Origin of the sequence: Catellatospora bangladeshensis, from assembly GCF_016862575.1 — a bacterium.
In the GTDB taxonomy this organism is placed as follows: Bacteria; Actinomycetota; Actinomycetes; order Mycobacteriales; family Micromonosporaceae; genus Catellatospora; species Catellatospora bangladeshensis.
Map to the genome: position 1 here is coordinate 55616 of NZ_BONF01000030.1, position 57030 is coordinate 112645.

General features: G+C 72.0%; 46 protein-coding genes and 3 tRNA genes (2 of these 49 only partly in view). 27 read left to right on the forward strand and 22 right to left on the reverse strand.

The features are described from left to right. The 3 genes from Cba03nite_RS24705 to amcA all read left to right on the forward strand — a co-directional run. On the forward strand, positions 1 to 1384 hold the 3' portion of the coding sequence (locus tag Cba03nite_RS24705) for a hypothetical protein (protein WP_203750740.1). It extends 569 nt beyond the left edge of the window; the window shows 1384 of its 1953 coding nt (coding positions 570-1953); its start codon lies beyond the left edge, outside the window; it ends in the stop codon at positions 1382 to 1384. Positions 1385 to 1504: 120 nt separating this feature from the next. Continuing rightward, on the forward strand, positions 1505 to 2590 hold the full coding sequence (amcB, locus tag Cba03nite_RS24710) for a cyclophane-forming radical SAM peptide maturase AmcB (RefSeq protein ID WP_203750742.1): 1086 nt from the start codon (positions 1505 to 1507) through the stop codon (positions 2588 to 2590). Further along, the gene (gene amcA / locus Cba03nite_RS24715) at positions 2574 to 2768 is read left to right on the forward strand and encodes a multiple cyclophane-containing RiPP AmcA (RefSeq protein WP_203750744.1); all 195 of its coding nucleotides are present in this window, start codon (positions 2574 to 2576) and stop codon (positions 2766 to 2768) included. The genes amcB and amcA overlap by 17 nt, the downstream gene beginning before the upstream one ends. A gap of 20 nt (positions 2769 to 2788) precedes the next feature. Here amcA and Cba03nite_RS24720 read toward each other — a convergent pair whose 3' ends face one another. Further along, a complete protein-coding gene (locus Cba03nite_RS24720; protein ID WP_203750746.1) occupies positions 2789 to 3037 on the reverse strand; it encodes a DUF3073 domain-containing protein in 249 nt (82 codons plus the stop codon). Positions 3038 to 3301: 264 nt separating this feature from the next. Continuing rightward, positions 3302 to 4363, reverse strand: a complete 1062-nt coding sequence (locus tag Cba03nite_RS24725) for a Glu/Leu/Phe/Val family dehydrogenase (RefSeq protein WP_203750748.1) — start codon at positions 4361 to 4363, stop codon at positions 3302 to 3304. A gap of 124 nt (positions 4364 to 4487) precedes the next feature. Here Cba03nite_RS24725 and Cba03nite_RS24730 point away from each other — a divergent pair, with 124 nt between their 5' ends. After that, a complete protein-coding gene (locus Cba03nite_RS24730) occupies positions 4488 to 5315 on the forward strand; it encodes a DUF8083 family protein (RefSeq protein ID WP_203750750.1) in 828 nt (275 codons plus the stop codon). Positions 5316 to 5534: 219 nt separating this feature from the next. After that, the gene (locus Cba03nite_RS24735; protein ID WP_020522548.1) at positions 5535 to 5744 is read left to right on the forward strand and encodes a BldC family transcriptional regulator; all 210 of its coding nucleotides are present in this window, start codon (positions 5535 to 5537) and stop codon (positions 5742 to 5744) included. A 69-nt stretch (positions 5745 to 5813) separates the two neighbouring features. Here Cba03nite_RS24735 and Cba03nite_RS24740 read toward each other — a convergent pair whose 3' ends face one another. From Cba03nite_RS24740 to Cba03nite_RS24760, 5 genes are all read right to left on the reverse strand, one after another. Continuing rightward, positions 5814 to 6491 (reverse strand): ABC transporter ATP-binding protein, encoded by a 678-nt coding sequence (locus Cba03nite_RS24740; RefSeq protein WP_203750752.1) that lies wholly within the window; start codon positions 6489 to 6491, stop codon positions 5814 to 5816. After that, on the reverse strand, positions 6484 to 7446 hold the full coding sequence (locus tag Cba03nite_RS24745; protein ID WP_203750755.1) for an ABC transporter ATP-binding protein: 963 nt from the start codon (positions 7444 to 7446) through the stop codon (positions 6484 to 6486). The genes Cba03nite_RS24740 and Cba03nite_RS24745 overlap by 8 nt, the downstream gene beginning before the upstream one ends. Beyond that, positions 7446 to 10100, reverse strand: coding sequence for an FtsX-like permease family protein (locus tag Cba03nite_RS24750; protein WP_203750757.1), 2655 nt, complete (start codon positions 10098 to 10100; stop codon positions 7446 to 7448). Before Cba03nite_RS24750 ends, Cba03nite_RS24745 begins: the two co-directional genes overlap by 1 nt. Next, positions 10097 to 13327, reverse strand: a complete 3231-nt coding sequence (locus Cba03nite_RS24755) for an FtsX-like permease family protein (protein WP_203750759.1) — start codon at positions 13325 to 13327, stop codon at positions 10097 to 10099. The genes Cba03nite_RS24750 and Cba03nite_RS24755 overlap by 4 nt, the downstream gene beginning before the upstream one ends. Before the next feature lie 90 nt (positions 13328 to 13417). Continuing rightward, positions 13418 to 14047: an acyl-CoA-like ligand-binding transcription factor gene (locus Cba03nite_RS24760; RefSeq protein ID WP_203750761.1), complete on the reverse strand. Its 630-nt coding sequence runs from the start codon at positions 14045 to 14047 to the stop codon at positions 13418 to 13420. Positions 14048 to 14162: 115 nt separating this feature from the next. Here Cba03nite_RS24760 and Cba03nite_RS24765 point away from each other — a divergent pair, with 115 nt between their 5' ends. Together Cba03nite_RS24765 and Cba03nite_RS24770 are read left to right on the forward strand one after the other, a co-directional pair. Next, positions 14163 to 14717 (forward strand): hypothetical protein, encoded by a 555-nt coding sequence (locus Cba03nite_RS24765; protein WP_203750763.1) that lies wholly within the window; start codon positions 14163 to 14165, stop codon positions 14715 to 14717. Then, entirely contained in the window at positions 14714 to 16033 is a 1320-nt protein-coding gene (locus Cba03nite_RS24770; RefSeq protein ID WP_203750765.1) for a PrsW family intramembrane metalloprotease, read from the forward strand. Before Cba03nite_RS24765 ends, Cba03nite_RS24770 begins: the two co-directional genes overlap by 4 nt. 144 nt (positions 16034 to 16177) lie before the next feature. On the opposite strand, the gene Cba03nite_RS24775 is transcribed toward Cba03nite_RS24770, so the two are convergent. Both Cba03nite_RS24775 and Cba03nite_RS24780 read right to left on the reverse strand, forming a co-directional pair. Continuing rightward, positions 16178 to 16414: a hypothetical protein gene (locus tag Cba03nite_RS24775; RefSeq protein ID WP_203750767.1), complete on the reverse strand. Its 237-nt coding sequence runs from the start codon at positions 16412 to 16414 to the stop codon at positions 16178 to 16180. Between the two features lie 36 nt (positions 16415 to 16450). Continuing rightward, entirely contained in the window at positions 16451 to 17779 is a 1329-nt protein-coding gene (locus tag Cba03nite_RS24780) for an ABC transporter substrate-binding protein (RefSeq protein ID WP_203750770.1), read from the reverse strand. Positions 17780 to 17907: 128 nt separating this feature from the next. On the opposite strand from Cba03nite_RS24780, the gene Cba03nite_RS24785 reads away from it, so the two are divergent. Both Cba03nite_RS24785 and Cba03nite_RS24790 read left to right on the forward strand, forming a co-directional pair. Then, positions 17908 to 18297, forward strand: a complete 390-nt coding sequence (locus tag Cba03nite_RS24785; protein ID WP_203750772.1) for a hypothetical protein — start codon at positions 17908 to 17910, stop codon at positions 18295 to 18297. Between the two features lie 182 nt (positions 18298 to 18479). Beyond that, positions 18480 to 19283: a hypothetical protein gene (locus tag Cba03nite_RS24790; RefSeq protein WP_203750774.1), complete on the forward strand. Its 804-nt coding sequence runs from the start codon at positions 18480 to 18482 to the stop codon at positions 19281 to 19283. A gap of 75 nt (positions 19284 to 19358) precedes the next feature. Here Cba03nite_RS24790 and Cba03nite_RS24795 read toward each other — a convergent pair. From Cba03nite_RS24795 to Cba03nite_RS24830, 8 genes are all read right to left on the reverse strand, one after another. After that, positions 19359 to 19435, reverse strand: a tRNA-Phe gene (locus tag Cba03nite_RS24795). 24 nt (positions 19436 to 19459) lie between these two features. Then, positions 19460 to 19536, reverse strand: a tRNA-Asp gene (locus Cba03nite_RS24800). 51 nt (positions 19537 to 19587) lie between these two features. Beyond that, positions 19588 to 19660: transfer RNA gene (locus Cba03nite_RS24805), tRNA-Glu, on the reverse strand. A gap of 131 nt (positions 19661 to 19791) precedes the next feature. Then, positions 19792 to 20646, reverse strand: coding sequence for a polysaccharide deacetylase family protein (locus Cba03nite_RS24810; RefSeq protein ID WP_203750776.1), 855 nt, complete (start codon positions 20644 to 20646; stop codon positions 19792 to 19794). Positions 20647 to 20766: 120 nt separating this feature from the next. Then, positions 20767 to 21318, reverse strand: coding sequence for an isopentenyl-diphosphate Delta-isomerase (gene idi / locus Cba03nite_RS24815; protein ID WP_203750778.1), 552 nt, complete (start codon positions 21316 to 21318; stop codon positions 20767 to 20769). Continuing rightward, entirely contained in the window at positions 21315 to 22742 is a 1428-nt protein-coding gene (gene crtI / locus Cba03nite_RS24820) for a phytoene desaturase family protein (RefSeq protein ID WP_203750780.1), read from the reverse strand. Before crtI ends, idi begins: the two co-directional genes overlap by 4 nt. A gap of 160 nt (positions 22743 to 22902) precedes the next feature. Then, positions 22903 to 25170, reverse strand: a complete 2268-nt coding sequence (locus Cba03nite_RS24825) for a WD40/YVTN/BNR-like repeat-containing protein (protein ID WP_203750782.1) — start codon at positions 25168 to 25170, stop codon at positions 22903 to 22905. Between the two features lie 70 nt (positions 25171 to 25240). Further along, the gene (locus Cba03nite_RS24830) at positions 25241 to 27976 is read right to left on the reverse strand and encodes a cellulose binding domain-containing protein (RefSeq protein WP_203750785.1); all 2736 of its coding nucleotides are present in this window, start codon (positions 27974 to 27976) and stop codon (positions 25241 to 25243) included. Positions 27977 to 28328: 352 nt separating this feature from the next. Here Cba03nite_RS24830 and Cba03nite_RS24835 point away from each other — a divergent pair, with 352 nt between their 5' ends. Continuing rightward, positions 28329 to 28874: a hypothetical protein gene (locus Cba03nite_RS24835; RefSeq protein ID WP_203750788.1), complete on the forward strand. Its 546-nt coding sequence runs from the start codon at positions 28329 to 28331 to the stop codon at positions 28872 to 28874. A 91-nt stretch (positions 28875 to 28965) separates the two neighbouring features. On the opposite strand, the gene Cba03nite_RS24840 is transcribed toward Cba03nite_RS24835, so the two are convergent. Both Cba03nite_RS24840 and Cba03nite_RS24845 read right to left on the reverse strand, forming a co-directional pair. Continuing rightward, on the reverse strand, positions 28966 to 29169 hold the full coding sequence (locus tag Cba03nite_RS24840) for a hypothetical protein (RefSeq protein WP_203750791.1): 204 nt from the start codon (positions 29167 to 29169) through the stop codon (positions 28966 to 28968). A 46-nt stretch (positions 29170 to 29215) separates the two neighbouring features. Then, the gene (locus tag Cba03nite_RS24845) at positions 29216 to 30199 is read right to left on the reverse strand and encodes an AAA family ATPase (protein WP_239125996.1); all 984 of its coding nucleotides are present in this window, start codon (positions 30197 to 30199) and stop codon (positions 29216 to 29218) included. A gap of 223 nt (positions 30200 to 30422) precedes the next feature. Here Cba03nite_RS24845 and Cba03nite_RS24850 point away from each other — a divergent pair, with 223 nt between their 5' ends. The 8 genes from Cba03nite_RS24850 to Cba03nite_RS24885 all read left to right on the forward strand — a co-directional run bounded on the left by Cba03nite_RS24850 (position 30423) and on the right by Cba03nite_RS24885 (position 42049). Continuing rightward, the gene (locus Cba03nite_RS24850) at positions 30423 to 31142 is read left to right on the forward strand and encodes a PP2C family protein-serine/threonine phosphatase (protein ID WP_203750794.1); all 720 of its coding nucleotides are present in this window, start codon (positions 30423 to 30425) and stop codon (positions 31140 to 31142) included. 217 nt (positions 31143 to 31359) lie between these two features. Then, positions 31360 to 32835 (forward strand): bifunctional cytidylyltransferase/SDR family oxidoreductase, encoded by a 1476-nt coding sequence (locus tag Cba03nite_RS24855; protein ID WP_203750797.1) that lies wholly within the window; start codon positions 31360 to 31362, stop codon positions 32833 to 32835. 88 nt (positions 32836 to 32923) lie between these two features. Continuing rightward, the gene (locus Cba03nite_RS24860; protein WP_203750800.1) at positions 32924 to 34663 is read left to right on the forward strand and encodes a CDP-glycerol glycerophosphotransferase family protein; all 1740 of its coding nucleotides are present in this window, start codon (positions 32924 to 32926) and stop codon (positions 34661 to 34663) included. Continuing rightward, complete coding sequence (locus Cba03nite_RS24865; RefSeq protein ID WP_203750802.1) at positions 34660 to 36693, forward strand: DUF6077 domain-containing protein; 2034 nt, start codon at positions 34660 to 34662, stop codon at positions 36691 to 36693. Before Cba03nite_RS24860 ends, Cba03nite_RS24865 begins: the two co-directional genes overlap by 4 nt. A gap of 115 nt (positions 36694 to 36808) precedes the next feature. Then, positions 36809 to 37186, forward strand: a complete 378-nt coding sequence (locus Cba03nite_RS24870) for a hypothetical protein (protein WP_203750805.1) — start codon at positions 36809 to 36811, stop codon at positions 37184 to 37186. 272 nt (positions 37187 to 37458) lie between these two features. Then, positions 37459 to 38520, forward strand: coding sequence for a hypothetical protein (locus tag Cba03nite_RS24875; RefSeq protein WP_203750808.1), 1062 nt, complete (start codon positions 37459 to 37461; stop codon positions 38518 to 38520). 105 nt (positions 38521 to 38625) lie between these two features. Then, entirely contained in the window at positions 38626 to 39705 is a 1080-nt protein-coding gene (locus Cba03nite_RS24880) for a hypothetical protein (RefSeq protein WP_203750811.1), read from the forward strand. 442 nt (positions 39706 to 40147) lie between these two features. Next, entirely contained in the window at positions 40148 to 42049 is a 1902-nt protein-coding gene (locus Cba03nite_RS24885) for a S1 family peptidase (RefSeq protein ID WP_239125997.1), read from the forward strand. 74 nt (positions 42050 to 42123) lie between these two features. Here Cba03nite_RS24885 and Cba03nite_RS24890 read toward each other — a convergent pair whose 3' ends face one another. From Cba03nite_RS24890 to Cba03nite_RS24900, 3 genes are read right to left on the reverse strand one after another with little or no spacing between them, the layout of a single operon-like run. After that, a complete protein-coding gene (locus Cba03nite_RS24890) occupies positions 42124 to 43800 on the reverse strand; it encodes an NAD(P)/FAD-dependent oxidoreductase (RefSeq protein WP_203750817.1) in 1677 nt (558 codons plus the stop codon). A gap of 24 nt (positions 43801 to 43824) precedes the next feature. Continuing rightward, the gene (locus Cba03nite_RS24895; RefSeq protein ID WP_203750819.1) at positions 43825 to 45492 is read right to left on the reverse strand and encodes an NAD(P)/FAD-dependent oxidoreductase; all 1668 of its coding nucleotides are present in this window, start codon (positions 45490 to 45492) and stop codon (positions 43825 to 43827) included. A 26-nt stretch (positions 45493 to 45518) separates the two neighbouring features. Further along, on the reverse strand, positions 45519 to 47246 hold the full coding sequence (locus Cba03nite_RS24900; RefSeq protein WP_203750820.1) for an NAD(P)/FAD-dependent oxidoreductase: 1728 nt from the start codon (positions 47244 to 47246) through the stop codon (positions 45519 to 45521). Between the two features lie 260 nt (positions 47247 to 47506). Between Cba03nite_RS24900 and Cba03nite_RS24905 the strand changes: the two genes are divergently transcribed. The 9 genes from Cba03nite_RS24905 to larAH all read left to right on the forward strand — a co-directional run. Further along, positions 47507 to 49093 carry an AMP-binding protein gene (locus Cba03nite_RS24905; RefSeq protein ID WP_203750821.1) on the forward strand — a complete coding sequence of 529 codons (1587 nt, stop codon included), beginning with the start codon at positions 47507 to 47509 and terminating at the stop codon, positions 49091 to 49093. After that, positions 49093 to 49314 carry an acyl carrier protein gene (locus Cba03nite_RS24910; protein WP_203750822.1) on the forward strand — a complete coding sequence of 74 codons (222 nt, stop codon included), beginning with the start codon at positions 49093 to 49095 and terminating at the stop codon, positions 49312 to 49314. Before Cba03nite_RS24905 ends, Cba03nite_RS24910 begins: the two co-directional genes overlap by 1 nt. After that, on the forward strand, positions 49311 to 50660 hold the full coding sequence (locus Cba03nite_RS24915) for a flavin monoamine oxidase family protein (protein WP_203750823.1): 1350 nt from the start codon (positions 49311 to 49313) through the stop codon (positions 50658 to 50660). The genes Cba03nite_RS24910 and Cba03nite_RS24915 overlap by 4 nt, the downstream gene beginning before the upstream one ends. Positions 50661 to 50714: 54 nt before the next feature. After that, positions 50715 to 50975 (forward strand): acyl carrier protein, encoded by a 261-nt coding sequence (locus Cba03nite_RS24920; RefSeq protein ID WP_203750824.1) that lies wholly within the window; start codon positions 50715 to 50717, stop codon positions 50973 to 50975. A gap of 82 nt (positions 50976 to 51057) precedes the next feature. Then, a complete protein-coding gene (locus Cba03nite_RS24925) occupies positions 51058 to 52311 on the forward strand; it encodes a beta-ketoacyl-[acyl-carrier-protein] synthase family protein (RefSeq protein ID WP_203750825.1) in 1254 nt (417 codons plus the stop codon). Positions 52312 to 52338: 27 nt separating this feature from the next. Beyond that, entirely contained in the window at positions 52339 to 53268 is a 930-nt protein-coding gene (locus Cba03nite_RS24930; protein WP_203750826.1) for an alpha/beta fold hydrolase, read from the forward strand. Between the two features lie 9 nt (positions 53269 to 53277). After that, on the forward strand, positions 53278 to 55575 hold the full coding sequence (locus Cba03nite_RS24935; RefSeq protein ID WP_203750828.1) for an HAD-IB family hydrolase: 2298 nt from the start codon (positions 53278 to 53280) through the stop codon (positions 55573 to 55575). After that, positions 55572 to 56795: a zinc-dependent alcohol dehydrogenase gene (locus Cba03nite_RS24940; RefSeq protein WP_203750830.1), complete on the forward strand. Its 1224-nt coding sequence runs from the start codon at positions 55572 to 55574 to the stop codon at positions 56793 to 56795. The genes Cba03nite_RS24935 and Cba03nite_RS24940 overlap by 4 nt, the downstream gene beginning before the upstream one ends. Positions 56796 to 56805: 10 nt before the next feature. Continuing rightward, on the forward strand, positions 56806 to 57030 hold the start of the coding sequence (gene larAH / locus Cba03nite_RS24945; protein ID WP_203750832.1) for an NPN-dependent hydroxyacid isomerase, LarAH14/15/16 family. Its footprint extends 1353 nt past the window's final position; the window shows 225 of its 1578 coding nt (coding positions 1-225); it begins with the start codon at positions 56806 to 56808; the stop codon falls past the right edge of the window.

The following is a 57030-nucleotide window of genomic DNA, read 5'->3' on the forward strand; positions in this document are numbered from 1 at the left end:
CGAGCCCAGGAGCATCAACTTCAACCTCGGCAACGGCCAGAGCAAGAAGGACGTCCGCGTCTCCATGACGAACACGGCGGCCACGGCGTCGCCGACCGCCGAGGCGACGCCGAGCGACCTGGCCAGCGCGCTGCCCGAGGAATCGGGTCTCACCGAGGAGAGCCCCGGTGAGGCCGTGGACGTCTCCGGCGACCAGAAGGACGAAGAGGGCGGCCTGGACAGCATGACCTGGATCATGATCATCCTGGGCGGTCTGCTCGTGGCGCTGGGTATCGGCGCGATCGTGCTGCTGGTGATGAAGCGCGGCGGCGACGACGATGACGACGACGAGGATGACGAGGACGACGACGACGAGCCGGTGCGCGGCCGTCCGGGCGTGCGTCCCGGCCAGCCCGTGCGCGCCGGAGCGGGTGCGGGCGTCTACGGCGGCGCCGGTGGCGGCACCTACGGCCGTCCCGCCGACCCGACCATGGTGGCCCGGCCCGGCGCGGGTAACGACGCGACCGTGATGCACCGCCCCGGCGAGTACGGTGGCGTGCCGCAGCAGCGCGGCGCCCAGCAGCCCTACGGCTCCCCGGCCGCCACCCAGCAGTACGGCGGCTACGGCTCGCCGGTGGCCCCGACCAGCGGTTACAGCGGCGGCCAGCCCAGCTACGACCAGGCCGGCTACGGCGCTCCGCAGGGCGGTTACGGCTCGCCCGCGGCGCCGACCAGCGGCTACGGCAACCCGGCACCGACCAGCGGCTACGGCAGCCCCGCCCCGACCAGCGGTTACGGCGGCAGCCCGGCCGGTGGCTACGGCTCGCCCGTGGCTCCGACCAGCGGCTACGGCGGCGGCCAGCCCGGCTACGGCGACCAGGGCGGCTACGGCCAGCAGCCCGGCGGGTACGGCCAGCAGGGCGGCGGCTACGGTGCCCAGCAGGGCGGCTACGGCCAGCAGCAGGGCGGCTACCAGGGCCAGTACGACGAGCCCACGCACTACGCGGGCCCGACCTCGGGCGGCAGCTACGGCGCGAACCAGGGCGGCTACGGCCAGGACCAGCAGGGCGGTTACGGCCAGCAGCAGGGCGGGTACGGGCAGGACTCGTACGGCGCCCAGCAGGGCGGCTACGGCCAGCAGCAGGATCCGTACGGCAGCCAGCAGGGCGGTTACGGCCAGCAGCAGAACGGCTACGGCCAGGACTCGTACGGCACTCAGCAGGGCGGCTACGGCCAGCAGCAGGATCCGTACGGCAGCCAGCAGGGCGGGTACGGCCAGCAGCAGAACGGCTACGGCCAGGACCCGTACGGCAGCCAGCAGGACGGCTACGGCCAGCAGAACGGCTACGGCGACGACCGGCGCGGCAACCGCGGCGACCGCCGGCTCGACTGGCTGGACGACTGACCCGCCCCACTTGCCACATCAAAGCTCCCGGCACGCTGTTCCGACAGCATGGCGGGAGCTTTGATCATGGAAAAAGGGCGCGCGGTTTGCTGGAATGGGCGGGTGGCCGGTGTTGGCGGCATGCGGGGGCTTGCCTCCGTGCCGGGGTACGTCGTGATGCAGCCGACGACGCTGTGCAATCTGGACTGCGTCTACTGCTACCTGCCCCTGCGCGCGGCGGACCGGCGGATGCCGGTGGCGGTGGCCGAGGCGGTGGCGGCCGACGCGAACGTCTGGGCGGCCGCGGGCCGCTTCTCCGTGGTCTGGCACGGCGGTGAGCCGCTGGCGGCCGGCCGCGAGCACCTGACGGCGCTGATGGCCCCGTTCGCGGCGGGCGTGGAGCAGCACGTGCAGACCAACGCCACGCTGGTCGACGACGCGTGGTGCGAGTTCTTCGCCGCTCGCGGGGTGCGGGTGAGCGTGAGCGTGGACGGCCCCGAGGACCTCAACGGGCAGCGGGTGTCGCGCGCGGGGCGGCCGGCGTACGACCGGATCGAGCGGGGGATCGGGGCGCTGCGGCGGCACGGCCTGCCGTATGCGGCCCTGTGCGTGGTCAGCGACCCTCGGCCGGGCCTGGCGGCCCGGCTGTACGCGTACTTCCTGGAGCTGGGCTGCGACACGCTCGGCGTCAACATCGAGGAGCGCGAGGGGGTCAACGAGCGCGCCAACGGGCATGACGCGGCCGCCGTGCGGGCCTTCTGGGCCGAACTGGCCGCGGCATGGCGCGCCGACCCGCGCATCCACCTGCGCGAGCTCGAGTGGAGCCTGCGCTACCTGGGCGCGGTGCTGGACGGCACCGACGGCGGGCTGCTGCCGCGCACGCTGGACCCCATTCCGACGATCGGGTATGACGGCGCGGTGGTGCTGCTCTCGCCGGAGCTGGCCGGGTTCCACGATCCGGTGTACGGCGACTTCGCCAGCGGTAACGTGCTCACCAGCCCGCTGTCGGCGCTGCTGGGCAGCGCTTCGACCGGCTGGGTGCCGGAGTTCCTCGACGGGATCGAGGCGTGCCGCGCGTCCTGCCCGTACTTCGGCTTCTGCGGTGGCGGGCACGCCGCCAACCGCTACTTCGAGCACGGACGGTTCGACGGCACGGAGACCGAGCACTGCCGTAACAGCAAGATCAACCTACTGGAGGGAGTGCTCGACCATGTCCGACGACACTGACCGCCTGGCCGACCGGATCCTGGACGCCCGCGCCGAACTCGCTCCCCTGCTGGAGGAGGCGCGGCTGGCACGGTTGGCCCGTTCTGAAGGGCCAGGCACGGACGGCGGCGCCGTCTGTGCCTGGAACCACTTCGAGAACATCCCGACCTTCTTCAACTGGAACAACCGGCCGCGCTGAGCGGCGGCGTCACAGGAAGATCAGCGGCGGGGAGTCCAGTCCTTACCGTCGTCGTCATCGTCATCGTCGTCGACGGCGTAATTCGCGTACGGGTCGTACGGATCGCGCTCGTCGTCGTCGTGATCCTCGGCAACAGTACTGCCGCTGCCGCTGCTGAGCTCGTTACCTCCGAGCTCGCGCTGCAAGGCGGCGAGGTCGGTGTTCGGGGAGTGGTACTTCAACTCCCGGGCCACCTTAGTCTGCTTGGCCTTAGCTCGGCCGCGCCCCATGGCCGACCCCCTCGCACATGAATGACGGGGCTACCCGAAGGCGGGCCCCGATGACGTCAGACATCTCTCGTGGGTCATACGGTACATGGGAGGAGGGCACTTCGGCATCTCGGGTTACCGGGTGTCTGACAGCACATCGGAACCTGTCCGTTTTATGACTGGTAAGGAGTATATCGCTCCCCAGTAATAACGGGCCACTCGACGGACGAAGCCCCCGCTCGCGCTGTTTCAGCAGCTCGGCGGGGGCTTCGATCATGAAAGGGGTCAGACCCGAATGGTCCGCAGACGGCCCACCTCGGCGATGCGCTGCTCGGCGAGGCGGTCCGCCGCGGCGGCCGGAGAGATGCCCTCGGCGTCCGCCGTTTCCAGGATTCGCTTCGTCGTGTCGTAGATCTTGGTGGCACGCAGCTTGGCCCGCTCGAAGCTGAACCCGTCGATCTCGTCCGCGACCTGGATCACGCCGCCCGAGTTGACCAGGTAGTCGGGCGCGTACAGGATGCCGCGGTCGAGCAGCAGCTTCTCGATGCCGCCGTGCGCGAGCTGGTTGTTGGCCGCGCCGGCCACGATCTGGGCCTTCAGGGCGGGCACCGTGTCGTCGTTGAGCGCGCCGCCCAGCGCGCACGGCGCGTAGACGTCGATGTCGCCGGCGACCAGCGCGGTGGCGTCGGCGACCAGGCTGATCTGCGGGTAGGTGGCCCTGGCCCACTCCAGCGCCTTCGGGTGCACGTCGGTCGCCACGACCTCGGCGCCGTCCTCGATCAGGTGAGCGGTCAGGTACTTGCCGACCTTGCCCAGCCCGGCCACGCCGACCCGGCGGCCCTTGAGCGACGGGGTGCCCCAGCGGTGCTCGGCCGCGGCGCGCATGCCCTGGAAGACGCCCCAGGCGGTGAGGACCGACGAGTCGCCGGCGCCGCCGTACTCGACGCTGCGGCCGGTCACGAACTTCGTCTCGCGGGCCACCACGTCCATGTCCTGGACGTAGGTGCCTACGTCGCACGCGGTGTAGTAGCGGCCGCCGAGGGACTCGACGAACCGGCCGTACGCCCGCAGCAGCTGCTCGGACTTGATCTGCTCCGGGTCGCCCCAGATGACGGCCTTGCCGCCGCCGAGGTCGAGCCCGGCGAGGGCGTTCTTGTACGCCATACCCCGGGAGAGGTCGAGCACGTCGTGCAGCGCCTCCTCCTCCGTGGCGTACGGGTAGAAGCGCGTGCCGCCCAGGGCGGGCCCGAGCGCCGTCGAGTAGATGCCGATGATGGCCTTCAGGCCGCTGGCCCGGTCCTGGCAGAACACGACCTGTTCGTGACTGCCGTCGGTGAATACGCCCACTGCTGGCTCCAGGTGACTCCGATGGCCCTTGTGGGGCCGATCCGTTCTCGGTGTTTCCGAGGGGTCGGGCGACGCCGCGGTAGCGACGCTCCCGCTGACAGCCTAATCGTGGGAGGATCGCGAGGTGCCGTCACAGTTCGCCGCGTACCTGAGGGTCTACGAGCCGCTCACCGCGTTCGCGCCGGAACGTGAACGATTCTGGCGCCGCTACGTGGACGAGGGGCGCGCCATCGGCGTGTCCGACGGGCCCGGCCGCCAGCGGGCGACCGTGCTGGAGGCGCTCGGTGCGGGCTGGTCGCGCCTGCCCGACCTGCCCGATGAGGCATATGTCATGCAGGGGCTGACCGGCCAGGCCGAGGTGCCCCTGGTCTGCCCGTGGAACCTGCGGGTTCGGGTCGCCGAGGCCGCGCTGCAGGCCCGGGACGGGGTGCCGCAGGTGCTCGCCGACGCCTTCGTGCCGCCGGTGCTGGTCGACCTGGCGCAGACCGTGGTCGGGCAGACCCGGGCCGAGGACCGGATGCACGAGCAGGTGGCCACCTGGGGCGTGCCGCTGCGCTGGTTCGTGCTGGTCTCGCCGGCCGAGCGGGACCTGGTGCTGGAGCCGTCGCGCCGGGTGCTGCGCTACCGCACGGAGATCGGCAAGGCCCGGCAGCGGGCGCACAAGGGGCTGCGGGTGCTCCGCCGCACCCTGGGCGACGTGCCGATCACCGACTCGCTGCGGGAGACCGCGCGCTGGCTGGAGTCGTTCCACCCGGGGTCGGTGATCGAACTCGACTACGGCGGCCTGACCGCGCTGCTGTCGGAGGACGCGCTGCGCGACGACGACTCGGTCGAGTTGGTCGCCACGGGCCTGGCGGGGCTGGAACGGGAGGACGGCGACGCCGCCACGGCCGCGTATGAGCAGCTCGTGCAGCGGTGGCGGGCCATCCAACTGCTGGAGCGCAGCAACTGACGGTAGGTAGCGCGCGGGTCACCTGGGGTGATCGAAAGCTATGAAATTACTGTCTTCATCCGCTAAAAGCAGACATGTCGTTCATTCATCATCCGTCCATCCACGGACCTTCACCCGTTCGGCCCATGTCGGACATCGGGGACTAGCCGGACTATGGGTAGCGCGTTGACCGGCGGGACCCCGGTCTTCGTCTATAGGTACTTGTGGAGGAGTGACCGCATGGCGTCGCGTACGCACGAACCAGAACCCCTGCTCACCCCGGCAGAGGTTGCGTCGATGTTCCGCGTCGACCCGAAGACCGTCACCCGGTGGGCCAAGGCGGGCAAGCTCAGCGCTATTCGTACGCTGGGTGGCCACCGCCGCTACCGCGAGTCGGAGGTGCGTGCTCTGCTCCAGGGTCAGATCCCGCACCAGCGTCAGGGCGACTGAACCGAGACAACTGAACATACGAAGAAGGGCGCTCCCCCCAGAGCGCCCTTCTTCTTTGCCTTCCGCCGGTCAGGGCACCAGCGCGCCGTCGCGGAGGGTGACGACGCGGTCGGCCATGTCCATCAGGGCCGAGTCATGGGTGGCGACCAGGGCGGTCATGCCGCGGGCGTGCACCAGGGCGCGCAGCAGGTCCATGATCTGGCGGCCGGTCTCCGAGTCGAGCTGGCCGGTCGGCTCGTCCGCGATCAGCAGCTGCGGGTCGTTGGCCAGCGCGCGGGCCACCGCCACGCGCTGCTGCTGGCCGCCGGACAGCTCGTACGGCCGCTGGTTGGCGTGCGCGCCGACGCCGACCAGCTCCAGCAGCACCGCCACCCGCTGGTCCCGCTCGGCCGGGCGCACCTTGGCCAGGCGCAGCGGCACGCCCACGTTCTCGGCCGCCGACAGGATCGGCACCAGCCCGAACGACTGGAACACGAAGCCGATCACGTCCCGGCGCAGCGCCACCAGCTGCGGCTCGGCCGCCGAGGTGACCTCCTGCCCGGCGATGAAGACCTTGCCCGAGGTCGGCCGGTCCAGCCCGCCGATGATGTTGAGCAGCGTCGTCTTGCCCGCGCCCGAGCGGCCGCGCACGGCGACCAGCTCGCCGCGCGCGGCGGTGAACGAGACGTCGCGCACCGCGTGCACGACCTTGCCCGCCCGGCCGAAGTCGCGGGACACGTTCTCGACCCTGACCAGCTCGTCAGCCACGGCGCACCTCCACACGGTCGGACTCCAGGGTGAGCTTCACCCGGTCCTTGAGCTCCAGTTCCTCCACGAACGCGCCGGGCAGCTGCATACGCCCGGCCCGGTCGAGCACCGCGTACTCCTCGCTGACCAGCTCGGTGCCGCCGTCGGCGGTGGCCCGCGCGGTCCGGCGCACCTCCGAGGCCAGCCGGCCGTCGCGGATCGCCACGGTACGCCGCACCTGCGTGGCCACGTTCGGGTCGTGGGTCACCACGACCACCGTCACGCCCAGCTCGGCGTTGATCGTCTGCAGCGCGCCGAACACCTCGGCCGCGGTCGACTCGTCCAGCTCGCCGGTCGGCTCGTCGGCGAACAGCACCTCCGGGTCGTTGGCCACGGCCAGCGCCACCGCCACCCGCTGCTGCTCGCCGCCGGACATCTGGTCCGGGCGGCGGTCCGCGCAGTAGCCGACGCCGACCATCTCCAGCAGCTCCGCCGCGCGCTCGCGGGCCCTGCGGCCGGACCGGGTGCCGGCCAGCCGCATCGGGGTCACCACGTTCTCCAGCGCGGTCAGGTACGGCAGCAGGTTGCGGCCGGTCTGCTGCCAGACGAAGCCGACCATGTGCCGCCGGTACGACAGCCGCTTCTTCGCCGACATGGTGAGCAGGTCGTACTCGCCCACCCGGGCGATGCCCGCGGTCGGCACGTCGAGGCCGGACAGGATGTTCAGCAGGGTCGACTTGCCGGAGCCGGAGGCGCCGACGATGGCCAGCAGCTCGCCCCGGTCCACCACCAGATCGAGCCCCTGCAGCGCGACGACCTCGACGCCCTCGGTCTTGTAGATCCGCACCAGCCCGTCGCACACCAGGTGGCCGCGCAGCCGGTCGGCGCCGCCGGCCCGGTCCGCGGCCCGCTGCGCGGCACGGGCCTGCAGCGTGGCGAGGTCCGGCGGCGCGATGGTCTCGTCAGTGGTCGACATCAGCTCTCTCCCGCTTCGAAGGAACCGAGCCGGAGCACCTCACCGAGGCGCAGCCGGCGGTTGAACAGGGTTTCCACCGCGAGCGCGGTCAGCATTCCGATCAGCACCAGCGCCACCGCGGCGCCGGCCACCAGCGGGTCGAAGGCGACCCCGACCGTGATCCCGTCGGTGAACGTGTCGAGGCCCAGCGCCGGGGCGATGAGCCGCGGCATCGCCACGCCCACCACCGCGCCGGTCAGCACCGCCACGGTCACCACCGGCATCAGCTCCACCAGCAGCAGGCCCCGGCCCTGGCCTCGGGTCAGGCCCATGGTCCGCAGCCGGGACAGCACGGTGCCGCGGCCGCGGGCGCCGGAGACGACGGCGAAGCCGATCGCCAGCAGGGCCAGCAGCACGCCGGTGCCCGCGCCGATGGCGAACGCGAAGGTGATCACCGCGTTGACGCTGGTCTCGTCCAGCTCCGCGCGGGCGGAGTCCCAGGTCGTCACGAGCGTGACCGGCTCGTACGACTTCGCGCGGTAGCCGGTGCTCGCCCAGCGCTCCTGCCCGGCGTCGCCCGCCGCCCGCAGCGCCTGCGGGTCCGGGTCGCCCGCCAGCAGGTAGCCGCTGGGCAGCAGCGCCTGCCGGCTGTCCGCCGGGAACGCCTGCCAGGGCAGCACGATGAAGTTCGTCGCGCCGTTGGCGATCGGCGGGAACCCGTCGACCACCGCCGCCACCGAGAAGTCGTAGAACCGGCCCCGCAGCGTCACCATGCCCTTGCCGTCGCCGACCTGCTTCGCGGCGCCGGGCGAGAGCAGCGCCGGGATGACCGGGCTCTGGCCCGTCTCGGTGAACGCCGCGGGCGGGGTGAACTGGACCCCGGACTCGGCGAGCACCTTCGCGTAGGCCGGGCCGTCGAGCACCAGCGCGTACACCGTGCCCTTGCGCTGCTGGTCGACGGCCAGGTCACCGGCCGACTCGATCATGTAGGGGGCCACCGCGGTCACGCCGGGCACGGCGGCCAGCTCGGCGGCCGTCCGCTCGTCGAAGTAGTAGCCGTCGACCTTGACGTCGGCGGCCATCCGCAGGTCCGTGGCGCGGTCGCGGCCGGCGTCGATGGTGCCCGCGACGGCCACGCTGAACACCGCGGTGCTCACCGCGACGACCAGCACGGCCACCGGGCCGATCACGGCGCCCGCGGTGCGGCCCGCCCGGGACAGGCCCAGGAAGCCGACCGCTCCGCGGCCGCGTACGGCCAGCCGGCCCAGCCAGGCGACCACCGGCGGGATCACCCGCACCATGGCCACCGCCGCGCCCGCGGCCAGCAGCGCGGGCACCGCCGCCAGGTAGACGTCGACCTCGCCGGTCTCGCTCAGGCCGCGCTCGCGCAGCAGCCACACCCCGGCACCGGCCAGCACCAGCAGGCTCAGCTCAGCGGTGCGCCGCTTCAGGCCCACCCGGGTGCTCGCCACGTCGGCGCGCTCGCCCGAGAACGACGGGTCGCGCGACGTGCGCATGGTCATCACCGGCACGGCGCACACGGCCAGCGCGGTGAACGCGGCCAGCACCGGCCAGGTGTTCGCGGGCCGCCCCGGCACCGCCGCCCCGAGCAGCGCGCCGAGCACCGCGGCGGGCAGCACCAGCAGCGACTCCAGCAGCGTGTACGACCCGATGGTGAGGATCGCGCCGCCCCGGGCACGGAGCAGGGCGAACTCGGCCCGGCGCCGGCTGACCAGGACCCGGGCCGCCAGCACGACCAGCCCGGCGAGCGTGACCAGCGCGCCCAGCTGCACCACGGCGAGCAGCGCCTGCGCGGCGCGGGCCCGCTCGGCGAACCGGTCCAGCGCGGTGTCCAGGCCGGTCGTCAGCGACGACTCGATGCCCTGCCGCCGCGCGACGCTGGTCCCCTCCACCACGGCGGGCAGCACCGCCAGATCGAGCGTCGCCGCGTCGATGCGGTAGCGCCACTCGTAGGTGACCTGGACCTGCTTCGCCAGCCGGGTGACGCCCGTCTCGTCGGAGAAGACCACCGCGCGGTACGGGTCGCCGTCCTCGTTGGGCAGGTAGGCCCGCAGCGCGGTGGGCACCGGCTCCCAGAAGGTGCCGTTCTCGTCGTGCGGCGCGATGATGCCGACGACCTCCACCGGCACCGAGTCCTGGAACCGGAAGGTGCTGCCGACCCGCTGCTCCAGCTGCTCGGCGTTGTACTCGGTGAGCACCACCTCGACGGGGACGTCGGTGCCCGGCCTGGTCTGCGGCCACCGGCCCGCGACCAGGTCGGCCTGCTCCTCCAGCCCGCTGCCGGTGCGGACGCTGAACAGCGGCGGGGTGCGCTCCGGCAGGCCGGTGCCGCGCACGAAGGAGTCCTCCGGCGACGTCGACGCCGCCCACCAGGACTGCTGGATGCGCTCGCGCAGGACCGGGTAGAGCAGGTCCCGCTGCTGGGTCAGCCGCCGGTCCGGGGCCCAGTTGGCGTTCGGCGCCTTCACTCCGCGGAACGTGAGGTCGCGGGAGGTGTAGCTGAGCGCGGAGACGTCGTTGCGCAGGCCCTCGTCGGTCAGCTGGTTCGCGATCCGCGGCGCGCCCAGCACGAGCAGGCCGGCCGCGAGCGTCAGCACGCCGAGCAGGGCCAGCGGCCCGGCTCCGGCCCGTACCCGGGCGATCCATCCCTTCACCGGTCAGCTCCGATCCGCAGCTGGGCGGCGGCCAGCCGCTGCCGCATCGTGGTCGCGACGAGCCCGGCCATCACCAGCGTGATGGCGAGCAGGACCGCGGCCGTGGCGAGCACGGGCGGCCAGTCCGTCGTGGTGAGCGCGGGCGGCACGGGGCGGCTCGCGCTCGGGGTGAGGATCACCAGCGGGCCGGTCGTCCGCGCGACGAGCATGCCCACCACCAGGCCGACGGCCACGCCGAGCCCGGCCAGGAACGCCTGCTCGATCATCAGGGCACGGGCCAGCAGGTTCGGTGTGGCGCCGAGGGTGTTGAGCACGGCCAGCTCGGCGACCCGCCGCCGGGCGGTGGCCCGTACGTCGACGGCGACGCCGACCAGGGCCAGCCCGATCGCCCCCAGCGCCGCGATGAACAGCGCGATGCGGGCACCGGCGCCGAACGGGTCGTCCGCGGCGTGCAGGGCCAGCGCGTGCCGGTCGATCGTCAGCAGGTTGGGCAGCGGGCCGGCCGCGGCGGCGGCCTCGGCGTGCCGGTCCGGGTCGGTGCGCAGCCACCACTCGGTGATGATCGGGATCCGGGATCCCTCCCGCACCAGGTGGCTGCCCAGCGACGGCATGTCGACCAGCAACGCGGCCGGCGCCAGCTCGCCGGGCAGGGCGACGGCCTCGCCGGTGACGTGCACCGTGGTGGTGACGCCCCACAGCGGGATGTCCAGCTTCGCGCCGACCTGGGTGTGCAGCGCGGCGAGCGCCTCGGGCGTGGCCAGCACCGGCACCTCCACCGAGCCGGAATTGGCACGGAGGGTGAAGGAGGACGACACGTTGACGGCACCACCCGGGTCCATCATCTCGACGCGGGCGGTGTCGCCCGACGCGGTGATCTTCACCTCGCCGTGGCTGCCCGGCACGCCCCACTGGCCGCCGGGCAGCTCGAAGCGGAACGGGGTCGCGGCGCCCCCGGCGTCGACGGTGGCCAGCCCGCTGAGCTCGAACGTGATGGGCAGGCCGAAGGGCATGTCCGGACCGTCCATCGTGACGCCGGTCAGCCGCAGCCCCGCCGTGTTCGGCACGGGCACGTCGAACGTGTACCCGTCGGCGTCGCTGCTCCCGGCCAGCGGCACCTGGTACACGGCGCCGTGCGGGTCGGTGAGCAGGAGCGAGGTGGCCTCGCGCGGGCGGGCGATGAAGTCCTCGCCGTGCGCGGTGATCCGGACCGACCCGCGCATCGCCCGCGTCCCGGCGGGCAGCTCCACGCCCGCGGCCAGCCGCCGCTCGGCGGCCATGGCCGCGGTCAGCGCGGGGGCGTCGCCCAGGTCGGACCGCAGCCGCAGCACGTCCCCGGCGGCGGCGGTGTCGAGCGCGAGCAGCGAGATCGGCGTCTCCTTCTCCCCCGAGGTGAGCGTGGTCCGCCAGGCGGGCAGCGCGCTCAGCACGCCGGGCAGTGCGTCGATCTGCTCCACCCGCTGCCGCGGGGCGGCCCAGGAGGTCTCGGTCAGGCGCAGGTCCGCCCCGGCGGTGTGGTCGGCCTGGTCCAGCTGCGACTGGCGGGCGGTCGCGGCCAGCGTCCAGGCCAGCGTGCTGACCGCGACGCTCAGCGCCAGCAGCAGCACCGGCCCGGCGTGCGGGCGGCGTCCGGCCTGCCATACGCCGAGCTGGGCGGCGAACCAGGACCTGCGGTCGACCTGGCGCTCCAGCAGCCGGGTCAGCGGCGGCAGCAGGCGCAGCGCGACGACCGCGCCGGCCAGCACGCCGAGCGGCCCGGCGGCGGCCAGCATCGGGTCGATGCCCAGCTCGCCGGCGACGCCCGACAGCGGGGAGTCGTACTGCCGCAGCTGGAACCAGGCGAGCACGGCGAAGCCGATGAGCGCGAGGTCCAGGCCGGCGCGCTGGGCCACGGCGGTGCGGCTGGGCCGGGAACGGGCGGCCAGGTCGGCCACGTAGGTGCCGCCGCCGCGCAGCGCGGGCAGCAGCATGGCCAGCACGCAGCCGAGCCCGGCGGCCACCGCGACGCCGACGGTGAGCGGGCTGATGCCGCCCTCCAGGCGCACCCCGATGGCCGCCAGCGCGGGCACCCGCTCGGCGAGGGTGAGCAGCGGCGCGACCAGCAGCGGGGCGAGCACGGCGCCCGGCGCGGCGATGAGCAGCGCCTCCCAGGCGGCGAGCCCGGCGAGCTGGCCGCGGGACGCGCCGCGGGCACGCAGCAGCGCGGTCTCCGCCCGGCGGCCCTCGGTGAGCAGCGCGGCCAGCAGGATCAGGGCGTACCCGCCGAGGATCGAGATGAGCAGCAGCGGCGTGAGCAGGTCGGAGCGGCCGACGAGGCTGGCCTGCTGGATGCGGTCGACCAGGCGCTCCAGGTGCGTCGAGGCCTGGCCGCCTTCGCCGTACCCCAGCTCCTTGGGCACCTCGCCCAGGGTGGCCACGGTGCCGCGGGCGGCGACGAGCTCGGACAGCAGTGCCCGGGACAGGTCCGGGGTGACCACCCAGCCGCTGTTGCCGAGGTAGGACCAGCCGTCGAAGAAGTCCTCGCGGTTGAGCACCAGCGGGCCGTACGTGTTGCGGCCCGGCTCGACGCCCTCGGCCATCTCCGGCACGAGCAGCCAGTACGGGTCGTCGGCGGTCAGCGCCGCGAAGACGCCGACGACCTCGACCTCCTGGACCTGCTTGGTGATGCCGTTGGTCATCCGCACACGGGAGCCGGTCTTCAGGCCCAGCGCGTGCGCGGCGGCCTCGCCGACGACGGTCTGCGGCACCTGCGCGCCGGTCTGCGGCCAGCTGCCGGAGAGAAGCCGGGCGTGCGCGGCTAGGTCGTCCAGGAACATGACGCGGGCGTAGACGACGCCGTAGGAGTCGGCCACCGCGTCGCCGGTGTCGCCGTTGAAGCGCAGGCCGCTGGCGTACCCGGCGGCGGTGACGGAGAGGCGGGTGTCGCCGAACCGCTTGGCGAACGACTCGCGCAGCTTGGCGTCCGTGGCGGTCCACGACTCGGCGGAGAAGGATTTGCTGACGTCCTCCCCGGTGGAGACCCAGCCGCTGCCGCCCGTGCGCGAGGGCAGGCGGATCTGGATCGCCCGTTCGTCCGGCGGCGCCGCGGCGACGGCCGCCCGGCCGCCCGCCTCGATCACCGCGCCGCTGTAACTCGCCAGTGCCACCAGCAGCGTCGTCGAGATCAGCGCTGCCGCAGCCGCGGCTGTCAACAGGCCCTTCGCGCTGTAGGCCCGCCGACGTCCCAGCATGGCGCCTCCTTGGCTCCCGATCACCAACCTCTGTAGGAGCAGTAAGGAGCCTTGACCGGTTCACACGCCGTGACGGCTGTTACCGGACCGTTATGGCTGGTGAGGCGGTTCGCCCCTTTCATCCGGTGGTAGGACCCCTGCGGTGAGCTGGGCAAAGGCGGAGCGGCGCTGGATCGCCAGGTCGCGCGTCTGCCCGGCGGCCCACGACCACAGCGCGCTGTCCCAGGCCGCCTGCGCCGCGCCCGCCACCAGCAGCGGGTACGGATGCGTCTCGGCCCTGCCGCAACGCCCGGCCACGAACACGCTCACCAGCCGCCGCAGCTCCTCGCTGAGGACCAGGTACGTGCTCAGCAGCGACGGCTGCTCGCTGAGCAGGGCGAGCCGGGCGCGGAGCTGGTCCAGCTCGGCCTCGTCGGTGATGTCGGCCGCGTCCAGCACCGCGCGCACCGACTCCAGCGGGGGCTCGTCGGCGGGCCGCGCCTCCAGCGCGCCGCGCAGCTGGTCCACCCGCTCGTGCCCGATGTCGCCGAAGAGCACGTGCTGCTTGGAGGAGTAGTAGCGGAAGAAGGTGCGTACGGAGACGCCGGCCCCGGCGGCGATCTCCTCGACCGTGGTGTGCTCGTAGCCCCGGCGGGCGAACAGGGCGAGCGCCGCCTGCTCCAGCGCCGCTCGTGTGTGCTGTTTGTGCTGTTCCCGCCGGTTGATCACCCGTCCGGTCATTCACTCATCCTCTAGGCGCGGGCTCGCACCGTCAAAGCGCGGTCCGCCGTCTGGAGGCGACGGGCATTGGTCGATATAGCAGCATTCAAGTTATATGCACCGCTACCGTCGGACCATGGTTGCCCATCGGTTGGTGCGGAACCTGGCCGGTGCCGTCGCGGTGCTGGCAACGCTGTTGACAGTGGTCTTCGGGCTGCCCGCCCTGAACCGGGCCGTGCCCACCGATCGCTCCCTCGCCGGCCCGCGCTACGACGTGGGGGCGGGTGTCACCGTCGCGCCGCCGCCGGGGGCCCGGGTCGACGCCAGCAAGACGCGGCCCGGCAGCGAGCGCGCCACAGTGATGTTCCTGGTGGGCGACGTGCGCTACCTCATCGTGGTGCAGCCGTTCGACGGGCCGATCGGGGAGGCGGCGGAGAAGCTGCGTACGAAGATCAAGGCGACGCAGGGTTACCAGGTCACCGGGAACGAGGGCGGCATCCGCACCACCGGCGGGCTGGCCGGGGTGGCCGGCGGCTACACCGCGCCGGGGCGCAGCGGCCGCTACGCCGTGTTCCTGGCCGGGGAGCACTCCATCGAGGTGACCGTCAGCGGCGCCCAGCTGGAGCTGCAACGCGAGCTGGCCGGGATCGACGGCTCGATCAGCTCCATCACCTACGGCGGTGACCGGTGACGGTGGCGGGGCGCTCCCGGCGCTGGCGCTTCTCGGTGCGCCCGACCCCGCGGGCGGCGCGCGCCCTCAAGTCGCTCCAGCTGCCCGCGTTCTGGCTGCTCGGCCTGATCCTGCTGGCGGGGATGGCCCGGCTGCTGGAGATCCTGCGCGCCGACCTGGCCCGCTTCCCGGTGGCGACCACCTCGGCGATCGTCCTGTTCGCCCTGTACGCCGTGCCGTTCTGGCTCTTCATCGCCTCCATGGACTTCCTGGAACGGGAGCCGCCGCTGCTCATGGCGACCGCGTTCGCCTGGGGCGGCGCGGTGGCCACCACCGCCGCCATCCCGGGCACCCAGGCGCTGCACGACCTGGTCGCCAAGCTGATCTCGCCCGCGTTCGCGGCGACCTGGGGCTCGGCCATCGCCGGGCCGACCGTCGAGGAGCTGCTCAAGGCGCTCGGCGTGGTGATGATCGTGCTGGTGGCCCGCAAGCAGATCAACAGCGTGCTGGACGGCATGGTGTACGGCGCCCTGATCGGGCTCGGCTACCAGGTGGTCGAGGACATCGTGTTCGCGGTGAACGCGGTGGCGCTGCGCGGGCAGGGCGACGGGGTCGGCCCGGTGGTGGCCACGTTCTTCCTGCGCGGCTTCCTGGCCGGGCTGTGGAGCCACACCCTGTTCACGGCGCTGGCCGGGGCGGGCATCGCCTGGTTCGTGGTGCGCACCGACAAGCCGCTGTGGTGGCGGCTCGGCGGCCTCGGCCTCGGGCTCGGCCTGGCCTGGCTCACCCACTTCGTCTGGAACTCGCCGCTGTTCGCCGACGGCCTCGGCTCCGGCGCGGCCGGGGTGCTGCTCGGCATGCTCGGCAAGGGCCTGCCCGCGCTCGCCATGGTGCTCGCCCTGCTCTGGGTCGCCCGGCACCGGGAGGCGCACTACTACGTGGCGCAGCTCGCCCGGCTGCAGGACCCGCGCATCGCCACCCCGGGCGAGCTGCAGATCATGGGCCACGGGCACCTGCGCGCCGACGCCCGGCGCTACGGGCGGGCCCGCTGCGGCCGCGCCGGGGAGCGGGCGGTGCGCGGCCTGCAGACCGCCCAGGCCCGGCTGGCCGTCGAGCTGAGCCGGGTGGACCGCATCTTCCCCGGCGACGAGCTGCTCGTGCACTGCCGCGACGAGGTGCTCGCGCAGCGGCAGCGCCTGGTCGACCTCGGCCACCCCGAGGCGGTCGTCTCACCGATGCGCCCCGCCGTGCCCCGCGTCGTCGTCCTCGGCATCCTCTTCGCCGTCGCCCTCTTCCTCCTCATCTGGCAGGCCATCCGTACCATGAACGCCGCCTAGTCCCCGCTTGTGGGTGCAGTTTCGGGGAAACTGCGCTCATTCAGGCGGCGATTGCTGCAGTTTCCCTGAAACTGTGGGCCTGCCCCGGACCCGGAAACGGCGAAGGGCCGCCCCCGGGTGGGGGCGGCCCTTCGGAGGGCGTCTTCAGTTGGGGGCGTGGCCGCCGTCGCCGTCGACCGTGATGTCCGGCGTGCCGTCCTGGTCGAGGTCGACCAGGGTGATGTCGACGTCGCCGTCGCCGTCGGTGTCGAACTGGAACAGGTCCGCCTTGCCGTCGCCGTCGGTGTCCGCCACCCAGACGTCGGCCTTGCCGTCCTGGTTGGTGTCGCCCGTGATCAGGTCGCGGCGGTCGTCGCCGCGGGTCTCCACCGTCTCGCTCATGACTACTCCTTCTCGGGGGACTTTCAGGGCACCACGTTAGTGGCGCAGGACAGCACCGGCCGTGGAGAGTGCCTTGACCATCTCGGCGGACTCGGAGTAGCCGATGACCAGCACGCCGTCCGGCTTGACGGAGACGATGTCGCCGGCGATCCGCTCCAGCTCCGCCTTGTCCTTCACGCTGCCGTCGTCGGTGATCTGGTAGATGTGCGTCTGCACGTCGATCTCGCTGAGGCCGGCCTTGACCAGCTCCTTCACGACGTCCTTGGCGAGGTTCGTGCCGTAGTTGCCGCTGTGCGCGACGATCGCGACCTTGCGGTCGCCGTCGCGCAGGATCACGTCGGCGATCGCCCGCGCCTGCAGGATGTCGGACGGGGCCGTACGGAAGTAGAGGCCCTTGTCGTCGGCGGTGGTCAGGCTCGCCGAGGTGTTGCACGGCGAGAACATGATCATGCCGTGCTTGACGGCCTCCGGCAGCGAGCCCAGGGCCACGCCGGACGCACCCGGGCCGATCAGGATGTGTACACCTTCGGACGCGTGCTTGGCGATCGTGGCCGTGGCGACCCGGGGGTCGGTGCCGTCGTTCCCGTCGACCCACTCGACGCCCTTGCCGAGCACGCCGCCGGCCTCGTTGATCTCCTTGACCGCCAGCTTCGCCGCGGCCAGCATCGGCGGCGCGGTGTACGCCAGCGCGCCCGTCTGCGGCAGCAGCCCGCCGAACTTCAGCGCGACGGCCGACTTGCCGTCCTTCACCGGGCGCGGCGGCTTCTTGCCGCTGGCGTTGAGCTCGTTGCCGGTGCCCAGGTACTCCGTCTTGCCGTTGTCGAGCTGGTTGGCCGAGCTGAAGTGCACGGTGCCGTAGCTGGTCGTCGACGGCTCGCCGGCGTCGGTGAAGCCGTGCCGCACGGTGATGCCGCGGTACGCGATCGACTTGCCGGCCTGGGCCAGCGTCACGCAGGACTGGAAGGTCCGGCAGACGATCTCGCCCGAGGTCACGCCGTTGACGTACTGCGCGATCTTGGTCGGCTCGATGGTGCCGGCCTGCTGCGCCGCCAGCGCGCTGATCATCATCGCGTCGTAGGTCTCGGCCGCGAAGAGGTAGTCCTTCAGACCCGGCCACACGGCGTTCAGCCGGCTGGTGAAGGTCTGGTTCAGCTCGGTGAGCGGCAGCGTGCCCTTCATGCCGTCGAGCAGGCCCGCCTGCTCCTTGAACAGGGCGCCGAACTCGTTGGCCATGTTGCCGTCGGTGCCGTAGAGGTACGCACCCTGGTAGTTCGGGCTCTCCGGATCGTCCTGCGACGAACCGCAGGCAGCGAGCGTGAGCAGCGATACGCAGGCAGCGGCTATGACAGCTCGCGAGATACGCATGAGGGTGCCTCCATGGCGACGGTCCAACGGGCACCTTAGCGTCATTGCCTGGATTGGGGGAGGGGCCATTACGCCCGATGGGTGTCGAGTGCTCCGGTACGGTTGCCGCCGCCCGATAGGCTCCCGTCGTGACCGTCGATCCAGACCACTCCTTCGAGGACGCCGCTCTCGTACTTGACCAGGCATTGGCCGGTGACGGCAGCGCGGTGGCCGGCACCCTCGACAAGGTGGTGCAGCGCGACGGCAGCACGGGTGCCTACAACGTCGCCTGGTGCCTGGCCGGGGAGCTGGCCGGGGACGGCGTGCGCGCCGGCGCCTGGGCGCTGGACTTCCCCGGCATCGAGGAGGCGGCGTACGACGCCCGCTGGGTGGCCCGGTTCGTGAGCGCGTACGTCAACCACGACGAGCCCACCGGCGAGGCGCTGATCGGGGCGGCGCTCGCCGACGGCCAGCTCAACCGCTGCCTGCTCACCCTGGCCGGCTCCACCGTCGCCACCAAACGCCGCCGCGAGGCCTGACCCGCCGCGCCGCCGCTGGCCGTGATCGCCGTTTCGTGTCACAAAGTAGCGCCAGACCTCACCTTCTGACACGAAACAACGATCATCCGGTGGGGCGGTACGGCGGCTCGGCCGATCTGCGACGCGGAGCTGGGGCGTTGGGCCGATTGCCGGGCCGTGCCGGATCGGCGGACCATCGCTGAATGACGATGTCCGAAGTGCCGGACGGGGATGCGGTGGGCCCGCTGCCGGCGCCGGCTGGGGATACCGGTGACCAGGATGCGGGCCGGCGGCCCCACACGTTCTGGTTCAGGCTGCTGGGGCTGACGCCCGACTCGCCCGACGACGAGCTGGTCGAGGACCTGGGCGGCATGCTCAAGGGCTATTACGTCATCGCCGCGGCCCTGAGCTGCTTCTTCGGTGACCGGCTCCTCGGCGGCATGCCGTCGAGCGACGACCAGGCCGCCTATGACGCCTGGATGAACGCGCACTGGCCGGCCATGCTGGCGATCGTCGTGCTGCTGCCGCAGGTGCCCCTGGCCGCCGGGCTGGCGGTGCGCTGGCTCTACCTCCTGGTGAAGTGGGGCTACGGGCGCTGGTCGGAGCGGGCACGGCACCGGCGGGAGCGCGCGGCGGCGCGCCAGCTGCTGCTGACCGAACGCGTGAACGCGCTGCACCGCAAGGTCGGTGACACGCGCCAGACGCTGCGGGGCATGGCGCGCGAGACCGAGCAGGTGGCCGAGGAGCTGGAGACCTACCTGCAGCGCCGCCTGGCGTTCCTGGACGAGCTGACCACCGAGGTCCAGCAGCGCGAACAGCTGGCCCAGCTGACCGCGGCCCAGACGGCGGCCTTCGACCAGGCGCTGAAGCGGCAGTTCGGGCGGGAGCGCCGGTCCGGGTTCTGGCATCAGGTGGGGTTCGCGCTGCTGGCGTTCCTGCTCGGCTTCCTGACCAACTGGCTGTCCGATCCGCTGCTCGCGGTGATCAAGGCCTGGTACTCCCGGTGACGCCTGGGAGGGCATACAGAAAAGCCCCGACCTACGTTTCCGTAGTTCGGGGCGACAAAGCCCGGCGAAGAGCTTTGGTGGCCAGGGGCGGGGTCGAACCGCCGACCTTCCGATTTTCAGTCGGACGCTCGTACCAACTGAGCTACCTGGCCGAAACCACCGGGGTGGTCGTGCATTGGCGGTCCTGACGGGACTTGAACCCGCGACCTCCGCCTTGACAGGGCGGCGAGCACTCCGACTGCTCCACAGGACCTTGCTACTTGCTCTTCCTTGCTACCGGGAGACCTTATCAGGTCCCGGTCCGTGCCCCCAACGGGATTCGAACCCGTGCTACCGCCTTGAAAGGGCGGCGTCCTGGGCCGCTAGACGATGAGGGCGGCCGAACCATCATCCCACACAGCCGCGATAAAGCTTGCAGCTGCCTGTGATGGTGGCTGTTGCTCCCATCCGGCCCCGCCGGAGGCTCGGAAAGCATATGTGACCAGCACCCGTTCCGCCAAATCGGGGGTCAGAGCGTGTCGGGCAGGCGGATGAGCCGGTACTTCCCGCGCAGGCCGGAGATGATGGTGGGCAGCGCGGCCAGGGTGTTCGCGCGGTCGCCGCCGGCGTCGTGGAGCAGCACCACGCCCCCGGCGCGGGTGTTCTTGACGACCCGGCTCGCGATGGTGGAGGCGGCCGGGCGCCGCCAGTCCTGCGGGTCGACGGTCCAGTGCAGCGGGCTCATGCCGAGGCTGCGGCTCACCTTGACCGCGGCGGCGGTCCAGTTGCCGCCCGGGTGGCGGAAGTAGCGGATCGGGGCGCCCGGCACGGCGGCGTGGATGGCGTCGTTGGTGCGCTGCATGTTGGCCCTGATCGCGGCCTCGGACCAGGTGCCGAGCTTGAACTCGTGGTTCCAGCTGTGGTTGCAGAGGGTGTGGCCCTCGGCCACGATCCGCCGGACAAGCTGCGGGTACGCCTTGGCCTGGGTGCCTACCAGGCAGAAGGTTGCCTTCACGCCGCGCGCCTTGAGCGCGTCGAGCACCTTCGGGGTCCAGGTGGCGTGCGGCCCGTCGTCGAAGGTGAGCGCGACCCCGGCCGAGCCGGTGGTGCGCTGGAGGGTGTACTTCGCCTTCTCCGGGGTGGGCTTGGTGGTGGGGGCCTTGGTCGGCGCCCGACTCGGCGTGGGGCTGGGCGCGGCCGGGCTGGGTGACGGGCTCGGTGAGGCGTCCAGCGAGGGCGTGGCCACGGCCGAGGCGCCGGGGGCGGCGCCTGCCGAGGCCGGACTCCAGGGCGCGGCGGCCGGTTTGCCGCCGCACGCCGCTGACAGGGTCAGGGTGATTCCGGTCACCACGGCGGCCAGGCCGTGGACGCGTCGGTGCGCCATACCCGCTCCCCAGATCGTGCTCCGCGATGCGAAGGGATCTCAGGGTGCCACAGGGGACGGCTGTGGCGGTATGGGGCGTGAGTCGCGTTCAGGACACGATTGAGATACGCGTCACAAGTCTCAGGAGAAGTCGCCTAGCGCGGGCACCGCGACGCCGGTGACTCCGGCCAGCCACGGCGCGAACTCGTCCGGCTGCTCGGCCAGGTGGCTCAGCAGGTCGGTGGGGTGCACCCAGCGCAGCGCGGCGACCTCGGCCGGGTCCGGGCGCGGCGGCTCGGCGTCGGCGTCCACGATGCCGAGCAGCACGTGGTCGTACTCGTCCTCGACGCGGCCGGTCGCCGGGTCCTCGGCGCGGTACGCGTACACGCCGATCTCGGTGAGCTCGACGCCGCGTACGCCGATCTCCTCGGCCAGCCGCCGGGCCGCGGCGGTGACCAGGTCCTCCCCCGGGCCGGGGTGGCCGCAGGCGGCATTGGCCCAGCGCAGCGCGAAGCGGGTCTTCACCGCGGCGCGCTGCTGCAGCAGCAGCCGCCCGCTGCTGTCGAGCAGGTGTACGGAGAACGCCCGGTGCCGCATCCCAGGGGCGCTGTGCGCCTGGGCGACGGTGGCCTTGCCGCAGGGGGCGCCGGCCGCGTCCACCAGCTCGACCAGGTCCTCTTCCCGAGACCTCATGCGCGTGCTCCGACCACTCGACGTGCCGCCGCCCGGCCCGAGATCAGCACCATGGGTACGCCGACGCCGGGACGGGTGCCGGACCCTGTGAAGACAACATTACTCAGGGTTGGATGCAGGTTACCCGGCCGCAGCGGGCCGCTCTGCCGCAGCGTGTGCGCGCTGGCGAACGGGGTGCCGAAGGCCATACCCTGCCGCGCCCAGTCGTCCGGCGTAACCACATAGGACAGCGTGAGATCGGCGCCGAAGTCCAGGTAGCCGCGCGCCTCCAGGGTGGCCATCAGCTCCCCGGCGTAGCGGCGTCCCACCGGGCCGTCCCAGCGCACGGGGGCGGTACGCAGGTTGGGCACCGGGGCCACCACCTGATACGTCTGGCGTCCCGCGGGCGCGGCCGTGGGATCGGTCCGGCTCGGGTTGGTGACCAGGATCGACGGGTCGCTCATCAGCTCGCCGCGGTTGACCACCTCGTCGAAGGTCTGCCGCCAGGAGCGGCCGAAGTGCAGGTTGTGGTGCGCGATGCGCTGGTAGCCGCCCCGGTCGTCGCGGGTGCCCAGGTGCAGCACCACGCACGACGGCGACGGGGTGAGCCGCCGCAGCCGGGCCGGAGCCATGCCGGGCAGCAGGCTGTACGCGGCGGGCAGGTCCGGGTTGAGCACCACGGTGTCGGCGGTGAGCCGCTCGCCGTCGGCGGTGTGCACCGCCACCGCCCGGCCCGAGCGGGTCTCCACCGAGGTGACCTGCGTGTGGTAGCGGAAGGTCACGCCGTGCTTCTCGGCCGCCGCGGCCAGCGCCCGGGGCACCGCGTTCATGCCGCCGCGCGGATACCAGACCTCGCTGACCGTGTCCAGGTAGGACGCGGCGGCGTGGTCGCGGCCGGTGAACAGGTTGCGGAAGGAGAACAGCCGCTGGGTGCGCGGGTCGGCGAAGAAGTCGGTGAGCCGCCGCCGGGCGCCCTCGGTGGCCAGGGTGCGCCAGTGCCCGTGCGGGTCGCGCCGCTCGAACTGCTGCAACCGCCGCGCCCAGCGCTGGAAGCGCAGGTAGCCCGCGGCCTCCTTGCCGCCGCACAGCTTCGCGATGGCCGCGACCATGCGGTCGGTGTCGGCGTGCACGTCGAGCGTGGTGCCGTCGGGGAAGTGCGCGCGGTACGCCGGGTCGAGGCGGATCAGGTCGACCCAGTCGTGCAGGTGCTCGCCGACCGCCGCGAGCGGCTCGGCCAGCAGGTCCGGTGCGGTGATCATGGTCGGGCCGGTGTCGAACCGGTGCCCGTCCAGCTCCAGCACCCCGACCTGGCCGCCGGGCGCGCCGGAGCGCTCGATCACGGTCACCTCGCGGCCGGCCCCTGCGAGATGCAGCGCGCAGGAGAGTCCGCCGAGACCCGCTCCGACCACAATCACATGATTTGTCGGTCCCAGTACGGTTCGCACGGATTCATGGTGGCATGATCGTCGCCGTGTTCTGCCCGAATGGACAGCGAGCCGCCCTGTTTGCCCGATATCTGACAACCCGCGGTGACCGCCCCCGGGCCGGTGCGAAACCGGGCTGAGCCCGGCGGCCCGAGGCGCGGGCACCGCGCGTCGTCACAGGTCAGTGCAGGTCACCCACGATGATGCCGCGGCCGTTGGTGCCGACGTAGACGCGGCCGTGCACGCGCGGGTCGCCGGTGATGGCGGCCCCGGTCCAGGCCCACTGGTGCCGGTCGTCGTTCACCCGGATCCAGCGGCGGCCAGCGTCGTCCGAGCGGAACACGCCGCGTACGCCGCGCACCTTCGCACTGGAGAAGACGGCCGGGTAGGCGCGGCCCGGGGCGGCCTTGCCGAAGCCCACGTTGTCCGCCTCGTCCACGCCCCTGAGCTGTGTGAACGTGGCCCCGCCGTCGGTCGAGCGCCACATGCCGTACGCGAGGCCGGTCTTGCCGCCCGCGAGCCAGACGTCGCCCGCGAGGCCCGGCACCGCCTGGAAGCGCACGTCGCCCTCGGCCGGCAGCCCGGTCGCCGCGGCGGTGAAGGAGGCCCCGCCGTCGGTGCTGACATAGAACGTCCCGGCGGCGAAGGCGTACAGGGTGCGCGGGGCGGCCCGGTCCGACTCCACCCGCGCCCCGGCCGGCACGCCGCTGCTCGGGGTCCAGGTCGCGCCGCCGTCGGCGGAGTGGTGCACCGCCGCGCCGTCCGGCGACCAGACCACGTGCCCGCCGTCGGCGCTGACCGCGATCCGGCCGCCCCCGGTGATGCCGTCCGGCTGGGTGGCCGCGGGCGTCCAGGTGGCGCCGCCGTCGTACGAGATGCCGAAGCGGGTCCCGTTCGTCGGGTTGCCCACCCGTACCACCGTCGCCGGGACCAGCCCGGCGAAGTCCAGGCCGGTGGTGCTGCCGTGGGTCGGGTTGTCGAACATCAGGCCCGGGTCGGCGAAGTCGTGGTGCACGAAGCCGCCCACGTCGCCCACCGCCGAGATCAGGTGTGCGCCGACCGGCGGGCTGATCAGGTCCAGCACCGCGGTCTCCTCCAGGCCGCGGGCGCGGACCGCGATGTGCACGGTCCCGCCGGTGTCCCAGTCGGTCAGGTTGTCCGTGGCGTAGATCGTCGCGCCGGTGCCGTAGAGCAGGCGGCCGGAGTCGAACGGGTCGATCTCCAGCGACTCGGTCATCCAGCCCAGCTTGGGCGCCTCCTCCGGCAGCGGCGGCACGGCGTTCCAGGTGAGCCAGGGCGCGTCGGTGATGTCGAGGTCGTAGCGCTTGACCCGGTTCGGCCAGGCGCCCCAGTCCCAGGAGCGGGTCCAGGTCGCGCCGCCGTCGGTGGTGCGGAAGAAGACCACGTCCGGCCACCAGGCGATCTGCGTGGCCACCAGCAGCGTGCCCGGCCGCTGCCGGTCGATGGTGAGGCCCGAGTAACCCCAGGAGCCGTTCTCCGGGGTGATGTCGGTCCAGGCGCCGGTGGCGGTGTCGAGCTTCCAGACCTTGCCGGAGCCGCCGTCGTACGGCCCGCCGGTGTCGCTGGTGGCCAGGTAGAGGAAGCCGCCCTCGTGGTCGAGCACGCCCTTGTGCGGCACGTGCCCGGTCGGCGCGCCCGGCACCGCGGCCCAGGTCGCGCCGCCGTCGGTGGAGCGGTAGAGCGGGTTGTCCTTGTCCGCCACGCCCACGTAGATCGTCTGCGTGCCCTTGCGGCGGCCGCCCGTACGCGGGTCGAACACCACCCACACCACGCCCTGCAGGTCGCTGGAGTAGCCGCTGGTGTCGTTCGGGTCGGCGCGGTAGGTGCCCGGGTTCGGGAACGCGGTGACCTGCGCCCAGCTCGCGCCGTGGTCGGTGCTGCGCCACAGCCCGTGGCCGCTGGGCGCGCCCAGATAGAGCACGCTGTTGCGGTGCGGGTCGATGGCCAGCCGCTCGCCCATGCCCCGGCCGGGCATGTTGCCGCCCAGCTTGAACGGCAGCTCGGTGACCTGCCAGGTGCGCCCCCGGTCGCGCGAGCGCAGCACGGCCCCGGGGTTCGGGTCCCAGTCGTTGGTGTAGGTGCCCACCGCGGCGTAGACCCGGTCCGGGTCTCGGGCGTCGGTGGCGAGGCTGGCCACGCCGGACCAGCCCCACCGTTCCCAGCCGATCCAGTCCAGCAGCGGGATCCACCGGCCGGTCGCCGGGTGCCAGCGGTACGCCCCGCCGATGTCGGTACGCGCGTACACCAGGCCCGGTTCGGACTGGTTGAAGACGATGCCGGGGACGAAGCCGCCCCCGACGATCTCGACGTTGCGCCAGCGGTAGCCCTGGCCTGCCGACGCTGGCGCGCCGAGCAGCCCCGAGGCGGCCACGCCCACGGCGCCGGCCGCGCCGAACAGCCCGCGCCGGGAGATACGTGCCTGGCTCATCTGCTTCCTCTCTGTACGAGCGCGAGGCGCCCCTCCGCAGGGAGGGACGCCTCGCGCCATCCGGGGGCGATCACAGCGCGGTGCAGGACACCGGCGCCGGGATCGGGTTCGAGGTGTTGTTCCAGGAGGCGTTGAAGCCCGCCGTGGTGCTGGTGGCGGGCGCCAGCGCGCCGTTCCAGGCCTCGTTGACGACCTGGACCGCGGAGCCGGTCTGGGTGCGGATGCCGCCCCACATGTTGCTGATCACCTGGCCCGCGCCGTACGTGAAGCTGACCCGCCAGCCCGTCGTGGCGACGGTGCCGGTGCTGGTCACCTTGAGCTCGCCCTGGAAGCCGTTCGGCCACGACTGGACGATCCGGTACGTGGCCGTGCACGCCTTGCCGGCCTGCGAGGACGGGCTCGGCGAAGCCGACGGCGACGCGCTCGGGGAGGCCGAGGGCGACGCGCTGGGCGAGGCCGACGCGGACGGGGACGCCGACACCGAGGCGGACGGGCTCGGCGGCGGGCTCGACGGCGTCACGGTGCTGTCGCCGTAGAGGATGCCGCGGCCGTTGGTGCCCAGGTAGACGCGGCCGTACGTGCGCGGGTCACCGGTGATCGCGTCACCGGCGTTGCCCCACTGGCGCTGGTTGTCGTTGATGCGCACCCAGCTCGCCCCGGCGTCGTTGGAGCGGTACACGCCGCGCACGCCGTCGATGGTGGCCATGGTGTAGACCGCCATGTTGGTGCGGCCGGGCGCCGCCTTGCCGAAGCCCACGCTCACGCCGCTCGCCGACGCGGCGAACTTGGTGAACGAGGTGCCGGAGTTGGTGGAGCGGTACAGGCCGGTGTCGCTCGCCAGCCAGATCTCACCCTCCACGCCGGGCATCGCCTTGAAACCCGAGATCACGCCCAGGCCGGTCGCGGCCGTGGAGAAGCTCTGGCCGCCGTTGGTGCTGACGTAGAACGTGTTGTCGTACGAGGCGTAGAACTTGTTGGCGTTGACCCGGTCCGACTCGACCTCGGCCGTGGCGGGCACGCCGCTCGCCTGGCTGAAGCCGCCGCCGAAGCTGGTGGCGTAGAAGACGCCGTTGGCCTCGGTGCTCCACACCACGCGGGTGCCGTTGGCGTTCAGCGCCACCGTGCCGCCCTGCGCGCCGCTCGGCGAGCTGCCCGACCACCAGTTCGCGCCGCCGTCGGAGGAGACGCCGATGTTGGTCTGGCCGTTGGCCGTACGCGCGCCCTTGCCGACCCGGACCACGTAGCTCGGGTTCAGCTCGGCGAAGTCGATGCTGTTCGTGCTGCCGAAGTACGGCATGTCGAACATGTCCGGGACCACGTCGAGGTTGGTGTGCCGGAAGCCGCCGATGTCGCCGACGCCCGAGATCAGCGGGGAGGTGCCGCTGGGCGGGCTGATCAGGTCGAGCACCGCGGTCTCCTCCAGGCCCTTGATGAACGGGCTCAGCGCGACCGTGCCGCCGGTGTCCAGCGCGGTGAGGTTGGTGGTGCCGTAGATGGTCGCGCCGGTGCCGAACAGCATGCGGTTGGAGTTGAAGGGGTCGATCTCCAGCGCCTCGGTCATCCAGCCCAGCTTCGGCGACTGCTCCGGGGCCGACTTCTGCTCGTTGAAGTCCAGCCACGGCACGCCGGTGATGTTCAGCGTGTAGCGGTTGGTCCGGTTCGGCCAGGCGTAGTCGTAGAACTGCCGCCAGGTCGCGCCGCCGTCGGTGCTGCGCCAGATGAACGTGTCCGGGTACCAGGAGCTGTAGCCGGTGACCATCAGCGTGTTCGGGTTCTGCTTGTCGATGGACAGGCCGGAGTAGCCGAACCAGTTGTTGTTGGTGTCCGTCGACGGCACGGGGCTGATCTGGGTCCAGGCGCCGGTGGACAGCTGCATCTTCCACACGTCGCCGTGGCCGCCGTCGTACGGGCCGCCCTTGTCGCTGGTGGTGATGTAGAGGTAGCCGCCCGCGATCTCGCCCTGGTGGGCGAGGAACCCGGTGGGCTGGCCCGCGACGCGCTCCCAGCTGGTGCCGCCGTTGAGGCTGCGGTACACCGTGTTCTGCAGGTCGGCGACGCCGACGTAGATCGCCTGGGTGGTGTTGCCCGCGGTGCCGGTCGACTTGTCGAACGCGACCCACACCACGCCCTGGTTGAAGTTCAGGTAGTTGTTGGTGTCGGCGGCGTCCTGCACGTAGTTGCCGACGTTCGGGAAGTTGGTGACCTTGGCCCAGGTCACGCCCGAGTCGGTGCTGCGCCACAGGCCGTTGCCGGCCTCGGTGCCGAAGTAGAGGGTGCTGTTGCGGTTCGGGTCGATCGCCAGCCGCTCACCCATGCCGCGGCCGGGCATGTTGCCGCCGACCTTGAACGGCAGCTCGGTGACCGCCCAGGTGGCGCCCTTGTCGGAGGAGCGCAGGATGGCGCCGTTGTTGGGGTCCCAGCTGTTGAGGTACATGCCGACGGCGGCGTACACCTTGTTCGTCTGCACCGGGTCGGTCGCCATGCTCAGCACGCCGTTGTAACCCCACCTGTCCCAGCCGAACTGGTCCAGCAGCGGGATCCAGCTGCTGGTCGACTGGTTCCAGCGGTACGCGCCGCCGATGTCGGTCCGGGCGTAGATCAGGTTCTGCTCGGTCTGGTTGAAGATGATGCCGGGGACGAAGCCGCCGCCGTCGATCCGGACGTTCTTCCAGGTGTACGGCTCGGACGCGGCGGCGCTGGCCGGGGTGCCCCCGGCCAGCTGGGTGACCACCGCCAGCGCGCCTGCGGTCAGGGTCGCGGCGATGGTGCCGGCGAGGGTGCGGGTTCTTCGGGCTCGGGGTTGCATCTGTGGCACTCCAGTGGAGGACGGTGCCGCCAGGCGCACAGGAGACAGGGCGGGCCCAGGGCAGTGAGCAACCGCCGCCGTGCCTGTGTCACCGAGCGGCGACGGCACGTGCGTATGCGTTGCGCGGGACTGCCCTCGGCTGCGCGCGCCGGTCCCGTGGAGAGGTTCACACGCTTCTTACAAGCGTGTCAATAGTTTGATGTGCCAACGAACTAGCGTCCTATGTGACCGGCGGCGCGACCGCCGCCGGCGCCCGCGCGATCGTCGATCACATAGGAGACATTGGTTAGGTGCAGGTTGCGCCGCCGTTGTAAGGTTCGCGCGCAACCCTCAACCCCTCCGGAGCCCGATCATGAGTGAATACACCCCCCAGGTGAACCTGATCAGCCGGACCGGTGCCGGCGTGGTCGGCGGTGTCGCCGGCGGCCTGTTCCTGGCCCTGGCGCTGCAGATCACCGGTCACATCAAGCCGTACGCCCAGCTCGTCGGCGAGACCGACGCCTCCACCGCGTGGGTGATGGTGCTTGTCGTCGCCGGTGCGACCGGCGGCCTGTTCGGCGCGTTCGTCGGCAAGTTCATCCGCGGCCAGATCGTGCCCGCCGTGGGCACCGGCCTGGTCTGGGGCATGGTGACCTGGGCCGTGCTGGCGATGCTGCTGCTGCCGACGTTCGGCGACGGCGGCGTGCTCAGCATCAAGGACGCGGGCGGCATCTTCATCCTCGGCGTCTACGTCGCCTTCGGCGTCATCACGTCGATCGTGTACGCCATCGCCGGCCCGCGCCGCCGCCACTACTACCGCCGCCGCCGCGAGGTCGGCTTCGTGATGGCCATGCCGTCCATCCGCCGCCGTCGCCGCCGCCGCTCCGACGAGGACCTCGTCGAGGAGCTCGAAGACTGACCCGAAGTAAGGAAGGGCACCTTCTTATCGTTTTGCGTATAAGAAGGTGCCCTTCTTAACGTCCGCCGGTGGTGCTCCGGCGGAACGCCGGTCAGAGGGTGCGCGCGATCTCGGCGAGCACGTCCGACGGGACCTCGACGACCGTCTCGTGGTCGGGGATGTCGAGCTGGCGCAGGGCGTCGGGATCGGTGACCCGCCAGCCCTGTACGACGAAGGTGTCCCGGTCGGTGCGGTAGAGCGACGGGCAGTTGGTGTCGCCGGACAGCACCGTCTTGCGGATGAAGGTCAGCTGCACCCGGTCAGCTTAGCGAAGAAAAGGGACAAATAGCGCACACGGCGCGTCAGCCTCGCCGGACCGCCCACAACGCCGCCTCCGTGCGCGACGCCGAGCCGGTCTTGCGCAGCAGGTTCGACACGTGCACCGCCACCGTCCGGATGGAGATGTCCAGCTCGCGGGCCATCTGCTTGTTCGACATCCCGGCCGCGAGGCAGCCGAGGACCTCCTGCTCGCGCGCGGTCAGGTCGGCCGGCTCCGGCGTGGCGGCCGTCCGCAGGTGACCCGGCAGCGGCTCGCGCAGCAGGGCCGCCGCGTCCCGCCCGGCCGTCGCGGCCAGCAGCTCGACCAGCCAGTACGGGTTGCCCCCGGTGCGCTCCCGGACCGCCGCGGCGAGCTGCGCGGGCACGTCGCCGTGGACCTGGGCGATGATCCCGGCGATCTCGGCCGTGCCCAGCGGGGGCAGGTGCTGCCGGATCGCGCCGGGCGCGCCGGACAGCCGGGCCAGCGTGCGGGCCACCAGCTCCGGCGAGTCCGCCGAGTCGGGCAGCCGGCTGGTGACCAGCAGCAGCGCGGGCAGGCCGGGCGCGGTGGCCAGCTCGCCGATCAGGTTCAGGCTGGCCGGGTCGAGCGCGTGCAGATCCTCCACGACGAGCACCGCGGGACCGGTGCCGACCAGGGCACGGACCGTCCGCACAGCCAGCCGCAGCAGCGCCTCGGGCGCGTAGCGCTCGTTCGGCGCGTGCGGGTCCTGCGCCAGCCAGGCCAGACCCCCGGCGGGCACCGGCAGGTCGTGGGTGTCGCGGCCGCTGAGCACGGCGGCCAGCCAGTCGTACGGCGCGGGCGAGTGCAGCCGCGCCGCGCCGGACAGCACCACCGCCGGGGCCGGGGAGAAGGCCGCCACGGCGCTGGCCGCCAGCCTGGACTTGCCGATGCCGGCCGCGCCGGTGATGAGGACGACGTCGGGGCGGCCGCCGGAGCGCGGCCCGGACCAGCGGCGCAGCAGCTCCTGCCGCTCCGCCTCACGCCCCACCATCGCCACCGCGGTCACCGCTTCACCTTACGTACCAGGCGCACGGCGCGGCGCACGCCGGTGAGCGGCCGTGCGCCAGGCCACGGTGCACCACGCGGTCGGAGATCCGTACCGTTTACCGGATCTGCTCGGCCGGTCCGCGCCTCTGATCAGCATCGGAGCGGCGGCCGACGCGCGGGCGGGGCAGGATACGTACAACTGCTTAAAGACAAACGGCGCTCTTATAGGCAGGCTATGGGGCATGACCGTGATCCTGCACGCCGTCGCCCGCACCGACGCCGGCCTCGTCCGCGAGAACAACGAGGACTCGGCCTACGCGGGCAGGCGGTTCGTGGCGGTGGCCGACGGGGTCGGCGGCTCGCCGTCCGGCGAGGTGGCCAGCCAGATCGTGATCGAGTCGCTGTCCCCGCTGGAGCAGGATCCGGCCGAGAACGGCGCGGACGCGCTGCTGGCGACGCTCGCGGTGGCCAACGGCCGGATCCGCGCCGCGATCGACGCCGACCCGGCCAGCGACGGCATGGGCACCACGCTGACCGCGCTGCTGCTCGGAGCGGACCACGCCACGCTGCTGCACGTCGGCGATTCGCGGGCCTACCTGCTGCGGGAGGGGCGGCTCAGCCAGCTCACCGTCGACGACACCCTGGTCCAGGCGATGGTCGAGCGCGGGCTGCTCAGCCCCGAGGAGGCGCGCCAGCACCCGCACCGGTCGATCATCACGCAGGCGGTGCAGGGCCGGGAGTTCACGCCCACCGTGATGGCGCTGGTGCTGGCCCCCGGTGACCGGTTGCTGCTGTGCAGTGACGGCTTGTCCGACATCGTGGCGGATGAGGCGATCGCGGAGGCGATGGCCGCCCCGGTGGACCCCGGCGCATGCGCCGACCAGCTGATCAAGCGAGCGCTCACGGCCGGCGCGCCGGACAACGTGACGGTGGTCGTGGCCGACGTCACAGCCGAGGGTTAACTGAGCGCAGCCGCCCGCTGTCGTCCTGTGTTGTGGGACGGCGGGCGGTTGAACGTCGGTTGAACAGGCTCTCTAGCCGCTGCTAACATTCCCGGGTCCGGTCCACCCCTCGCAGTCTGTACGGCCACACCCCAATTCCGCCGGTTCTCGGCGGGTCTCCGCGGGCCCGGGTGGCCCTGCCCGGCCGTCGGCTGCTCCACCGCTCGGAGCCTCACCAATGATCGACGGGGATCGTCTGACCACTGTCGCTGTCATCCTTGCGGGTGGGACCGGCGAGCGCATCGGCCTGAAGCTGCCCAAGCAGCTCATCAAGGTCGCCGGCAAGCCGGTGCTGCGGCACACGCTGGAGACGTTCGTCGCCACCGACCGCATCGCCGAGATCATCATCCTGATGACCCCGAACTTCGTCGAGGACGTCGAGAAGATCGTCGCCGACCTCGGCTCCGACAAGCCGATCACCGTGCTCGCCGGCGGTTCGACCCGCAGCGAGACCACCATGAAGGCCATCGCCGCGCTGGACGGCCGCGAGTGCAACATCCTGCTGCACGACGCGGTGCGCCCGCTGGTGGACCAGCGCATCATCGGCGACTGCGTGACCGCGCTGGCCCGGCACGAGGCGATCGACGTGGCCATCCCGTCGGCCGACACGATCATCGTGACGGAGCCGGCCGAGGGCGGCGAGATCATCAGCGACATCCCGGACCGGGCCAAGCTCCGCCGCGGCCAGACCCCGCAGGGCTTCCGGCTCTCGGTGCTGCGCCGGGCGTACGAGCTGGCCATGCAGGACCCGGACTTCAAGGCCACGGACGACTGCGGCGTGGTCCGGCGCTACCTGCCCGAGGTGCCGATCTACGTGGTGCACGGCAGCGAGCAGAACATGAAGATCACGCACCCGGTCGACATCTACCTGGCCGACCGGCTGTTCCAGCTCGGCTCCCACCTGGCGCCGGTGCAGGCGAGCCGGGAGGCGTACGAGGCGGGCATCGCCGGGCGCACCGCGGTGGTGCTGGGCGGCAGCTACGGCATCGGCGGCGCGACGGCGGACCTGCTGGAGTCGTACGGTGCGAAGGTCTACCGGTTCAGCCGCAGCCTGACCGGAACGCACCTGGAGGACCCGGCGCACGTCAAGGCCGCGCTCGCGCAGGCGTACGCGGAGACGGGCCGGATCGACTTCATCGTGAACACGGCCGGTGTGCTGCACATCGGCAAGATCGACGAGGTGGACGAGTCGATCATCGACGAGACGGTCCGGGTCAACTACCTCGGCCCCGTCGTGCTGGCCCGCGAGTCCCTGCGCTACCTGCGCGAGACCCAGGGCTCGCTGCTGTTCTACACGTCCAGCTCGTACACCCGCGGCCGCGCGGACTACTCGCTCTACTCCTCCACCAAGGCCGCGATCGTCAACCTGACGCAGGCGCTGGCCGACGAGTGGTCCGACCACGGCGTCCGGGTCAACTGCATCAACCCGGAGCGCACCCGCACCCCGATGCGCACCAAGGCCTTCGGCGACGAGCCCGAGAACTCGCTGCTCGACGCCGGCACCGTCGCGCACACCTCGGTCGACGTGCTGATCTCCGGGTGGACCGGCCACATCATCGACGTCCGGCAGGGCGAGCGCAGCGCAGGCCCGGTGGACCCGTACACCTTCCTCGCCGAGGACATGGAAGCCCCCTCCGAGGGTTCCCGCTGGTAGTGAGCAGCGCCGTCCGGCCCGATCCGGACGGCGTACCGCCGTACCCGGTCACCTCCCGCGCAGGCACAACCGCGAAAGGAAGCACTTGATGGTCAGCGATGTCCGGCGCGTGCTCGGCTCGAACCTCCCCGGAATCGCCCTCACCGGCCTCATGCTCGTCTCGATCCCGCTCGCGCTGGCCACCGCCGCCGTGGGCTGGGCCGCGCTCACCGCACTGGTGGTGGCCGCGGGGCAGTTCGCCGAGTGGTACACCCGGCGCGACGAGTTCGACAAGCTGCACCGGGTGCTGGCGCGGGCCTCGTTCGACGTGCACCTGCGCAGCGCGCTGCGCACCGCGGCGATGCCGGTGCTGCTGCTGGGCCTGGCCGAGTCGGCCCCGCTGGTCATCGCGACCTGGTGCGCCTGGCTGCTGTGGCTGATGGTGTCCGCGATCGGCCTGCTCACCGCGGCCCGCGAGCTGAACCAGGCGGGTGCCGCCGCGCGCGGCCTCGGCGTCAAGGCGCTGGAGCCGCGGGTCGGCTCCGACCCGACCTCGGGCAACTGGCCGCACACCGCGGCGGTGCTGGTGCTCGCGGCGCTGGCGCAGTGGTCGGCCGAGGCGGCCTGGCTGGGCGCGGCCGGCATCACCGCGGTCTCCGCGGTCTACCTCTACTCGCTGGCCCGGCGCATCCAGCGCACGCTGCGGCTGTCCGGCACCCGCCGGATGAAGGCGATCAACAAGGCGCTGCGCGAGTACCGTCCCGAGGTCGTGCTCTACGCGGGCGGCCAGGCCAGCACCGGTTACCAGAGCAACGTGTGGCTGCCGACGCTGGACGGGCTCGACCAGCGGGTGCTGGTGATCTTCCAGAACCCGGCCCTGTGGAACGAGCTGAAGCCCAGCAAGACCCCGGTCATCTGCGTGCAGAAGGCCGCCGAGTACCTGACGCTCGACGTGTCCTCGGTGAAGCTGGTCATGTTCCCCGGCAACAACGGCAACAACATCAACCTGCTGCGCCTGCCGCACCTGCGCACCACCTTCATCGGCCACGGCGACAGCGACAAGCTGGCCAGCGTCAACCCCTTCACCAAGGTGTACGACGAGATCTGGGTCGCCGGGCAGGCGGGCCAGGACCGGTACGGCACCGCGGGGGTGCCCATCCCGGCCGACCACTTCGTGCACGTGGGCCGGCCGCAGCTCACCCAGCTCGCGCGCAAGCTGGCCGCCGCGCCGCCCCGGCAGCGCACCGGCACGCCGACCGTGCTCTACGCGCCGACCTGGGAGGGCTGGACCACCGAGGAGCACCACACCTCGCTGGTGCGCTGCGGTGTCCAGATCGTCAAGGCGCTGCAGGCGGCGAAGCCCGGGGTGCGGATCATCTTCCGGCCGCACCCGCTGACCGGCACCCGCAGCGCGGCCGCCGCCGCGGCACTCAAGGCCGTGATCGACCTGCTGCCCGAGTCGGACATCTCCTACCCGGGCCAGGGCGAGCTGTACGACTGCTTCGCCGAGGCCGACCTGATGATCACCGACGTGTCCAGCGTGGTCTCGGACTTCCTGTTCACCGACAAGCCGTACTCGGTGGTCAACACCAGCGGGCTCAGCGACGAGGACTTCGTCGCGGAGAACCCGAGCATCTCCGCGTCGTACCTGATCGACGGCAACCTCAACGGCCTGGCCGCCGCCCTGGACGCCGCGCGCGCGGACGAGTTCGACGTGCTCGCCGAGAAGCGCCACGCGCTGCGCACCTACATCCTCGGGCCGACCGGTTCCGATGAGCCGTTCCAGAAGGCCGTCGACCAGGCCATCGCCCTCAACGACCTGAAAGAGAAGAAGCGAGTCACCGTATGAGAGAGCGCCTCGGGCGGCTCCTGGCGGGCGCACCGGTGGCCCTCACGGACGCGGCCGTCATCTCCTTCGCCGGGTGGACCGTGCTCTACCACCTCGGCTTCTTCGTCTCGGCCCGTCCGTCCATCCTCTTCTACACGTGGCTGGTGCTGACCGTCGCCGGAACGGCGTTCAGCCTGCGCCGCCGGGCCGCGGCAGCCGCCGCGCCGGTGGCCGCGGACGCTCCGGCGGCCGAGCAGCCGAGCGAGACGGGCGCCGCCTCGCGCCGCCCGCTGCTGCTGAAGGTCGCCCTGCTCGCGGCCGCGGGCGCGGCGGTGCTGGTCGCGTACCTCACCTCCGGCTGGTCCTGGTGGCTGGCCATCGCGCTGGGCCTGGTCGCCTGCGCCGCCACGCTGACCGCGACCGGCTTCTCGCCCCGCCCGGCCGCGCCGAGCACCACCACCCCGCTGCAGGGCGCGCTGGTGCTGGTGGCCTCGCTGGGCATGGCGGCGATCGCGCTGGTGCTCAACCGCAACTCGCAGGACGACGTCTTCTACGTCGGCAAGTCGGTGTGGATCGCCGAGCACGACCTGATCCCGCTGCGCGACTTCCTCTTCACCGACCAGGTGCTGCCGGGCCTGTCCTCGCAGCCGCCGATCTCGTCGTTCGAGGCGTTCGCCGGGGCCATCGGCGCGGCCACCGGCCTGCACGCCTCCTCGGCGACCTGGTTCGTGCTGCTGCCCGTTCTGGCGATCGTCGCGTCGCTGGCCCTGTGGCGGCTGGCCCACCGCTGGGCGCCGCGCCGCCCGCTGCTGGTGTTCGGCATCGGCCTGGCGTACCTGCTGCTGGTGGCGGGTGAGGACGCGGCCCTGGGCACGTTCCACCTCCGCCTCGCCGAGGGCAAGGGCATGTTCGTCTCGGCGATGATCCCGCTGGCCTGGGTGTACCTCACCGACCTGGTGGAGCACCGGACGCGGCGCTCGCTGTGGCTGCTGGTCGCGCTGTCGATCGCCTCGGTGGGCCTGTCCACCGTCTCCGTCATGCTGCTGCCGGTGATGGCCGGCGCGGCCTGGGTGATCCTGCTGCTGATGCGCCGTCCCCGCGACGCGTTCGCGTCCGCGCTGGCGCTGACCGTCTACCCGGTCGCCGTCACGGTCGCGTTCCGGCTCTGGATGGGCGGCATGACCGAGGAGATGGCGACCCTCCAGTTCTACGACGCGCGGGGCACGCTGGCCCGTACGGTGCTGGTCGGGGTGATCGGGCTGATCAGCGCGTTCGCGCTGTGGGCCGGGGCGCTGTTCGTGCGCGACGGCGTGCCGCGGCTGCTCACCGCCGGCGCCGTCACCACGCTGACCGTGCTGCTGATCCCGGGCGTCATCGAGACCATCCACGGCTTCACCGGCCTCGGCCCGGTGCTGTGGCGCCTGCCCTGGATCGTTCCCTTCCCGGTCCTGATCGGAATGTACGTCGCGCTGCCGTGGGAACGGTGGCTGCGGCTGGAGTCGCGGGGCGGCCTGGCGCCGCGGGCGATCCCGGTGGCGGTGGCCGCCGCGCTGGTCGGGGCGCTGGCGTTCGCGGGTACTCCGATGTGGAGCAGCAAGAGCCACGTCTTCGTCGACCGGGCCACCGCGCTGCGCATCCCGGTGCCCGCCTGGAAGATCCCGGTGGGCCGCAAGATCGCCGCGTTCTGGATCCGCGACCTGGACCGGCCCGCCGGATACCTGCTGGCGCCCAGCATCGTGATGCGCGCCATGCCGATGGTCACCAGCAGGGTCCCGGTGGTCATGGCCCGCGACGGCTACCTCATCGAGTACGGCTGGGAGAGCGAGTTCGCGCTGGACCGCCGCAAGCTGAGCGCGTGGGCCGACGGGAACTCCGACGCCTCGGCGGCCGACCTCACGGCGGCGATGAAGCGGGTCGGCGTGGGCACCGTCTGCGTCTGGGACAGCAACGACAAGGCGATCGCGATGGCGCCGCAGCTGGGCCTGACCGAGCTGGCGTCCCGCCCCGACCCGAACGGCATGGTCTGCTACACGGCGAACCCCGCCGCCTGAACAACGACCCGCAGGGGCCGGACCGGGAAACGAGCAAGCCGCTCGCGGACCGTGGTCCGGCCCCTGCGGCGTGCTGCGACACCTCCGGCCCGCCTCATCCGTCAGGGGGTACACGATGAACATCCAGCTGATCCAGCCCCAGGAGCCCGCAGGGGTCTCCAGCTCGGTCCAGCTGGCGGGCCGGTGCACCGGGACGCCGCAGCCGTGGAGCGGGACGTTCAACATCGAGGGCACCGGGGCGTTCCAGGCCGGAGCGGCACGGATCTACGTCACGCTGGTCGCGGACGCGTACACGTACTACTTCCTGGAACGCGCGCCGCGGCTGGGCATGGAGCAGCCGACGGTGCTCGGCACGCCGGTGCGCCTGAACACCGAGGTCGCACCGTCCACCGCCACGGGCGGCGCCGTCGGGCCGCTCGGCACGCTGCGCCCCGGCGGTGTCCGCCAGCCGGGTGCCCCTGGATCGAGCCCCGGCCGCACCCGAACCGCATGACCCGCTACCCGGCCGCCCCGAAAGCCTGACGAACCAGGGTGCGGTTTCGGGGAAACTGCACGAAAGCGCCGCCGAGATCCTGCAGTTTCCCCGAAACTGCACGCGGGCCGGATCCGTGTGTCACGCGGGTTCGGCTCTGCGTCGTACGTTGGGCCGATCGACGCCCGTCTCCCGGCTGATTGTCCGGGCAGCATGCTGGTCTTAGGCTGGCGCGGCCCACGCGCATGATCGCGTCTCATAGGGCTTCTTGATTTCTCCGACGGGGGAGAACGATGCGCCTCAGGTTCCAGCGCGGCCTCGCCGGGCTCGCTGTCGTCGCCGCGATGACGGTGGTACCGGTCACGCCCGCACACGCCGACGATGCGCCCGTCGCCCGGCTCACCTTCTCCGGCGACGACCACATCGCTCGTTACAGCGCCTACGCGTTCACCAGCACAACCGCCGGTATCAACATGGGCGTGCACCTCAACGACAACGGCGGCCGGATCTCGGTCTCGGTCTACGGCCCCAGCGAGGTGTGGCACAGCCCGCAGTCCGGCGTCACGACGGACAACTTCGACCTCATCCTCGCGGCCCCCTCGGGTGAGCAGCTGGCGGCCGGGACATATCAGGACGCCTACCGGTGGGGTATCGGGACGGGGAACCCGACGATGCAGTTCTCGGGCAACGGCCGCGGCTGCTCGGCGCTCATCGGCAGCTTCACCATTCACCAGCTGACCGTGGTGGACGGGGCCGTCAAGAAGCTCGACGCCACCTTCGAGCAGCACTGCGAGATGCGCACGGAGGCGGTCCGGGGCCGCTTGCTCGTCGGCGTCGACATGCCGCCGCTGACGGCCGAACGCCCGGTGCCGGAGGTGAGCGAGTCGGTGGCGCTGCAGAACTGGCTGCCCACCCGCTCCGTGCTGAAGATGCGGGCGCCGCAGCGGCGGGCCGTCGTGACCGGCACGGTCACCTGCTCCGGAGGCGGGACGTTCACCTACCGCGGGGCGATCGTGCAGGACAGCTCGGCGTCGGGGACCTACAGCGGCACCGGCCCCTGCACCGGGTCGCCCGAGCCCTGGACCGCCCACGTCGTGAGCACCTCCGGCGTGCCGTTCCGCAGTGGCAGCGCCTCCGTCACGATCGAGGTCTTCGCGACCACGGACGCCTACTACCTGCTGGGCGGCGCGGACCGGTTCCTCGACATGCAGTACTGGGCCACCATCGGGCAGCCGCAGGCCCTGACCGCCGGGCCCGCCGCGTCCCAGGACGGCCCGGCGCCCGCCGGCGCGCGTCCGGCCGGGGCCACCACCGGATCACACCTGCTCGTTCGTAAGCCCATCCGCCGTCACTGACGACGGACCGGCCCGGTCTCATCCGCCACCGGCCGCCGCCTGGAACAACCGCCGGGCGACGGACCGGGGCACCCTGCAACTCTCATCCAGCAAACGGGGAGCACCATGCACACACTGCTCAAGCGCGGCCTCGCCGGGCTCGCCGCCGTCGCCGCGATGGCCGTCGTGCCCGCCGGGCCCGCCGGCGCGGAGGAGGCGCCCGTCGCGCGCCTCACCTTCTTCGGCGACGGCTACGTCGCCTCCGGCCAGTCGTACGCGTACACCAGCACCACCGCCGGGACCGCGATCGAGGTCACCTGGACCGGCCAGCGCGTCCACGTCGACGTCAGCGGCCACAGCGAGGTGCCGCGCACCGGAGAGCCGGGCCTGCCCGCCGAGTGGGACTCGTTCACGCTCGACCTGGCCGCGCCGCCCGGCCAGGACCTCGCCGTGGGCACCTACGCGGCCGCGGGCGAGTACCCGTTCAACGGCGCGCAGCCGGGCATCCGCCTCGGCGGCAACGGCCGCGGGTGCAGCGGGGGCGGCGGCTCCTTCGTCATCCACGAGCTGTCCGTGGCCGACGGCGTGCTCAAGCGCCTCAACGCCACCTTCGAGCAGCTCTGCAGCGCCTCCACCACCGAGCGAGGCCGCCTGCTGTACGGCGTCGCCGACATGCCGGCGCTGCCGGCCCTGGTCCGGCCGACGGTGACCGGGAACCCCGGCGTCTCGCTGGCGGCCTGGATGCCCACCCGCGCGGTGTCGAAGAACCGGCAGCCGCGGTACACCGTGACCGTGCGCGGCACGTTCACCTGCACCGTGCCCGGCACCTTCACCCTGGAGGGCGCCGTGGCGCAGAACCAGGAGTTCGGCTTCGCCCGCGGCACCTTCAAGGTGACGGGCGCCTGCACCGGGGCGCCCGCGGCGTGGTCGGCCGCGCTGCAGAGCACGGAGTGGACGCCGTTCGCGAGTGGGCCGGCGATGCTGGGCGGCACGGCCACGGTGACGGGGCACCTCGACCCGTACTACTTCCTGAGCCCCGGCCAGCCTTCGACCCTGTCGCAGAACGTGACCGTGGGCAAGGCGACGCTGATGAACGTCGCATCGCCCCGCACCGCGGCACCGAAGCCGGGCGCCGCCCCGATCCCGGCCCGCCCCGCCGCTGCGGCCACTGTGCCCGGCACGGCGACGGTCCCGCGGCTGCGCTGAGGGGACCGGCGACCCGGCTGCTTCCCGGGCAACGGCAGCCGGCCGGTGTGACACCGGTTCGACTTTCGGTTGGGCCGTCCCTCGGCCGGACGGCTCAACCTGCGGATTCGCTCGGTGGCTGCACCCTCGCATACTGGACTTTTGTTTCTTCGCAACGCTTTCGTCTGACAAGTGTGGGGAATCGGGGTCACAAGGCCGGTTCCCTGGGTTGACCGATCTTGTTAGGGTGTGCGAGCACTCGGGTGCAGCTCATGACCTCATGGCTGCGATCGCAGAAGAGAACCCGGCCCGTAGGCCGGACACGGGGATTCAGTCGATTCACCAAGCAGCGGTATCCCAGCCCCTCTTGCTGTTATCGATCATCGTCCAACTACTCGACCGCTCCGAGGCCGCGGCCGACGTCCGGCCGCGCGAAAAAACCTGGGGACGACGGGAGAAGTCAGTGTCAAACGAGGACAACCCTCGCTGGTCGAAGGGCCGCCGCGTCGCCGGCGCGCTCACCGGCCTGGTGCTGGGCGGGGCGGCCTTCCTGCTGCCCACGGGTGTCGCCAGCGCGGCGCCCGACGGCCTGCCGCCGCTGCCGGCCAACGCCAAGGACATCGCCCTCGAGCACAGCAGGATTCCGTCCGGGGCGCAGAAGGCCACCAAGCCGATGCCCGTGGCCGGAACGTACGGAGCGGCTTTCAGCGGCCGTGCCACGGTCAAGACCGGTGACTCGCGCATCATCGGCGGCGAGCTGGCGAACCCGGCCGACCACCCTGGCGTGGTCGCGGTCCGGTCCTACTTCGTCGCGTGGGACGAGGACGGCAACGCCGGGTGGTACTACAGCACCTGCACCGGCACCGTGCTCAGCTCCACCAAGGTGCTGACCGCCGCGCACTGCAACGTGGACCTGCCTTTCGGCACCACGTTCGTCATCGCCGGTGTCGCCGACGCCCGTGAGGGCGTCGACTGGAGCGCGGGCCAGGTGGCCCGGGTCGGCAGCACCTGGACCGACCAGCGCTACAACTACAAGGCGCAGTACGACGCGTGGGTGGCGCACACGACGCCCCCGCCGCCGCTGCACGACGTGTCCGTGCTGACGCTGAAGGACGCGCTGAACAGCAAGTACACGCCGGTCACGCTGGCCGACCAGGGTGCGGCGGCTCCGGCCGACGGCACCGCGGCGACCATCGTCGGCTACGGCACGACCGACCCCGACGGTGACACCCCGGCCGGCATCCTCTACGCCGCCGAGGTCCCGGTCCAGCAGAACTCGGACTGCACCGCCACCTACGGGTCGATCTTCAACACGACCGCGATGATGTGCGCGGGCTCGCCGAACTCGTCGACCCCGGAGAACGGCGTCGACACCTGCCACGGTGACTCGGGTGGCCCGATCTTCGTGGACGGCAAGCAGATCGGCGTCACGTCGTGGGGCTACGACCCGTGCGCCAGCACCTACGGCGTCTACGCCCGGGTGAGCAGCTACTCCGACGACATCAAGGCTGACGTCACGCGCAACGGCCTGGTGAACCTCGACTGGACCGGCGACGGCCACAGCGACTTCCTGGTCCGCTGCAAGACGACCGGCTGGGCCTGCGCGGCCTCCGGCCGGGTGGTCATGGTCAGCGGGTCGGGCCTGGGCACGGACGGGTTCGGCGGCATCAGCGGTTACGACTTCGGCTCGTTCGGTGGCGGCTGGAACATCTACACCAAGCTCATGCGGGTGACCAGCTGGAACAACGACAAGAAGCCGTCGATCATCGCGCGGGACGCCAACGGCGGCCTGTGGCAGTACAAGATCGACGAGGATGCGACGGACAGCAACAACGCGCCGTTCTACCCGCGCATCAAGATCGGTTCCGGCTGGAACATGTTCAACGACATCATGGTCACCAACAACTGGATGGGCGACGGCATGCCCAACCTGATGGGCCGCAAGCCCAACGGTGAGCTGTGGATCTACACCAGTGACGGCGCGGGCGGCTGGAAGAATCCTTCCGGCACCCGGATCGGCACCGGCTGGGGCATGTTCAACACCATCCTCACCCCCGGCTCGTGGCAGGGCGACGGCTTCCAGACCCTGCTGGGCCGCAAGCCCGACGGCCGGCTGTACATGTACAACAGCAACGGCTCCGGCGGCTGGCAGAACCCGTCCGGCACCCAGATCGGCTCGGGCTGGCAGATGTTCACCACCTTCATGTCGCCCGGCGACTGGAACGGTGACGACATGATCGACCTGATGGGCGTGAAGGCGGACGGCACTGTCCGGCTCTACACGACCAACGGCAAGGCCGGCTGGATCGACGGTGCGGGCAAGGTCATCGACACCGACTGGCAGATCTTCGACCGGGTCTTCTGATCCGGCGGTTCCGCTGAGGTAGTGCACTGAGAAAGGCCCCGCGGGTGACCGCGGGGCCTTTCCGTATCTCCTGTTCAGCTGCGCTCGGCCGCCGCGGTGACCCGTTCGGCCGCCGGAGCCACCGCCGGTGGGCGCCGCCGGCCCGTCACGTTCTCCCGGCGCAGCAGGCGCTGGAAGTCCTTCGGGGCGACGGTCATGACCCACAGCAGCATCGCGATGCGGCGGGTCGAGGTGAACTTGTAGTAGCGCGCCGACGGTGCGGCGAACCGGTAGAGCGGCGGCACGAACCGGGAACGGGCGAGCCGCCGGAAGATCGCCTGCGCCGCTCCGGCCGGAGTGCGCACGCCGCGCCGCACGTCCTCGTACTGCGCGAAGAACCAGGCCAGCAACGGCACCAGCCCCTCCGGCGTACGGAACCACAGCGCCCCGTCGCCGAACCGCTCGACGGGCGCCCAGGACCCCTCGGTCTCCGCGTCGGCGCAGGCGCGCTTCAGCGAGAGGTGCGCGAGGATCTGCCACAGCAGCCAGACCCGGCTGAACGCGTTGAACGACGCGAAGTCCGCGCCGGCGATCCGCGCCGACGCGAGCATCCGGTCGTTGTACGCGAGCAGCTTGTGCTGGAACCGGGCCACCCCCGCCAGCGCGTCGTCGGCCGGTTCGGCGCCGTCGAGCACTCGCAGCAGGGCCGCGGCCGTGGCGTGCACGACCTCGGCCGCCACCGAGATGTCCGAGGACAGGAAGTCCTCGACCACCCCGACGGCCCGGTCCACGGCGATCCACCGCGGGCCGTACGTGGCGTGCAGCGGCCGCCGCGAGGTGTTGGCCGCGGTCCACGGCCGGCTGGCCACCGCCCGCCGGAACTGCGCGGCCATGGTGGGGTAGCGGGCGACGACCGTCCGGAACAGCTCCTCCGGGTCGTTCGGCAGCACCGCCGCGCTGTCCCGGTCCACGCTGAGCGTCACCGCGCACACCGGGTTGATGCCCTCCGGGTGGTTGGCGAATGTGACCACCTGGACCCAGCCACCCGGGAACAGGTGGTGCACCGTGCCCGCCGACCACGGCGTGGCCTGCCGGTACGAGTTCAGCCGGGCCACCTCGCCCAGGTCCTCCACGCCGGTCATGTACGTGGTGAGCACGCGTGAGCGCAGCGCCAGCTCCGTGTCGTCGCCCGCGTCGCCGGTCAGCGCGGTGCCGGAGGCGTCGACGAGGTAGCGGACGCTGACCTGGGTGCCGTTGGACAGGGTCAGCCGCACCCGGTCCAGCGTGGGCTCCGCGGCCGTGACGGTCGCGGCGGTGATGAGGTGGGCGCCGCGGCGGGCCGCGAGGTCGCACGCGTGCTCGTCCACCACGGGACGGTAGACGTGGCACTCGTTGTGCTCGCCGGGCACGTTGAACTGCACGGTGTGCTTCGGGTCGTGCACCCGGCCCGCCTGGTGGTGCAGGAAGGACAGGGAGCGCTTGACGCCACTGGCCGCCCGTACCGCGGGGGGCAGGTCGACGAAGTGGGCGAACGCTCCGATCTCGGGCACGTCGAACCGCTCGGCCAGCAGCTCCAGCACGGCGGTGGTGTAGGGCACCGTCGTCTCGCCGGGGCGCGTGCCGGGCGTCTGCGGGCCGTCCACCAGCAGCACCCGCGCACCGTGACGGGCGAGGATGGTGGCCAGCCACCCGCCCGCCAGGTGCCGGCCGACGACGGCTACGTCGTAGTCGCCGTCCTGCCGCTGGTCGAAGGACTCATCGAATCGGTCCATATCGGGCTCCCTCCATGGCCGCGGTCAGAAGATCCTGCGGCCCATGACGAACTCCTTGGCCGCCTCCCGCACGAAGCCGAGCATGATCCGGCGCACCTCGGGCGGGGCCTCGGTCGCCGCCCACCACATGGTCTTGGCGAGCTTGAGCGGCGTCGGGTTGATGAACCGCAGGTTGCGGTCGTCCCAGCCGAAGTGCTTCGGGACGTACTTGGCCTCGCGCAGGTGCTTGTAGAGCTTGTCGGCGGCCTGCGGGCCGCTGATGGTCCCGGCCTCGAAGTCGTCGCAGTGCTTGACCATGGCGTCGAAGAGCTCGTTGTAGCCCTCGTGGTCCGACCAGTGCAGGCCGGGGTTCTTGACGTCCTCCAGCTCCAGCAGGTCCGCCTCGTCGCCGGACTTGCGCCACTTGCGGAAGGCCTCGTGGGCGCGGAAGGCGCCGGCGTTGGAGCCCCAGGCCCAGGTGCGGAACACCGCGGTCCACAGGTCGTAGTGCTCGAACGAGATGTACGCGGCGTTGACCAGCTTGTCGTTGCCGTCGAACAGGGCCTGCTGGCGCCGCTCGACCTCGCGGAAGCGCTCGGCGGAGAAGTCGCCGTCCTTGATCCCGGCGAGGATGCGCCAGGCCAGCACGTTGATGGTCTCGCAGGTGTTCGACAGGCCGCGGGAGAACAGCGGGTCGATGAACGCCGCCGCGTGGGCCAGCAGCACCCAGCGGTCGCCGACCGTCTGCCGGGACGAGTACTGCAGGCGGTCGGTGGCCACCCACTCGCGCACCGGCTTGGCGCCCTCCATCTGCCGCGCGATGTCCGGGAACTTGTTGATGTGGTAGTAGAAGTCCTCCTCGGGGGTCATCCCCTCCTGCCGCGGCCAGCGCCGCTCGTCCAGCGTCAGGCCGACGCTGCACAGCGGGTTCTTCGAGGACTTGTCGTTGTCGAACGCGATGATCCACAGCCAGCCGCGCTCGAACAGGTGGTGCACCGTGCCCTCGTACCACGGCACGGGCGGGGTGTCCTTCTTGTCCCGCTCGAACACGGCGTCGGTGTTGGGCATGTCGACGAAGTGGTTCCAGATCGCCCGCGAGTGGTGCTTGAACCGGCACGGCTCCTCACGCAGGCTGAACTTGTCCGCCAGCGGCGAGCGGTAGCCGCTCGCGTCGACCACGTACCGGCAGCGCACGGTCTCGCCCTGGTTGGAGGTGACGGTGGCGCCGTCGTCGTCGAAGTCGACGTCCACCACGTGGAAGTTCGTGTTCGCGTCGGCGCCGTACTTGATGGCCGCGTAGTACAGGTAGGCGTCGGTGTCCTGCCGGTACATGTGCGAGGTCTCGTGCAGCAGCTTCGGGAAGTTGAACATCGTCAGCTGGCCCGGGTCCTGCGGCTTGCCCTCCTGGTGGTTGAGGAAGCCGAAGTGGTTCTTCACGCCGTGCCAGGGCGAGATGATGTCCTGGCAGCCCGAGAAGGTGGACAGCGCGAGCAGTTCGGGCACGTCGTACCGGATGGCCATGGTGCGCAGCGAGACCAGCATGTTCGGGATGGTGGACTCGCCGATGGCGAACTTCGGGTGCGCCTTGGTGTCGACGATCATGACCTTCGCGCCCTGCCGGGCGAGGATCACCGCGAGCATCGACCCGGCGAACCCGGAGCCGAGAATCGCGACGTCATAGACGTTTTCGTGGGACTTTCCCTTGTCGGACACGGGATCTCCTTTCGGTGAGGGGTGGGTCACTTCGGCGTCGGGACCCGGAAGCGCTTGCCGAAGACCGTCGGGGCCAGCGCGTGCTTGAGCTCCTCGCCGAACTCGAACTCGCCCTTGTCGAACCGCTTCTTCATGAACAGGGTCAGGCCCTCGTAGGTGAGCTGCCCGATGTCGGCCGGGGCCTTCTTCTTGGCCCAGCGCAGCGTCTTGAGCACGCCGAAGAGCGACGCGTCGGTCCACTGGTTGTCCGGGTCCTCCAGGCCGAACGCGGGCGGCACGAAGTCCGCCGTCCGCAGCCGGCGCAGCAGCTCGTCCGCGGCGTCCTCGGCGCCGATGTCGCCGCGCTGGGCCGACTGCATGACCTCGTTGACGTCGCGCAGCAGCTGCAGGGCGTTCTCGTAGGGCTGGCCCTTGGCCACGACCTTGCCGCGCCACCAGGGGCTCTCCAGCGGCTTGAGCACCGACTCGTCGCGGGAGTCGACGAACTTGGCGTACGCCCGGTTGATCTCGAAGGTGGCGATGATCTGGCCGAGTGACCAGATGCGGAACCACGCGTCCCAGAGCTTGAAGTTGCCGAAGGAGATGTACGCGTTCGCGCACAGGTCGTCGTTGAAGTCGAGCAGACCCTGCTCCAGGTCCTGCATGTGCTGGAAGCGCTCGGTCGACCAGTCGCCGTCCTTGATCGCGGACAGGATCCGGTGGACCAGCGCGTTCATCGTCTCCATGGTGTTGGACAGGCCCCGCGAGAACAGCGGGTCGATGAAGCCGGCCGCGTGCGAGGTCAGGCACCACCGGTAGCCCACGGTCTGCCGCGAGGAGTACTGCAGCCGGTCGGTGCGGGTCCAGTCGCGGACCGCCTTGGCGTTGGCGAACTGCGGCGCGATGTCCGGGTACTGCGCGATGAAGCGGCGGAACTCCTCCTCCGGGGTGCAGTCCGGCTTCGGGTGCTGCCGCGGGTCCAGCTGCAGGCCCACGCTGTACAGCGGGTTCGTCGCGCGGTGGTGGTTGTCGAAGGCGATGCCCCACATCCAGCCGCCGGGGAAGATGTGGTGCAGGGTGCCCTCGTGCCACGGGCTCGGGTGGTGGTAGCGGCTCTTGGGCGCCAGCTCGTCGTACGGCTTCACGCCGACCATGTGCGTGAACAGGGTGCGGCTGTGGTGGCGGAACCGGGTCGGGTCCTCGCGCAGGCCGAACTTCTCGGCGAGCAGCGAGCGGTAGCCGGAGGCGTCGACCACGTACTGCGCGCGCACCTGCTTGCCGGTGTGGAACGTGGCGGTGACGCCGTCCTCGTCGAAGTCGAAGTCGGTCACCCGCGTCTGCTGCACGACCTTGGTGCCGTACTTCACGGCGACCAGGACCATCCAGTTGTCGACGTCCTGCCGGAAGAAGTGGTTCTCCGTGTGCGTGATCTTCGGGATGGGGAACATGTGGGTCTCGCGCGGGACCTGTCGCTCACCCGGCCGGTGGTAGACGAAGCCGAAGTTGCGCTTGACCCCGACCTGGGTGGTGACCTTCGAGTAGGCGCCCTCGAAGGTGGCCAGGTACTTGATCTCCGGCACGTTGTAGCGCTCGGCGACGAGGCGCATCATCATCGACGTCGCCGGGATGGTGGACTCGCCGATCGACATGCGCGGGTGCGAGCCGGCGTCGACCAGCAGCACCCGTGCGCCGTTGCGGGACAGGCAGGCCGACGTCATCGATCCGGCCAGACCCGAGCCGACGACGATCACGTCGTATTCGTCCTTCGGATCCATCTTGGTCCTTTCGGGTGCGTCGCGTAGGGGTGGAGGAAGCCGAGGCGTCGGCCGGTCGCCCCCCATTTCGAGTTTTCGACATGTGTTGACTTCCTTCTTTGATGACTTTCCCTCTCCGTCCACAAGATGTCAATGCCTGATGACTTGACGCGACACAGGGTCGTGGCTTTAACTGCATCAGCCAAGGATTTCAACAAGCGAGGAACTCGTCCGACGATGAATCAGCGTCCGCGCTGGTCACGAACCTGCTGGAGGATGTGATGCTGGTACAACGCAACAAGGGCCGGGCTGCCCGCGGGCACCAGCCGCCACCCGCGGTCCCCGATCTCATCGAGACGTTCCAGCGGGTCGCGGCCCGTTACCCGGACCGGGTGGCGATCGCCTCACCGGATGGGGAACTGTCCTACGCCGAGCTGAGCCGTCGCGCCAACGCGGTCGCCGAACTGCTCGGCCCGTACCCGGGCGTGGTCTGCGTGCTGGCCACGCACGCGCCGGCCACCATGGTCGGCCTGCTGGGGACGCTGCTCGCCGGGGGCACCTACTGCCCGCTCGACCCGGGCTTCCCGGTCGCACGCCAGCTGGAGATGCTCGCCGCCGCACGGTCGAGCGCCGTGCTGGTCACCGCGGACGGGCAGCTCGCGCCGCCGGTGCCGCCGGGCGTCGAGGTGCTCGACATCCGGCACGAGCCGTCGGCCGCGGAGCCGCCGCGCCTGCCGGACGGCCCCGAGGAGCCCGCCTACCTGCTGTTCACCTCCGGCTCCACCGGGATGCCGAAGCCGGTGACCACGCCGCGCGCCGCGATCACCGCCACGGTGACGTCGCTGCGCAACCTCTTCGACCTCTCCCCGGAGGACCGGGTGCTCCAGTTCGCCTCGCTGAACTGGGACACCGCCTTCGAGGAGATCCTGCCCGCGCTGACCACCGGCGCCACGCTGGTGTTCGACCCCGACGCGCACTCCGGCTCCTTCCACCGCTTCCTGCGGATGCTGGAGCGGCAGCGGATCAGCGTCGTCGACCTGCCCACGGCGTACTGGCACGAGCTGGTCCTGCACCTGTCCGAGGACGAGGCGGCGCTGCCGGCGTCGGTGCGCACCGTGATCATCGGGGGCGAGGCGGTGAGCCCGGCCCGGCTGGCCGACTGGAAGGGCCTGCGCACCGGGCACATCCGCCTGGTCAACACCTACGGCTGCACCGAGACCACGCTGATCACGCACGCCATCGACCTGCACGGGCCGCTCGCCGCGCCCGCCGACCCGCAGGACCCGGCCGTGCCCATCGGCCACCGGCTCCCGCACGTCGTCGAGCACGTCACCGACGAGGGCGAGCTGCTCATCGGCGGGCCCGCCATCGCCACCGGCTACCGGGGCATGGCGGACGCGACGCTGGTGAAGTTCGTCCGGCTCGACCTCGGCCCGGCCTCCGGCCGCTTCTTCCGCACCGGCGACCGGGTCCGCGCCCGCGACGACGGCGCGCTGATCCACGCCGGGCGCCTGGACGACGAGGTCAAGGTGCGCGGCATCCGGGTCAACCCGACCGAGGTCGAGGCGCAGCTGACCAGGTGCCCCGGCGTCGCCGCCGCGGCCGTGCTGGGCGTGACCACGCTCGGCCGGACCACCCTGGTCGCCTACATCGTCCCGCGTACGGAGACCGCAGACAGCGCGGAGTTCGTCGCGGGGGTGCGCGCCGACCTGGCCGCGCGGGTGCCCGGACACCTGGTGCCGGGCCGCATCATCGCCGTCCCCGAGCTCGTCCACACGGCCAGCGGCAAGGTCGACCGCCGCAGCTCGCACAGCCGCTACACGACCGCACTCGCCAGCACGACCGCGACCGACCTCGGAGGTCACTGATGAACGCGCACGACATCGTCGACATCTTCCGCCGGATCCTGGAGACCAACGACATCGACGTCGACTCGGACTTCTTCCAGCTGGGTGGCGACTCCCTGACCGCGACGCGCATCCTGAGCGCCGTGGCCCGGCGTACGGGCACCGAGCTGACGTTCGACGACTTCATGGCCGCCCCGACGCCGGGCAGCCTGTCCGAGAAGCTCGCGGTCGTGGCGGTATGAACGTCATCGTCGTCGGCGCCGGCCTGGCCGGCCTGACCGCGGCCACCGGCCTGTCCGCCGCCGGCGTGGACGTCACCGTCCTCGAGGCGCGGGACCGGGTCGGCGGGCGCACCCACGGCATCGAGGTCGCACCCGGCCGGTGGGTCGACGCGGGGGCCGCCTACCTGGGCGTACGCCACACCGAGCTGATCTCGATGCTGACCGGTTTGGGCCTGCGCACCATGTCGACCGACATGGTGGGGGCGAGCCGGTTCGACATCGGCGGCGGGCTGCGCACCGTGGACGGCCGCTTCCCGCCCCTGAACGCCATCGCCCTGGGCGGCATGTTCGACGCCCTGGACGAGGTGACCCGGCTGGTCGACGTGGACGAGCCGTGGCGCACCCCCGGTGCGGACGTGCTCGACCGGCTCACCGTCGACAAGTGGGCCGCCGAGCAGATCGACCACCCGGACGCGGCGACCTTCCTGCCGCTGTTCCTCGGCGAGATGATGGCCGCCGACCCGGCCGCCGTCTCGGTCCTGCACATGGCCTTCTACCTGCGTTCCGGCGGCGGCCTGCGCTACCTGAACGCGTTCGAGGGCGGCGCGCAGGAGTCCCGCGTCGACGGCGGCGCGCACCAGATCAGCGAGCGGCTGGCCGCCCAGCTGCCGCACCCGGTCCGGCTCAACGACCCGGTCACCGCGATCCACCACGACGACAACGGCGTCGTCGTGCACTCTGCGAGCGGCGTACACCGCGCCGACGCCGTGATCGTGGCGATCCCGCCGGAGCTGGCCGACCGGATCGAGTTCACCCCGCGCCTGCCGCACACCCGGACCAGCTCGCACACCGCGCGCGGCTCGGCCCTGAAGATCCAGCTCGTCTACCCCACCCCCGCGTGGCGCGAGCACGGGCTGTCCGGCTGGTCCATCAGCGCGGACGGGCCGCTGCTGTCCACCGTGGACGACACGCCCGCCGGGGGCTCCCCCGGCGTGCTCACCGGCTTCGTCACCGGCGCCGAGGCGCACCGCTTCTCCGCCCTCTCCGCGGACGAGCAGCGCGCTGCGGCGATCGCGCAGGCGAAGCACGTCTTCCCCTTCCTGGGGGAGCCGGTCGAGTGCCACATCACCGACTGGCTGAACGACCCGTACAGCGTCGGCTGCTACGCCGCGCTGTTCGGCCCCGGCGACTGGACGCGGCACGGGCCCCGGCTCACCACCGCCTCCGGACGCGTGCACTGGGCCGGCACCGAGACGAGCACCGAGTACTTCGGGCTCATGGAAGGCGCCATCCGCTCCGGACAGCGGGTGGTGTCCGAGGTCCTCACGGCCCACGACTCACGGTCACTCGTCTCCGAGCCGACCTGAGCCAGCTCCATCCGCACCGAGTAGCACACACCGCCAACAGAAGGAGTGATCACGATGATCGCTGAGGTCCGCAAGACCGTCATCGACGGCCTGGCCCAGATGAACTACGACGTGAGCGACGTGACCGGCGACACGGTGCTGGGCCCGGAGGGCCTGGACCTGGAGTCCCTGGCGATCGCCGAGCTGGCGATCCTGCTGGAGGACACCTACGGCTCGAAGTTCACCGAGGAGGAGATGTCGGGTTTCACCGGCCTCACCATCGACCAGATCGCGGGCGAGGTCACGGCCCGCACCGCCGTGGGCGCGAGCGCCTGACCGGCAATTCCCTCCCCAAGTGCACGGCCCGGCCGGCCGGACCGGCCGGGCCGCCCTCAAGTGACGAGGAGACCTGAGAGCGATGCCCGCTTCAGCCGCACGAACCGCAACGATCACCGGCATGGGCGTGTTCACGCCCGTCGGCCGCGACCTCGACCAGTTCTTCGACGCGCTGTGCGTCGGCCGCTCGGGCATCGTCAACCCGCCTGAGGGGCACCCGACCTTCGGCGCCGTCGACGCCGCCGCCATCGCCCCGCCCATCGAGGCGATCGAGGTGCTGCCGCCGCTGGCCGCCCGCGTCGTCGACCGCTTCCTGCTGATGGCCCTGGCCGCGGCCGACGACGCCATCCGCGACGCCAAGATCGAGATCGGCACCGACGTCGACCCGTACCGGGTGGGCGTGGTCGTGTCGACCGGCGTCGGCGGCATGTCCACCTACGAGCAGCAGTCCTTCGGCTGGCAGGCGCGCGGCGGCAACGCGGTGAGCCCGCTGCTCTACCCCGGCTTCCTGCCCAACATGGCCTCCGCCCGGATCGGTATCAAGTACGGCATCCGCGGCTTCAGCTCCAGCATCTCCACCGCCTGCGCCGCCGGCGCGCACGCCATCGCCGAGGCGCTGCGCCTCATCCGCGACGACGAGTGCGACGTGGTGATCTGCGGCGGGTCCGAGGCGCCGTTCGGCGGCACCGGCGTGGCCGCGTTCGGCAACGCGCGGGCGCTCGCCGCCGGCTGGGCCGACCCGGCCCACGCCAGCCGGCCCTTCGACACGCGCCGCAACGGCTTCGTGCTCGGCGAGGGCGCGGGCATCGTGGTGGTGGAGAGCGCCGAGTTCGCCCAGGCGCGTGGCGCGCGCCGCTACGCCGACCTGATCGGCTGGGGCGCCACCACCGACGCGTACCACCCGACCATGCCGCGGCCGGACGGCGAGGCCGCCGCCCAGGCCATGCGCAAGGCGCTGCGCAGCGCGGGCCTCGCGCCCGGCGACGTGAAGTACGTCAACGCGCACGGCACCTCGACGAAGCTCGGCGACCAGGTCGAGTCGACGGCGATCCGCGCGGCCTTCGGCGACTCGCCCGCGGTCAGCTCGACCAAGGGCGTCACCGGGCACCTGCTCGGCGCCGCCGGGGCGATCGAATCGATCGCCACCGTGCTGGCCGTCGAGCGGGGCATGATGCCCGCCACCGCCAACCTCGAGGAACCCGACCCACTGTGCGATGTGGACCACGTCGTGAAGACTCGGATCGGACCGGTCGGCGCCGCCCTGTCCAACTCGTTCGCCTTCGGTGGCCACAACGTGAGCCTCGTCTTCGCCACCGCCGGCGCCACCGCCGGCTGAGCCGGCGCGTAACCCGCAGGAGTTGCCATGGCAGTCAGTCCCGTCAGCAAGGCCACGCCCGCGCAGGCGGTGCAGCTGGTCGCGATCCGCTCGCTGTTCGCCGTCCTGGAGCGGACGGCGCCGGCGGTGGGCGGCCGGCTCGCCGAGCGCATCTGGTGCGCGATCCCGCGTAAGCACCCGGCCGGGGCGTGCCCGCCCGGCCGCCGCTTCGAGGTGGCCGGACCCACCGGCCGGATCGTCGCCGAGGAGTGGGGCGCCGGCGAGCAGACCGTCTACCTGATGCACGGGTGGGGCGGCCGGCGCACCGACCTGGGCGACTTCGTCGCCCCGCTGGCGGACTCGGGATTCCGCGTCGTCGCACTCGACGCGCCCGGCCATGGCGACTCCGACCCGGGCCCGTTCGGCCCGGGGCGGGGCCTGCTCACCGACCTCATCGGCGCGCTGGGCGCGGTCGTCGCGGACTGCGGCCCGGCGTACGCCGTCATCGCGCACTCGCTCGGCGGCTGCGCCACCGGCGTGGCCGTCGCCGACGGCCTGGCCACCGAGCGGCTGGTCACCATCGGCGCGCCGAGCGAGCTGGAGCCGCACGTCGCGGTCTTCGCCCGCACCCTCGGCATGGGCCCGCGCTGCCTGGCCCGGTTCCGCACCGGGCTGGAGGGACGGCTCGGCCGCCCGATGACCGACTTCACGCTGCCCGACCGGTTCGCCGACCGCGCCCCCGAGACGCTCCCGGCGACCCTGCTGATCCACGACCACCAGGACAAGGAGGTGCCGTACACCGAGGCGCTGACGCTGCAGCGGGCCCTGCCCGACGTGCGGCTCATCGGCACCACCGGATACGGCCACCGCCGGATCCTCCGCCGCCCGGAGGTCGTCGCCCGGGTCCTGGACTTCCTCGCGGAGTCCCGGCAGCAGCAGCCGGCCGCCCCGGGCCGGCACGCCGACAGCGCACCCTAGGGAGGATCAGTGTCCACCGCACCCACGCCCGACTGGCTGCTGGAGAACGGCCACGTGCTGATCACCGGCGCCACGGGCTTCTTCGGGCAGGCGCTGCTGGAGCGCCTGCTCGCCGACCATCCGACGACCCGGGTGACCGTCCTCATCCGGGGCCGCGGCGCCACCTCGGCCGCGAGCCGCCTGGCGGGCCTCACCCGCAAGCCGGTGTTCAGCGCGCTGCGCAAGCGCATCGGCACCCCCGGCATCGAGGAGCTGCTGCGCACCCGCGTCAGCGTGCTCGACGGCGACCTGACCTCGCCCCACCTGCGCCTGCCCGACGACCTGACCGCGGTGCTGCACTGCGCCGGGTCGGTCTCCTTCGACCCGCCCATCGACGAGGCGTTCCGGATCAACGTGACCGGCGTGGTGAACCTCTACGACGCCGTGTCCCGCCTGCCGGTGCAGCCGCACGTGGTGCACGTGTCCACGGCGTACGTCAACGGCGGCCGGTTCGGCCTGGTGCCGGAGGCGCCGCTGGAGCACGACGTCGACTGGCGGGCCGAGCTGGCCGCCGCGAACGCCGCACGCGACGAGGTGGAGCGCGAGTCACGCCGCCCCGAGGTGCTGGCCCGCCTGCTCAGCGAGGGCCGGGCCGCCGACGGCAAGGCCGGGCCGACCTGGGCCGCCGCCGCCGCGGAGCGCTCCCGGCTGGAGCTGGTCGACAAGCGCCTGGTCGAGGCGGGTCGGCAGCGGGCCAAGAGCCTGGGCTGGACCGACGTCTACACCTTCACCAAGGCGCTGGCCGAGCGCGTCGCCGAGGAGTACGCCCGTACCAAGGGCATGCGCATCTCGGTGTTCCGCCCCACCATCGTGCAGAGCGCGCTGCACCACCCGTTCCCGGGCTGGTTCGAGTCGTACAAGATGCTCGACCCGATCATCCTGGCCTACGGCCGCGGCATCCTGCCCTTCCCGCCCGGCGTGCCGGACGCGCCGGTCGACGTCATCCCGATCGACTTCGTGGTCAACGCGATGCTCGCGGTCACCGCCAACCCGGTCGCGCCGGGCGAGACGGCGTACTTCCACGCCGGCTCGGGCTTCCGCAACCCGCTGAGCGCCCGCGACATGGATGAGCACCTGCGCGACTACTTCGGCCGCCACCCCATGCCGGACAAGGACAAGGGGCACATCACCGTGCCGTCCTTCCGGTTCGTGGGCACCGGCAAGCTCGACGGGCTGCTGCGCCACGGCGAGCGGCTGGTCTCGGCCGCGGAGCGCACGGTGATGCGGCTGCCGTCGTCGCCGCGCACCCGCGGCTGGATGACCAAGGTGCACACCGAGAAGACCCGGGTCGAGCAGCTGCGCAAGCTGTCCGATCTGTACAGCGTGTACAGCGCGGTCGAGACGATCTACACCGACGACCGGACCCTGGCCCTGCACCGGTCCATGCCGCCGGAGCACGCGGAGCGCTTCGGCTTCGACACCTCGGTGATCGACTGGACGCACTACATCCGCGAGGTGCACTGCCCCGCGATCACCGCGCTGCAGCGGCAGGCGGGCAACCGCCGCCCGCGCGCCGCCGGGCCGAAACCGCTGGTCCCCGGCGAGGGCATCGCGGCGGTGTTCGACCTGGAAGGCACGATCGTCAAGTCCAACGTCATCGAGACGTACCTGTGGGCGCGGCTGGTGGACCGGGAGCGCGCGCAGTGGCCCGGCGAGCTGATCTCGCTGGCCGGGGCCATGGTCGGCTACGCCAAGACCGACCGGCGCAGCCGCAGCGACTTCATCCGCGAGTTCATGCGCCGCTACGCCGGGGCGTCCGAGGCGGCCATGCGCCGCCTGGTCGACGAGCGGATGGGCGAGGCGCTGCTGCTGCGCGCGATGCCGGAGGCGGTCCGCCGGATCCGGGCGCACCGCGCGGCCGGCCACCGCACCATCCTGATCACCGGCACCGCGTCGCTGTTCCTGACGCCGCTGGCCCCGCTGTTCGACGAGATCCAGGCCAGCCGGCTGCACGTGGGCGCCGACGGCGTGATCTCCGGCTACCTGGACACCCCGCCGCTGGTCGGCGAGGCGCGCGCGGCCTGGCTGCGCCGCTACGCCGGGCAGCACGGGCTGGACCTGTCCCGCTCGTACGCCTACGGCGACAGCTACTCCGACCGCCCGCTGCTGGAGCTGGTCGGCAACCCGACCCCGGTCAACCCCGACCCGCGCCTGTACCGCCACGCGAAGAAGCAGCACTGGCACATCGAGCAGTGGGGCGCGAACACGCACGGGGCGCTGGAGACGCTGGTGGAAACCGTCAACCGAGTCCCCGGTGGTGTCCGATGATGCTCGCCCTGCAGTACAAGAACTCGCCGGTCAAGTACCTGACCGCGCGCGGCGTCACCAGCACCCGGATCGGCTCCCGGTTCACCAGCGCGGTCGCCGGCAACCTGGCGCCGCTGCAGCTCACCCAGCTGCCGGTGCCGGACCTGCCGGGGCGGGGCTGGGTGCGGCTGCGCCCGCTGCTGTCCGGCATCTGCGGCTCCGACCTGGCCATGCTCACCGGCCGGTCCTCGCCGTACCTGACGCCGCTGGTGTCCACGCCGTTCGTGCCCGGCCACGAGGTGGTCGCGGTGACCCTGGACGACGCGCCGGACCTGCCCAAGGGCAGCCGGGTGGTGGTCGATCCGGTGCTGTCCTGCGCGGCGCGCGGGCTGCGGCTGTGCCCGGCGTGCGCCGAGGGACGGCAGTCCCGCTGCATCGCGGTCACCTCGGGCGGGCTCGCGCCCGGCCTGCAGACCGGCTACTGCGGGGACACCGGCGGCGGCTGGGGCAAGCAGATGGTGGCCCACCGCAGCCAGCTGCACGTCGTGCCCGAGGGCGTGCGCGACGAGCTGGCCGTGCTGGCCGAGCCGCTGGCCTGCGCGATCCACGCGGTGCGCCGGGTGGCGCTGCCCGCCGGGGCGACCGTGGTGGTGATCGGCGCGGGCACCGTCGGCCTGCTCACCATCCTGGCGCTGCGCGAGTACACCGAGGTGGGCGGCATCCACGTGGTGGCCAAGCACCGGCACCAGCAGGTGCGGGCCCGGCAGCTCGGCGCGACCGAGGTGATCGAGCCCGCCCGCGCGGCACGGGCCGTGCGCCGGCTCACCGGCGGCAGCCTGGAGAGCCCGGTGATGGGCGCGGAGTACCTGCTCGGCGGCGCGGACGTGACGTTCGAGTGCACGGGCGGGGGCGGCCTGGACACCGCGCTGCGGCTGACCCGGGCCGGGGGCACGGTGGTGCTCTCCGGGATGCCGTCGACCGGGGTGGACCTGACCCCGCTCTGGTTCCGCGAGCTGCACCTGGTCGGGGCGTACGCGACCGACTCCGGCGGGGTGCCCGAGGCCGACGGCGGCCGGCAGGGCGACTTCGACCGGGCGCTCGACCTGGTCGGCCGGGCTCCGCTGGACGGCTTCGTGGACGCGCGCTACCCCCTGACCCGCTGGCGGGAGGCGGTCGGCCACGCGGCCGACGCCGGACGCCTGGGCACCGTCAAGGTCGCCTTCGACCTGGCCGAGATCTGAGGAGACCGAGATGAGCAGACCCGGATTCGTACTCGAAGTGGACGAGCGCACCCCCTCTCTCCTCGTGCACCAGGGCGAGGGCTTCCGGCTGGAGAAGTTCCCGCTGGGCACGCGCGTGATCTACCCGCCCGACTCGCTGCCGGGCATCCGCGACCTGGACGCGGCCATCCGGCACGCGCTGCTGAACCCGCACGGCACCCCGCCGCTGCCGGAGCTGCTGCGCCCGGACATGAGG

What these genes read in the sequence shown, in the direction of transcription:
- Cba03nite_RS24835 (WP_203750788.1), top strand. Translation starts at nt 28,329, where the DNA reads ATGAGTGAATACACCCCCCAGGTGAACCTGATCAGCCGGACCGGTGCC.
- Cba03nite_RS24720 (WP_203750746.1), bottom strand. Translation starts at nt 3,037, where the DNA reads ATGGGGCGCGGCCGAGCTAAGGCCAAGCAGACTAAGGTGGCCCGGGAG.
- Cba03nite_RS24855 (WP_203750797.1), top strand. Translation starts at nt 31,360, where the DNA reads ATGATCGACGGGGATCGTCTGACCACTGTCGCTGTCATCCTTGCGGGT.
- Cba03nite_RS24790 (WP_203750774.1), top strand. Translation starts at nt 18,480, where the DNA reads ATGACGATGTCCGAAGTGCCGGACGGGGATGCGGTGGGCCCGCTGCCG.
- Cba03nite_RS24745 (WP_203750755.1), bottom strand. Translation starts at nt 7,446, where the DNA reads ATGTCGACCACTGACGAGACCATCGCGCCGCCGGACCTCGCCACGCTG.
- Cba03nite_RS24900 (WP_203750820.1), bottom strand. Translation starts at nt 47,246, where the DNA reads ATGGATCCGAAGGACGAATACGACGTGATCGTCGTCGGCTCGGGTCTG.
- Cba03nite_RS24760 (WP_203750761.1), bottom strand. Translation starts at nt 14,047, where the DNA reads ATGACCGGACGGGTGATCAACCGGCGGGAACAGCACAAACAGCACACA.
- Cba03nite_RS24850 (WP_203750794.1), top strand. Translation starts at nt 30,423, where the DNA reads ATGACCGTGATCCTGCACGCCGTCGCCCGCACCGACGCCGGCCTCGTC.
- Cba03nite_RS24860 (WP_203750800.1), top strand. Translation starts at nt 32,924, where the DNA reads ATGGTCAGCGATGTCCGGCGCGTGCTCGGCTCGAACCTCCCCGGAATC.
- Cba03nite_RS24780 (WP_203750770.1), bottom strand. Translation starts at nt 17,779, where the DNA reads ATGCGTATCTCGCGAGCTGTCATAGCCGCTGCCTGCGTATCGCTGCTC.
- Cba03nite_RS24755 (WP_203750759.1), bottom strand. Translation starts at nt 13,327, where the DNA reads ATGCTGGGACGTCGGCGGGCCTACAGCGCGAAGGGCCTGTTGACAGCC.
- Cba03nite_RS24925 (WP_203750825.1), top strand. Translation starts at nt 51,058, where the DNA reads ATGCCCGCTTCAGCCGCACGAACCGCAACGATCACCGGCATGGGCGTG.
- Cba03nite_RS24825 (WP_203750782.1), bottom strand. Translation starts at nt 25,170, where the DNA reads ATGAGCCAGGCACGTATCTCCCGGCGCGGGCTGTTCGGCGCGGCCGGC.
- amcA (WP_203750744.1), top strand. Translation starts at nt 2,574, where the DNA reads ATGTCCGACGACACTGACCGCCTGGCCGACCGGATCCTGGACGCCCGC.
- Cba03nite_RS24870 (WP_203750805.1), top strand. Translation starts at nt 36,809, where the DNA reads ATGAACATCCAGCTGATCCAGCCCCAGGAGCCCGCAGGGGTCTCCAGC.
- Cba03nite_RS24875 (WP_203750808.1), top strand. Translation starts at nt 37,459, where the DNA reads ATGCGCCTCAGGTTCCAGCGCGGCCTCGCCGGGCTCGCTGTCGTCGCC.
- Cba03nite_RS24735 (WP_020522548.1), top strand. Translation starts at nt 5,535, where the DNA reads ATGGCGTCGCGTACGCACGAACCAGAACCCCTGCTCACCCCGGCAGAG.
- Cba03nite_RS24830 (WP_203750785.1), bottom strand. Translation starts at nt 27,976, where the DNA reads ATGCAACCCCGAGCCCGAAGAACCCGCACCCTCGCCGGCACCATCGCC.
- Cba03nite_RS24915 (WP_203750823.1), top strand. Translation starts at nt 49,311, where the DNA reads ATGAACGTCATCGTCGTCGGCGCCGGCCTGGCCGGCCTGACCGCGGCC.
- amcB (WP_203750742.1), top strand. Translation starts at nt 1,505, where the DNA reads ATGCGGGGGCTTGCCTCCGTGCCGGGGTACGTCGTGATGCAGCCGACG.
- Cba03nite_RS24890 (WP_203750817.1), bottom strand. Translation starts at nt 43,800, where the DNA reads ATGGACCGATTCGATGAGTCCTTCGACCAGCGGCAGGACGGCGACTAC.
- Cba03nite_RS24910 (WP_203750822.1), top strand. Translation starts at nt 49,093, where the DNA reads ATGAACGCGCACGACATCGTCGACATCTTCCGCCGGATCCTGGAGACC.
- Cba03nite_RS24880 (WP_203750811.1), top strand. Translation starts at nt 38,626, where the DNA reads ATGCACACACTGCTCAAGCGCGGCCTCGCCGGGCTCGCCGCCGTCGCC.
- Cba03nite_RS24905 (WP_203750821.1), top strand. Translation starts at nt 47,507, where the DNA reads ATGCTGGTACAACGCAACAAGGGCCGGGCTGCCCGCGGGCACCAGCCG.
- Cba03nite_RS24865 (WP_203750802.1), top strand. Translation starts at nt 34,660, where the DNA reads ATGAGAGAGCGCCTCGGGCGGCTCCTGGCGGGCGCACCGGTGGCCCTC.
- Cba03nite_RS24765 (WP_203750763.1), top strand. Translation starts at nt 14,163, where the DNA reads ATGGTTGCCCATCGGTTGGTGCGGAACCTGGCCGGTGCCGTCGCGGTG.
- idi (WP_203750778.1), bottom strand. Translation starts at nt 21,318, where the DNA reads ATGAGGTCTCGGGAAGAGGACCTGGTCGAGCTGGTGGACGCGGCCGGC.
- Cba03nite_RS24920 (WP_203750824.1), top strand. Translation starts at nt 50,715, where the DNA reads ATGATCGCTGAGGTCCGCAAGACCGTCATCGACGGCCTGGCCCAGATG.
- Cba03nite_RS24775 (WP_203750767.1), bottom strand. Translation starts at nt 16,414, where the DNA reads ATGAGCGAGACGGTGGAGACCCGCGGCGACGACCGCCGCGACCTGATC.
- Cba03nite_RS24930 (WP_203750826.1), top strand. Translation starts at nt 52,339, where the DNA reads ATGGCAGTCAGTCCCGTCAGCAAGGCCACGCCCGCGCAGGCGGTGCAG.
- Cba03nite_RS24810 (WP_203750776.1), bottom strand. Translation starts at nt 20,646, where the DNA reads ATGGCGCACCGACGCGTCCACGGCCTGGCCGCCGTGGTGACCGGAATC.
- Cba03nite_RS24940 (WP_203750830.1), top strand. Translation starts at nt 55,572, where the DNA reads ATGATGCTCGCCCTGCAGTACAAGAACTCGCCGGTCAAGTACCTGACC.